Source organism: Streptomyces sp. P17 (genome assembly GCF_032436805.1).
Classification (GTDB): domain Bacteria; phylum Actinomycetota; class Actinomycetes; order Streptomycetales; family Streptomycetaceae; genus Streptomyces.
In genome coordinates this window covers 1-57671 of sequence record NZ_JAVRBF010000055.1, presented here as the reverse complement: position 1 = coordinate 57671, position 57671 = coordinate 1, and the positions used below count along the sequence as shown (strand labels likewise).

The following is a 57671-nucleotide window of genomic DNA, read 5'->3' as shown; positions in this document are numbered from 1 at the left end:
TCCGAATGCGCCAGTACTCTGCGGACCTGACCCCGCCGTGGAAGAAGCCCAAGCCGGTCCCCGAGGTCGAGGCGGAGCCCGGCCTGGTGGTGGAGGAGCCCGGCACCGGCTTCTGCGGCGCGGTGATCCGCTGCGAGGCGGGAACGGTCACCCTGGAGGACCGCTTCGGCAAGCACCGGGTGTTCCCCCTGGAGCCGAGGGGCTTCCTGCTGGAGGGCAGGGTGGTGACGCTGGTACGACCGGCTTCAGGACGGGTCCGCCCGGCCCGGACCGCCTCCGGCTCGCTGGCCGTTCCCGGCGCCCGCGCACGCGTGGCCCGCGCCGGACGCATCTACGTCGAGGGCCGCCACGACGCGGAACTGGTGGAGAAGGTCTGGGGCGACGACCTGCGCATCGAGGGCGTGGTGGTGGAGTACCTGGAGGGCGTGGACGACCTCCCCGCGATCGTCTCCGACTTCGCCCCGGGCCCCGACGCCCGGCTGGGCATCCTGGTGGACCACCTGGTGCCGGGCTCGAAGGAGTGGCGGATCGCACAGGAGGTGACCAGCGAACACGCGCTGGTCGTCGGCCACCCGTACATCGACATCTGGGAGGCGGTGAAACCGTCGGCCCTGGGGATCGCGGGGTGGCCGCGCGTACCGCACGGCCAGGACTGGAAGACGGGCGTGTGCAGGGCCCTGGGCTGGCCGTCGGAGAACACCGGCGCGGTCTGGCAGGCGATTCTGGCGCGGGTGGGGTCGTACAAGGACCTGGAACCGGAGCTGCTGGGACGCGTCGAGGAACTGATCGACTTCGTCACGGCCACGGACTGATCAGTCCACCAGATCCCGCACCACCGCGTCCGCCAGCAACCGCCCCCGAAGCGTCAGCACCGCCCGCCCCTCGTCGTACGGCCCCTCCTGAAGCAGCCCCTCGCCCAGCGCCCGGCGTGCGGCCGCGAGCCCGTCCGCGCGCAGGAGATCGAGCGGCGCCCCCTCCCGCAGCCGCAGCTCCAGCAGGATCCGCTCCACCCGCCGGTCCTCGTCCGACAGCAGCTCACGCCCCGCTCCAGGGGAGCGCCCACCCGTAAGCGCCGCCGCGTACGCCCCCGGATGCTTCACGTTCCACCAGCGCACCCCGCCCACGTGCGAGTGCGCTCCCGGACCGGCGCCCCACCAGTCGGCGCCCCGCCAGTACAGCTCGTTGTGCAGGCACCGGCCGGCCGCAGAGGTCGCCCAGTTGGAGACCTCGTACCACTCGAAGCCCGCCGAGGACAGTACGGACTCCGCCATCAGATAGCGGTCCGCGTGGACGTCGTCGTCGGTCATCGGGACCTCGCCCCGGCGGATGCGGCGCGCGAGCTGCGTGCCCTCCTCGACGATCAGCGCGTACGCCGAGACGTGGTCAGGACCGGCGCCGATCGACGAATCCAGCGACGCCCGCCAGTCCTCGTCCGTCTCCCCCGGGGTGCCGTAGATCAAGTCGAGGTTGACGTGCGAGAACCCGGCCGCCTTCGCCTCCGCCACGCATGCCTCCGGACGGCCCGGCGTATGCGTCCGGTCCAGCACCTTCAGCACATGCTGCTTCGCGCTCTGCATACCGAAGGAGATCCGGTTGAAACCGCCCTCCCGCAGCCGGGAGAGGTACGCCGGATCCACCGACTCCGGGTTCGCCTCCGTCGTGACCTCCGCGCCGGGCGCGAGACCGAACTCGTCCCTGATCGCCCCGAGCATCCGTACGAGATCGTCCGCCGCCAGCAGTGTCGGCGTACCGCCGCCCACGAAGACCGTCCGCACCGCGCGCGGGTCGTCGCCCAGTACCTTCCGCGCCAGCCGGATCTCGTCGATCAGGGTGTCCGCGTAGTTGTCGCGGGAGGCGAGGACGCCACCCGTCCCGCGCAGTTCGGTGGCGGTGTAGGTGTTGAAGTCGCAGTACCCGCAGCGGGTCGCGCAGTAGGGGACGTGCAGGTAGAAGCCGAGCGGGCGGTCGGCCGCGCCGGCGAGCGCGGCGGCGGGCAGCGTGCCGTCGTCGGGGACCGGCTCGCCGTCGGGGAGTGCGGAAGGCATGCCTTCCATTGTCCAGCACCCCGGACCGTTGCTCGGCACCCGAGCACTCCGCGCCTTTACTCGGCCTGGAGCACCAGCAGCGCCAGATCGTCCTCCGGCGGCCGGCCCCCGAAGTCGTGCACGAGTCGCCGGATCCGCTCCGCGATCGACTGCGCGCTCAGCCCCGCACACCCGGCGAGCGCCGCCGCGAGCCCGTCCCCGTCGTCGAACTGGCGTGAGCCGCTGCGCCGCTCCGTCACCCCGTCCGTGACACACAGCAGGCTGTCCCCGGGCCGCAGCTCAAGGGTCTCGCTGGTGTACGTGGCGTCCTCGATGACCCCGAGGAGGGTCTGCGGCCGCGCGGCCGTACGGACGTCCCCGTCGGGGCCGAGCAGCAGCGGCAGCGGGTGTCCGGCGGAGGCGAGGGTGCAGCGGACGCCGCCGTCGAAGGGGGCCAGTTCGCCGTACAGGAGGGACAGGAAGCGGGTCTGCGGGCCGTCGCCCGGCGCCGCGGGGCCGACCAGGGCGCGCGCTCCGGCGTCCGCGGCCTCCGTGGCGTCGTCGAGGAGGAGCTGGTTGAGCCGGTCCAGGACGTCGGCGACGCGGTACCCCTCGCGGGCCAGCAGCCGTAGCCAGGGGCGGGCCAGGCCGATCACCACCGCCGCCTCCGGGCCCTTGCCCTGGACGTCGCCGACGGCGAAGCACCAGCGGCCGTCGGCGGCCGGGAACACGTCGTAGAAGTCGCCGCTCGGTCCGCCCTTGTCGCAGGGCTCGTAGACGAGGGCGCTGCGCACCCCCGGGATCTCGGCGACGGCGCCGGGCAGCAGTCCACGCTGCAGGACCGCGCTGATGGTGGCCTGGCGGGCGTACTGCCGGGCCGCGCCGATGGCGAGCGCGACCCGGCGGCCGAGGTCCTCCACGAGCCCGGTGACCTCGTCGGGGAAGTCCGCGGGACCGGCCCGCCCGATGACGAGCGTGCCCAGCGGCCGGCCGCCCGCGATCAGGCGGTACGCCAATGACGTGCCCGCGGGCTCCAGCGCCTCACCGGGCCAGGGGTGCGGCACGGGCCCGGAGCGCAGGTCGTCCGGGCGGGGCGGCTCCTTCTCCAGCGCCACGCGCAGTTCCCCGATGCGGTTCTCGCTGCCGTGCCAGACCCGGGCGAGCCGGGGTCCGGCGCCCGCGGTGCCATGCGGTCCCCAGCCGCGCCCGGTGAGCTCGTCCTCCAGCCACACCGCGCACCAGTCGGCGAGCCGGGGCACGAGCAGTTGCCCGGTGAGCGCGGCGACCAGGTCCTCGTCGAGCTGCCCGGCGAGCAGGTCGGAGGCCTCGGCGAGGAAGGACAGGGCACCCCGGCCCAGCCAGTCCCGGTCGCGCTCGGGCCGACGCGGTCCGGGGCCCGGTATCGAGAGGGGGCGCGGGGTCCCGGCCTCCTCCTGGTGTTCCTCCGCGGGAAGCCGCGCCCACACGGTCTTCACGCCGGTGCGGTACGTCACGCCCCAGGACTCGGCGAGCCGGGCGACCAGGCTCAGTCCGCGCCCGTACTCCGAGGTGCCGTACGCCGGTTCGCTCGCGCCGTCGCGCGGGGCGCGCGAGGGGTGGCGGTCGGAGACCTCGACGACGATCGCGCCGGTCTCCTCCTCCGTCCGGCAGACCAGCTCGACGTCGGTACCGGCGTGGACGACGGCGTTGGTGACGAGCTCGCTCACGACCAGGACGGCGTCGTCGGCGAGGCGGCGGGTGTGCTGTTCGGTGCCGGGCAGACCGAGTTCGGCCCACTCGGTGAGGCCGGCGCGTACGAGTGCGCGGGCGGAGCCCGGCGCGAGGGGGCTTCCGGGCAGGGTCGCGCAGGTCCACGCGCGCGGACGCACGCTCTCGTGCACAGGCACATCAGAGGCCCGGGAAGCGGTCTCCCGTTGCGCCGGAATGGCCCCCATGGACAGCTCCCCGAGCGGTTCGGACGAATAGCCTCGGTCGACGCGGACAGAGTGACAGACTGGCCACGCCCATAAGCACCGAGTTACCGAAGTGGGCCGCCATGAGTGAGAAGAGTGGTACACGCGTGCTCGAAGACGGTCAGATTCGAGCATCGGATCTGCGTCCTCTGCTCGCCGCGCTGGCGGCAGCCCGGGACGGCGATTTCCGCGAAGTGGCCGATCCCGGCACCGGTGTGGTGGCCGAACTCGTCGCGGCCTACAACCAGATCATGAAGCGCAGTCTGCACTTCAACTCCGAGGTGCAGCGGGTCAGGAGAGAGCTCGTACGGCACGGCCGGCTCGACGAGCGGCTGGCGGCGAGCCCGGGCCAGGGTGCGTGGACGGCCCGGGTCAACGACGTGAACCAGCTCCTCGACGCCATCGTGGCCCCGGCGGCCAACGCGACGCGGGTGCTGGACGCGGTGGCGGGCGGCGATCTGACCCAGCGGGTCGATCTGCACGACGGCTCCCGGCAGTTACGCGGCGATCTGCGGCGCCTCGGCCGGGCCGTGAACAAGATGGTCGACCAGCTCTCCCTGTTCACCGGCGAGGTGACCCGGGTGGCCCGCGAGGTCGGCACCGAGGGACGGCTCGGCGGGCGGGCCAAGGTGCAGGGCCTTTCGGGCAGTTGGCGGGATGTGACCGAGGCCGTCAACACCATGGCGTCCCGGCTGACGGCACAGGTGCGCGACATCGCCCTGGTGACGACGGCCGTGGCGCGCGGCGACCTGACCCGTACGGTCACCGTCGAGGCGACCGGCGAACTGCTCGAACTGAAGCTGACCGTCAACACGATGGTCGACCAGCTCTCCGCCTTCGCCGACGAGGTGACCCGGGTCGCCCGCGAGGTCGGCACCGAGGGCCAGTTGGGCGGCCGGGCTCAGGTGCGGGGTGTCTCCGGGGTCTGGAAGGACCTCACGGACAACGTCAACTTCATGGCGTCGAACCTGACTTCACAGGTCCGCAACATCGCCCAGGTGACCACGGCCGTCGCCAACGGAGATCTGAGTCAGAAGATCACCGTCGACGCCCAGGGCGAGATCCTGGAGCTGAAGTCCACCATCAACACGATGGTCGACCAGCTCTCCGCGTTCGCCGACGAGGTGACCCGCGTCGCCCGCGAGGTCGGCACCGAGGGAAACCTCGGCGGCCGGGCTCAGGTGCGCGGTGTGTCGGGCGTCTGGAAGGACCTCACCGACAACGTCAACTTCATGGCCGACAACCTCACCTCACAGGTGCGGAACATCGCCCTCGTCTCCACCGCCGTGGCCCAGGGCGACCTCGGCAAGAAGATCACCGTGGAAGCGAAGGGCGAGATCCTGGAGCTGAAGTCCACCATCAACACGATGGTCGACCAGCTCTCCGCCTTCGCCGACGAGGTGACGCGCGTGGCCCGCGAGGTCGGCACCGAGGGAAACCTCGGCGGTCAGGCGCAGGTGCGGGGCGTGAGCGGGGTCTGGAAGGACCTCACCGACAACGTCAACTTCATGGCCCTGAACCTCACTTCGCAGGTCCGCAACATCGCCCAGGTGACCACGGCGGTGGCCAACGGCGACCTGTCGAAGAAGATCACCGTCGATGCCCGGGGCGAGATCCTCGAACTCAAGGACACCGTCAACACGATGGTGGAGCAACTGCGCGCCTTCGCCGACGAGGTGACGAGGGTGGCCCGCGAGGTCGGCACCGACGGACGGCTCGGCGGACGGGCCCAGGTGCTCGGCGTCTCCGGCGTCTGGCGGGATCTGACGGACAACGTCAACTACATGGCGGACAACCTCACTTCGCAGGTCCGCAATATCGCCCAGGTCGCCACCGCCGTCGCCCAGGGCGACCTGTCGAAGAAGATCGACGTGGACGCGCGCGGCGAGATCCTGGAGCTCAAGACCACCATCAACACCATGGTCGACACGCTCTCCTCCTTCTCCTCCGAGGTCACCCGCGTGGCCCGCGAGGTGGGCTCGGAGGGACAGCTCGGCGGCCAGGCCCGGGTGGAGGGCGTGTACGGCACCTGGAAGCGCCTGACGACCAATGTGAACGAGCTCGCCCTGAACCTCACCACCCAGGTCCGCGCCATCGCGGAGGTGGCCTCGGCCGTGGCGCAGGGCGACATGTCCCGTTCGATCACCGTGGAGACACAGGGCGAGGTGGCCGAGCTCAAGGACAACATCAACCTGATGGTGGCCAACCTGCGCGAGACGACCCGCGCCAAGGACTGGCTGGAATCCAACCTCGCCCGTCTCGCCGCCCTGATGCAGGGCCACCGGGACCTGATGGAGGTCGCCGACCTCATCCTGCGCGAGCTGACCCCGCTGGTGAACGCCCAGTACGGCGCCTTCTACCTGGCCGACCCCGACGAGGACAGCGCGCTGCGCACCATGGTGCCCGCGAAGGGCCTCGCCTTCATCGCCGGCTACGGCGCCGCCCAGGGCGCGACCGTGGAGACCGGCGGACTGCCCGTGCACGGCCTGGTCCGGCAGGCGGCCCGGGAGAAGAAGCGCATTCTCGTCGAGGGGGCCCCACCGGACTACATCAAGATCAACAGCGGGCTGGGGGAAGCGGCCCCCACCACCATCGTCATCATCCCGATCCTCTTCGAGGACAAGCTCCTCGGGGTGATCGAACTGGCGTCCTTCTCCCGCTTCTCCGATGTCCACCTGGCCTTCTTCGACCAGTTCGTGAACACCATCGGCGTCGCGATCAACACCATCATCGCCAACTCCCGCACCGAGTCCCTGCTCGGCGAGTCCCAGCGCCTCGCCATGCAGCTCCAGGAGCGCTCGGACGAACTCCAGAAGCAGCAGGCGGAGTTGCAGCGCTCGAACGCCGAACTGGAGGAGAAGGCAGCCCTGCTGGCCACCTCCTCGCAGTACAAGTCGGAGTTCCTGGCCAACATGTCGCACGAGCTGCGCACCCCGCTGAACTCCCTGCTGATCCTGGCCAGGCTGCTCTCGGACAACCCGGACGGTCATCTGTCCGACCAGGAGGTCCAGTTCGCGTCGACGATCCACCGCTCGGGCTCGGACCTCCTCCAGCTGATCAACGACATCCTCGATCTGTCGAAGATCGAGGCGGGCCGGATGGACGTACGCCCCAAGCGCCTGCCGCTGATCAAGCTCCTGGACTACGTCCACGCCACGTTCCGCCCCCTCACCCACGACCGGGGGCTCGCCTTCGAGGTGTCGGTCGGTGAGGACGTCCCGCGCGAGATGTACTCGGACGAGCAGCGCCTCCAGCAGATCCTGCGCAATCTGCTGTCCAACGCCATCAAGTTCACCGCGTCGGGCCGGGTCGAGCTGCGGGTCGGCCGGGTCACGGAGCCCGAACTCGTGGGCGTCCGGGAGAGCGGCGAGGTGATCGCCTTCGAGGTGTCCGACACCGGCATCGGGATCGCGCCGGAGAAACTCCCGGTGATCTTCGAGGCGTTCCAGCAGGCCGACGGCACCACCAACCGCAAGTACGGCGGCACCGGCCTCGGTCTGTCCATCAGCCGGGAGATCGCGGGCCTGCTGGGCGGCCGTATCGTCGCCGAGAGCGAGCCCGGCAAGGGCTCCACCTTCACCCTGTACGTCCCTGTCGTCAGCCCGGGCCATCCGGTGACCGAGGACAGGAGCGCCGTACTGATGCCGGAGCAGGTGTCCACCGTGCCGGAGGCCGACGACGCCTGGCCCGCGCCGACCAGGCTGGAGGAGTGGCAGTCGGGGCGGGCGGGGCAGATCCTGTCCGGGCGGCGGGTGCTGATCGTGGACGACGACATCCGCAATGTGTTCGCGCTGACCCATGTGCTCGGCCGGGTCGGGATGCCGGTGCTCTACGCGGAGAACGGCCGCGAGGGCATAGAGACGCTGGAGCGCAACCCGGACGTCGAACTCATCCTGATGGACATCATGATGCCGGAGATGGACGGCTACGAGACCATCGCCGCCATCCGCCGCGCCCGCCGCTGGGTGGGCCTGCCCATCGTCGCGCTGACCGCGAAGGCGATGCCCGGGGACCGGGAGAAGTCCATCGCGCGCGGCGCCAACGACTACGTACCGAAGCCGGTGGACGTCGACCGACTGCTCACCGTGGTGTGTGCTCTGCTGGACCCGGGGGGAGCCGACGAGACCACGCCATGAACGCCGAAGACATGCACGACGAGCGTGCCGGCATCCTCCTGGTCGACGACATGGAGGACAACCTGATCGCACTGGAGGCGGTCCTGGGTTCCCTCAACGAGCCGCTGGTACGCGCCCGTTCCGGCGAGGAGGCCATGAAGGCCCTGCTGCGCCACCGCTTCGCCCTGGTCCTGCTCGACATCCGGATGCCGGGCATGGACGGCTTCGAGACGGCGGCGAACATCAAACGCCTCGACCAGACGAAGGACGTCCCGATCATCTTCCTCACGGGTGCGGAGGACGACGCCGACTACACCTTCCGCGGCTATGCGACGGGCGCCGCGGACTACCTGACCAAGCCCTTCGACCCCTGGATCCTCAGGGCAAAGGTCAGGGTGTTCCTGGACCTGCACCAGAAGCAACTCCAACTGGAGGCGCTGCGGGCGGAGGTCCAGGAACTGCGCGAACTGCTGAACAAGGAGCCGTCGTAGCTACGCCTCGCGCGTACCCGCGTACATCTCGTCGAGGAGGTGCTGGTACTCCCGCTCCACCACCGGCCGCTTCAGCTTCAGGCTCGGCGTGATCTCACCGTGCTCCACATCGAGATCCCGGGGCAGCAGCCGGAACTTCTTGATGGTCTGCCACCGCTGAAGCCCCTCGTTGAGCTGCTTCACATACCCCTCGACCAGGGCGACGGTATCCGGCGCGGCCACGATCTCCGCGTAGGACTTGCCCTCCATCCCGTTCTCCTTGGCCCAGCCGAGAAGAGCGACCTCGTCCAGCGCGATGAGCGCCGTACAGAAGTTCTTGTCCGCGCCGTGCACCAGGATGTTGGAGACGTAGGGGCAGACCGACTTGAAGGAGCCCTCGATCTCCGTCGGCGCGATGTACTTGCCGCCGGACGTCTTGAACAGGTCCTTCTTGCGGTCGGTGATCCGCAGATAGCCGTCGGGCGACAGCTCGCCGATGTCCCCGGTGTGGAACCACCCGTCCGGCTCCAGCACCTCCGCCGTCTTCTCGGGCAGCCCGTGGTAGCCCTCCATGATCCCGGGCCCGCGCAGCAGGATCTCGCCGTCGTCGGCGATCCGGACCTCGCAGCCGGGCAGCGGCTTGCCGACCGTGCCGGTGCGGTACGCCTCGCCCGGGTTGACGAAGGACGCCGCGGAGGACTCGGTCAGGCCGTAGCCCTCCAGGATGTGGATACCGGCGCCGGCGAAGAAGTAGCCGATCTCCGGGGCCAGCGCGACCGAGCCGGAGACACAGGCGCGCAGCCGCCCGCCGAAGGCCTCCCGCAGCTTGGAGTAGACGAGCGCGTCGGCGACCTTGTGCTTCGCGCCGAGCCCGAAGGGGACGGACGCGGTGCCGGTGCGCCGGAAGTTGTCCTGGCTGACCTTGGCGTACTCGCGGGCCACCTCGGCCGCCCACTGGAAGATCTTGTACTTGGCGCCACCGCCCGCACGGGCCTTGGCGACGACCCCGTTGTAGACCTTCTCGAAGATGCGCGGCACGGCCGCCATGTACGTCGGCTGGACGACCGGCAGATTCTCGATGATCTTGTCGACGCGGCCGTCGACGGCGGTGACATGGCCGACCTCGATCTGGCCGGAGGTGAGCACCTTGCCGAAGACGTGCGCGAGCGGCAGCCACAGGTACTGCACGTCGTCCTGGCCGACGAGCCCGGTCGCGGCGATGGCCTTGGCCATGTACGACCAGTTGTCGTGCGGGAGCCGCACACCCTTGGGACGCCCGGTGGTGCCGGAGGTGTAGATGAGGGTGGCGAGCTGGTCCTTGGTGATCGCGCCGACCCGCTCCTTGATCAGGTCGGGGTCCTTCTCCAGACGGGCGGCGCCGCGCTTCTCCAGCTCGTCCAGGGTGAGGATCCAGTCGGCGGTCTCGACGCCGGCCGGGTCGATCACCACGACATGCGTGAGGTCGGGCAGCTCGGCGCGCTTCTCGACGGCCTTGGCGAGCTGGGCCGCGTCCTCCGCGATCAGCACCCGGCTGTCGGAGTCGGAGAGGATGAACGCCGACTCCTCCGCGTTGGTCTGCGGATAGATCGTGGTCGTGGCCGCGCCGGCGCACATGATGCCGAGGTCGGCGAGGATCCACTCGATCCGGGTCGAGGAGGCGAGGGCGACCCGCTGCTCGGGCTGCACCCCCAGCTCGATCAGGCCGGCGGCGATCGCGTAGACCCGCTCGGCGGCCTCGCCCCAGTTCAGCGACTTCCAGTCGTCCGGGCCTTCCCCGGCTGCGTTCGGCACGGGATAGCGATAGGCCTCGGCGTCCGGCGTGGCCGTCACGCGCTCCAGGAAGAGGGCCGCCACGCTCGGCGGACGGTTCTCGATCAAAGTCTGTGTGTCGCTCACGACATCCTCCGGGGCCCGCGACGATGCGGCTGGCTCAGAATGCGGCTGGTTCTACTCGCGTGCCGTTGTTTAACTCGCGAGTAACTATCGAGCAGGGATCAGAGTAAGGCGCGACCGGCCGGGGCGTAAGAGTCCGCGCCCTGTCACTTCCTACAGAGACCTACCCCTCACATGCGCAGGGGCCCGCCGCACTTTCGTACGACGGACCCCTGAGTGCCCGTTTTGCCGGGGTGGGCGGACGTAACCGGCGGTTACTTCTTGCCCTTGCCCGACCCCGCGCTGTCATCACTGCTCAGTACGGCGATGAAGGCCTCCTGCGGAACTTCCACGGAACCCACCATCTTCATCCGCTTCTTGCCCTCCTTCTGCTTCTCCAGCAGCTTTCGCTTACGGGAGATGTCACCGCCGTAGCACTTGGCGAGGACGTCCTTGCGGATGGCGCGGATGGTCTCGCGGGCGATGACCCGGGAGCCGATGGCGGCCTGGATGGGCACCTCGAAGGCCTGCCGGGGGATCAGCTCGCGCAGCTTGGCGACGAGCCGCACGCCGTACGCGTACGCGGCGTCCTTGTGGGTGATCGCGGAGAAGGCGTCCACCTTGTCGCCGTGCAGCAGGATGTCGACCTTGACCAGGCTGGAGGTCTGCTCGCCGGTGGGCTCGTAGTCCAGGGAGGCGTAACCGCGCGTCTTCGACTTCAGCTGGTCGAAGAAGTCGAAGACGATCTCCGCGAGCGGCAGCGTGTAGCGGATCTCGACCCGGTCCTCGGACAGGTAGTCCATGCCGAGGAGGGTGCCGCGCCGGGTCTGGCACAGCTCCATGATCGAGCCGATGAACTCGGTCGGGGCGAGGATCGTGGCGCGTACGACGGGCTCGTACACCTCGTTGATCTTGCCCTCGGGGAACTCGCTCGGGTTGGTGACGGTGTGCTCGGTGCCGTCCTCCATCACCACCCGGTAGACCACGTTCGGCGCGGTGGCGATCAGGTCGAGTCCGAACTCGCGCTCCAGACGCTCACGGATCACGTCGAGGTGCAGCAGCCCGAGGAAGCCGACGCGGAAGCCGAAGCCGAGGGCGGCGGAGGTCTCCGGCTCGTAGACGAGGGCGGCGTCGTTGAGCTGGAGCTTGTCGAGGGCCTCGCGCAGCTCGGGGTAGTCGGAGCCGTCCAGCGGATACAGACCCGAGAAGACCATCGGCTTCGGGTCCTTGTAACCGCCGAGGGCCTCGGTCGCGCCCTTGTGCTGGCTGGTGACGGTGTCACCGACCTTGGACTGGCGGACGTCCTTCACACCGGTGATCAGATAGCCCACCTCGCCGACGCCGAGACCGTCGGCGCCGAGCATCTCCGGCGAGTTGGTGCCGATCTCCAGCAGCTCGTGGGTGGCACCCGTCGACATCATCTTGATGCGCTCGCGCTTGCTGAGCTGGCCGTCGATGACACGGACGTACGTCACGACACCGCGGTAGGAGTCGTAGACCGAGTCGAAGATCATCGCGCGGGCGGGGGCGTCCTTGACGCCGACCGGCGCCGGGACCTCGCGGACGACCCGGTCGAGCAGCGCGTCGACGCCGACACCGGTCTTGGCGGAGACCCTCAGGACGTCGCCGGGCTCACATCCGACCAGGTTGGCGAGCTCCTCGGCGAACTTCTCGGGCTGCGCGGCCGGCAGGTCGATCTTGTTCAGTACGGGGATGATCGTGAGGTCGTTCTCCATCGCCAGGTAGAGGTTGGCGAGGGTCTGCGCCTCGATGCCCTGGGCGGCGTCGACCAGGAGGATGGTGCCCTCGCACGCGGCGAGCGACCGGGAGACCTCGTAGGTGAAGTCGACGTGCCCCGGGGTGTCGATCATGTTGAGGATGTGCGTGTTGCCCGGGTCCGTGGTGGGCGCCCAGGGCAGACGCACGGCCTGGGACTTGATGGTGATACCGCGCTCGCGCTCGATGTCCATGCGGTCGAGGTACTGAGCGCGCATCTGCCGCTGCTCGACCACTCCGGTCAGCTGGAGCATCCGGTCGGCGAGCGTGGACTTGCCGTGGTCGATGTGCGCGATGATGCAGAAATTGCGGATCAGAGCCGGGTCGGTTCGGCCCGGTTCGGGCACATGGCTAGGGATCGCGGGCACGCAGGGTCCTGATTCTTGAGGTGTCCGCAGCCGTCTGCGGTCTCGGGTCGGAACGATCGGGTCTATACGTAGGCTCCATGGTCCCACGGGTGGCGACCGGAGACCGGTTTGGGCCGCATGCTGGGCCGCTGGTAGTCTGGGTGGCTGTGTCTCATGCCCTCTCAGCGCGAGGCACACCCCAAGAAAATCACCCGGTGCGGATTCCGTGCGGCTCCCGTGCGGCCCCGTGCCAGAACCTGTAGAGGCTCATTCGTGGCGAACATCAAGTCCCAGATCAAGCGGATCAAGACCAACGAGAAGGCTCGGCTGCGCAACAAGGCCGTCAAGTCCTCCCTGAAGACCGCGATCCGCAAGGCCCGTGAGGCCGCTGCCGCGGGTGACGTCGAGAAGGCCACCGAGTACCAGCGCGCTGCCGCGCGTCAGCTCGACAAGGCCGTCTCGAAGGGCGTCATCCACAAGAACCAGGCCGCCAACAAGAAGTCGGCGCTTGCTTCGAAGGTCTCGGCGCTCAAGGGCTGACCCTTTTTCTTGATCTGATCGCCGGAAGGACCCAGAGCGGGCCCTCTCTCATCCGCTCCCGACCGGCACCCCGGATCCGCACGCGGCCTGCGTTCGCCACGCGGGTGCGGATCCAGCAGCTTCAACCGAAGGCCCCGGCGCCTCGCCCTACCCCAGGGCGGGCACCGGGGCCTTCGGCGTGTGCCGGGGTCATGTCCAGAAGTCGTTGGCCTTGTCGATGTCCTCGACACACTCGTCGAGATCGGTGGCCTTGTCTCCGACGATCCGGAAGATGATGCAGCCCTTCTCGTCGATGCGCTTTCCCTTGCGTTCGGCGGAGAAGCGGTGCATGGCGACGCAGTGGCCGCGGCCGTCGACCATGAGATGCATCAGTTCGGCTTTCATCGTGCCGCCGGTCTCCTCGAAGAGCCGGCCGTACATCTCGATGATCGCGTCCTGGCCCTTGTAGTCACCGGACAGCGGGTGGCTGCCGGGAACGTGGTGGGTGCAGTCCGACGACATCAGCCCGCGCAGGGCGTCCATGTCACCGCGTTGGAAGGCCTCGTATCCCTTGCGGACAAGCTGTGCGTGGGGGTGTTCAGCCATGGCGACCGCCACCTTTCGTAGTCCGGCGATGGTGGCTGACACGCACGATTTTCCTCGCCGTCGCGACTAACGTCCTCTGGAACGGGCCGCCCGCGCGATGATCACGACCGCCTTCTCCAGGGCGTACTCGGGGTCGTCCCCGCCGCCCTTGACCCCGGCGTCGGCCTCGGCGACGGCCCTCAGCGCCACGGCGACCCCGTCGGGCGTCCAGCCGCGCATCTGCTGGCGCACCCGGTCGATCTTCCAGGGCGGCATGCCCAGCTCGCGGGCGAGGTCGGCGGGCCGCCCGCCGCGGGCGGAGGAGAGCTTCCCGATGGCTCTGACGCCCTGTGCGAGGGCGCTGGTGATCAGGACGGGGGCCACGCCGGTGGCCAGGGACCAGCGCAGCGCCTCCAGCGCCTCGGCGGCCCGGCCCTCCACGGCCCGGTCGGCGACGGTGAAGCTGGAGGCCTCGGCGCGTCCCGTGTAGTACCGCCCGACCACGGCCTCGTCGATGGTCCCCTCGACATCGGCGACCAGCTGCGTCACGGCGGACGCCAGCTCCCGCAGATCACTCCCGATGGAGTCGACGAGCGCCTGACAGGCCTCGGGGGTGGCGGACCGTCCGGTGGCCCGGAACTCCTGCCGTACGAAGGCCAGCCGGTCCGCGGGCTTGGTCATCTTGGGACAGGCGACCTCCCGGGCCCCCGCCTTCCGGGCGGCATCGAGCAGCCCCTTGCCCTTGACCCCACCGGCGTGCAGCAGCACCAGCGTGATCTCTTCGGCGGGCGCCCCGAGATACGCCTTCACATCCTTGATCGTGTCGGCGGACAGATCCTGCGCATTCCGCACGACGACGACCTTTCGCTCGGCGAAGAGCGAGGGACTGGTCAGCTCGGCAAGCGTGCCCGGCTGCACCTGATCGGAAGCCAGATCCCGCACATCGGTATCGGCATCAGCAGCCTTGGCAGCCCGCACCACCTCCTGCACGGCCCGATCGAGCAACAGCTCCTCCTGCCCCACGGCAAGCGTCACGGGGGCAAGCGGATCGTCAGCAGCACTTTTCCTGGCCATCGGGTCAAGGATGGCACGGGGGACTGACAGTGCGGGACGCGGCTGCGGGCACCTATGGCAACAGCCGGCTCACGGACTTACGGTTCCTCCCGCCACCCGTCCCACTCCCCCGCAAACGCATCCAGCTCCGCAGGATCAAGCACCCCGCCCTCGTCCCGCAGCACCACCAACCACTGCGCATCCTCCGCGTCGTCCTCCCCGGCCAGCGCATCCCGCACCAGCCGAGGCTCCTCAGCCACCCCGAACCGCTCCCCGAGCGCCTCCACGACCTCCTCGGCCGCATCCCGATCAGGCAGCACCAGCACATGTCTCACATCACTCACGCAGCCATTCTCCCGCCGCGCACACCGCCACCACCCCTCACCCCTTCCGCACCACCGGCACCCGCTCCAGCTCGATCCCGAACCGCTCCCGATACGCCGTCAGCACTTCCTCGTCCGTCGTGAGATGCCGCTCGTCCCGCGCCCCGCCCGGGCCCGTCGTCTTGAACGTGCGCCCGCTCAGCGTGATCCGCCCCCCGTCCTCCGTCACCCGCGAACACACCAGTGACTGAGTGAAGTGCGAGCTCGGCGAGGTGCTCTGCCACCACGCCCCGGCGACGAAGTCACCGAGCACCCGGGGCCGCGTCTCCAGCCGGTACTCCGGTCTGCCGTTCATCACGACGTCCAGGTCCGCCGCCTCCGGCACCCGGTACCCGCCCCGCACCCCGGCCGCGTCCGGCCCGGCCTCCACGATCCGGAACACCCCCGCGGGATCCTCCTGCTCCCCCCGGGCCTCCAGCGCCAGCGGGAAGTGGCTGTGCGCCCCGAACCCGACGTCCGCCAGCCACTCACCCCCGTCCACGGTGCGCACCCGCAGCGCGAGATGGTCGTACGGGATCCCCAGTCGCCCGTCACCGTCGTACACCCGCCCCGCCAGCAGCGTCACCTCGTACCCCAACGCCGCCAGCAACAGCCCGAACGCGCCGTTCAGTTCGTAGCAGAACCCTCCCCTGCGCGCGCCCACCAGCTTGTCCAGCAGCCGCTTCTCCTCCAGCACGATCTCCTCGCCGAGATGGATCGACAGGTTCTCGAAGGGCACGGTCTGCAGATGGCGCACATGCATCTCGCGCAGCACGTCCACGGTGGGCCACGCGGGGTGTGCCACCCCGAGCCGGTTCAGATAGGCATCAACCTCTGCGGAATTCATGCCCTCAGTCTCCCGCCACTCGCAGCTCCCCGCCCTCGCCCTCGCCCACGACGGCCAACGCCCCGTCCTCGTCCGTCCGCAGCACCGCCGCCCCCTGCGCCCGCAGCGCCGCGACCGTACCGGGAGCGGGGTGCCCGTAGGGGTTGCCCTCGCCGCTGGAGATCAGCGCCACCCGCGGGGCCGCCCTCCGTATCAGGTCGGGATCCTGGTACGCCGAGCCATGGTGGGCGACCTTCAGCACATCCACCCCGCCCAGCAGCCCGCCCTCCGGCGATCTCAACAGGGCCCGCTGGGCCGGGGGTTCGAGATCCCCCAGCAGCAGGAACCGCAGCCCCGCGACCTCGGCGAGCAGCGTGACGCTGGCGTCGTTCGGGCCCTCCGGGTCCGGCGCCGGACCCGGCGGCGGCCACAGCACCCGCCAGGACAGTTCACCGGTGCGCCGCCGCTCCCCGGCCACGGCCCGCGTCACCGGAACGCCCCGGGCCGCGGCCTGTCTCCACACGAACTCCGCCTGCTCCACCGGCTCCTCGTGGCCGGTCGTCTCGATCGCCCCGACGGCCCGGCCGCGCAGCACCCCGGGCAGGCCCGCCACATGGTCGGCGTGGAAGTGGGTCAGCACGACCAGCGGAATGCGGGTGATGCCCAGCGTGCGCAGACAGTGGTCGACGAGCTCCGGGTCGGGTCCGGCGTCCACGACCACACCGGTGCCCTCACCGGCGGCGAGCACGGCGACGTCCCCCTGTCCCACATCGCACATGACCAGCCGCCAGCCCGGCGGCGGCCAGCCGCTGATCACCCGGACGAGCGGCGGCGGCTGCACCACGGCCAGCACCAGCAGCACCGCACCGGCACCGCACCACCAGGGGCGCCGCCACAGCCGCCGGCCGATCAGCAGCGCGGCCACCGTGACCAGGAGCAGCAGCCCCGCCCCCGCCCAGCTGCCCGGCCAGTCGATCCCCGCGCCGGGCAGCGCGGCCCCGGTCGTGGCGATGTCCGCGATCCACCCGGCGGGCCAACTCGCGCACCACGCCAGCATTTTGGCCACCGGCATCGCCACCGGCGCCGTCGCCAGCGCGGCGAACCCGAGTACCGTGGCCGGCGCGACCGCGAACTCCGCCAGCAGATTGCACGGCACCGCGACCAGGCTCACCCGCGCCGACAGCACCACCACGACCGGAGCGCACACCACCTGCGTGGCCCCCGCCGCCGCCACCGCCTCGGCCCACCGGGGGCCCAGCCCGCGCCGTCGCAACGCGGCACTCCAGCGCGGCGCCAGCATCAGCAGCGCCCCCGTGGCCAGGACCGAGAGCAGGAACCCGTAACTGCGGGCCAGCCACGGGTCGAACAGCACCAGCAGCAGCACGGCCGTCGCCAGCGCGGGCACCAGGGGCCGCCGCCGCCCGGTCGCCAGGGCGAGCAGGACCACGCCCCCGCAGGCTGCGGCGCGCAGCACACTGGGGTCCGGTCTGCACACGACCACGAAGGCGAGCGTGAGCGCACCTCCGCACAGCGCGGTCGTCCGCAGGGACAGCCCCAGCCGGGGCGCGAGACCACGGCGTTCGACGAGCTGGGCCGTGCCCGGCGGTCCGATGAGCAGCACCAGGATGATCGTGAGGTTGCTTCCGGAGACCGCCAGCAGGTGCGTGAGGTCGGTCTCCTGGAAGGCCTCGTCCAGCTCCGGTGTGATCCGCGAGGTGTCACCGACGACCAGGCCCGGCAGCAGCGCCCGCGCATCCGCCGGCAGTCCGTCCGTCGCCTCCCGCAATCCCGCCCGCAGCCTCCCGGCGAACCGCTGCGCCGCCGACGCCCGCTCCACGACCTCCGGCGCCCGGCCCCGCACCCGCAGCACGGCCGCGATCCGGTCACCGCCCGTCAGCGGGGGCGCCAGCCGCGCGCCGGTCACGCGCAGCCGGGTGGACGGCAGCAGCCGGAGCCAGGGCGACCCTCCGGACGCCTCCACGACCATCAGCACCGGCGTCCGCGTCACCGCCACCGCTCCGCCCCCGGCCTCCACCCTCCGCACCTCGGCGTTGATCAGCACGGCGGTCGGTGTCGTCCGGTTCCCTCTCACCCGGGGCCGGGTGAGCCGGGGATCGGAGGTGAGTTCCACCTCCGCGGTCACGGTGGCGTACTGCCGTGCCAGTTCGGGCACAGGACCGCGCCGCAGGTCGGCGCCGTGCAGCCCGGCCGAGGCGGCGGCCGCGGCGGCACAGAGCAGGACGGCGGCGACCGCAACCCGCGGCCGGGCGAGCGGCCGGACCCACAGCAGCGCGACCCCCAGACCCAGGGCCACTGCCACGACCCCGACGCCCCATCCGGCCGGTGCGTCCAGCGTCAGCGCAGCCGTCGCCCAGGCGGCCAGCGCCGGCGGTACGAGTCGAAGATCCGTCGGTCCTTCCTGTCGCGGGTGGGACGCGCCGAGCCGTTTTCCGGAGGCGGCGTGTACTTCGGGGCGCACGGACCCAGGGACGCCCGTCATGGCCGTACGAGATTTCGCAGGTCGGCGAAGCGGCGCTCGCCGATGCCATTGACCTCGCGCAGCTCCTCCACGGAGCGGAAACCGCCGGTGCGGGTGCGTTGGTCGATGATGTGCTGGGCCAGGACCGGTCCGACGCCGGGCAGGGTGTCGAGCTGCTCGGCGGTGGCCGTGTTGAGGGAGACCGGGACGGTGGAGGCCGCTCCGGCCGGGCCCGGCACAGGGGCACCGCCTTGCACCGGCGCGGGCCCGCCGACGACGACCTGCTCACCGTCGACGAGGAAGCGCGCCCGGTTGAGCCCTTCGGTACTCGTGCCCGGCCGCACCCCGCCGGCCGCGCGCAGCGCGTCGTCGACCCGGGAGCCCTGCGGCAGCCGATGGATCCCCGGCTCACGCACCTTCCCGCTGACATCCACCACGATCTCGGCCCCGGCAGAAGCACCGGCAGAAGCACCGGCCGACGCCCCGGCAGACGCCCCGGCCGGCCCGGCTCCCGGCTCGGCGCCGCGCTTCCCCTCCCCGTAGGAAGTCCCCTCCCCGTAGGCCGTCCCGCCCCCGAGCGGAGCCGCCCCCACCACTTCAGGCGCCCGCACGTCCTGCGTCCGCCCCGTCCAGAAGTGCTGCACCGCGAAACCCGCGGCGACGACCAGCACCACGGCGAGCGCGACCACGCTCCGCCGCTCAAGGCCGCACCGCGCCTGCATCCACAACGGCAGCCGCTCCCGCAGCGCGAGCCCGGCCCGCCTCCGCCAGTCCTCAGCCGCGTCGGCACGGGGCGCACCCGGATCCAGGCTCTCGCCCTCCTCGGACGGTGGCCCCTTCCCCGACTCCCGTTCCTCCACCGCCCGTTCACCGAAGAGCACCTGGGCACGCCGACGGAGCTCCTCGGCCGAGGCATGGCGATGTCGGGCCCGGCCGCGTGGGTACGCAGGGCGGTGACGGGTGCGGACATCGGAGCGGGGACCGCGACCCGGCCCACTGGCCGCGGCGGATGTGCGTGTACGTGATCGAAGTGCCATGCCCCGAGGATCGGACACCTCGGAAATCCGCGATGATCTTGCTCAATTCCCGGGGACAGCCGCCCGGTTGTGGATAACTCCGTCACCCGCGCGAGCGAGCGCCAGAGCTCACCGCGGCGAGACCACGACCCCCAGCAACCCGGGCCCGGTATGCGCCCCGATCACCGCCCCGACTTCGCTCACATGCAGATCAGCAAGACCCGGCACCCGCGTCCGCAACCGCTCCGCCAGCGCCGACGCCCGGTCGGGGGCGGCGAGATGGTGCACGGCGATGTCGACCTGCGCGCCACCGGCCCGGTCGGCGACGATCTCCTCCAGGCGGGCGATGGCCTTCGAGGCCGTCCGCACCTTCTCCAGGGGTTCGATCCGGCCACCGTTGAGCTGCAGCAGCGGCTTCACCGCGAGCGCCGAGCCGAGCAGTGCCTGGGCCGCTCCGATCCGGCCACCCCGGCGCAGATAGTCGAGGGTGTCGACATAGAAGTAGGCGGAGGTGCCCGCCGCCCGCTTCTCGGCGGCCGTGACGGCCTCGTCGACCGTGCCGCCCGTCTCCGCGGCCTCTGCCGCGGCCAGCGCGCAGAAGCCGAGCGCCATCGCGATCATTCCGGTGTCCACCACCCGCACCGGCACCGGCGCCTCACGCGCGGCGAGCACCGCGGCGTCATAGGTGCCGGACAGTTCGGCGGACAGATGCAGCGAGACGATGCCGGTGGCGCCGGACTCCGCGACCCTGCGGTAGGTCTCGGCGAACTGCTCGGGGCTGGGGCGCGAGGTGGTGACGGGGCGCCGTTTCTGCAGTGCCTGGGCCAGGGAGCGGGTCGAGATCTCGGTGCCCTCCTCCAGCGCCTGGTCGCCGAGGACCACGGTCAGGGGCACCGCGGTGATGCCGTGGCGCTCCATCGTCCGCGGCGGCAGGTAGGCCGTTGAATCGGTGACGATCGCGACATGGCGGGACATGAGCTGGAGGTTACCTGGCGTAGTGCCCGGGCGGCAGCCCGGCCCCGCTCACCCTGGAGGGGCGTGCCCGGATCAAGTGGTGCTCTCGGGGCGGGGCTTCTTCTGCCAGGGGTAGACGGGACGCGGATCCGCCGGGGTGATGGCGGGTCGCGTCGGCTCCTCGGCCGTCTGCTGCTGAGGGGTGTCCGGCCAGGTCTGCCGCGCGGCCGGCGCTTCGGCGGCCGGCGCCTCGGGCCACGGCGGCGGGGTGGTGGCGGGCGCCTCTTCTGTCGTCCAGTGCCGCAGGGCGCCGGCCTCGACGTCGATCTGTGAGCTCAGCGAGTCCAGGTCGTCGTCCGCGAAGCGGCGGGCCCGGTCGCGGGCAGCCCAGCGCAGTGAGTCCGCCGACGTGACGATGCGCTCCGTGCGCTCGCGCAGTCCGGGCAGCCGCTCGGCGAGGGTCGCCCGGTCCGGTTCGCTCTCCAGGCGCCGCAGTTCGTCGTCCAGTTCGTGACCGTGGGCACTGAGCCGCTCGAAGAGGCCGAGGGACTCCTTCAGGGACTCGTCCTCGGCCACGCCCGCGCGCAGCGCGTCCTGGGTGGCGCGCATCGAGGTGCGCAGTTTCAGCCGCAGCTGGGCCAGCTCGCCCGCCGGGCCGATCTGGGCGAAGGACTTGGCGCGCAGGGTGTGGTCCTCGACCGTGCGGCGGGCCTGGGTGATCGTGCGGTCCACTCCGCGCTTGGCGGCGCCGACCGCCTTCACCGTGGCGTAGGCGCCCAGCACCACGAGGAGCACGAAGAGCAGGGCTACGACTGCGATCACTGCTTCCACGACGCTCCTCCTGGGTTCCACGGCACATTCGCCGCGCTGCTCTCCACGGTAAACGCAGCGGGCAGGCCCGGAGTTCCGGAAGAACCCCGAACCTGCCCGTAGGGGACTACCCGGAGGCAGCGCCCACCCGCTTACGCCGTAACGATGTTCACCAGCTTCGGCGCCCGGACGATCACCTTGCGGATCCCCGCGCCGTCCAGCGCCGCCACGACCTTGTCGTCCGCCAGCGCCACCTTCTCCAGCTCCTCCTCGGAGATGGACGGCGCGACCTCCAGACGGGCCTTGACCTTGCCCTTGATCTGCACCACGCAGGTCACCGTCTCGTCCACGACATACGCCGGGTCGGCCACCGGGAAGTCCCGGTGCACCACCGAGTCCTCGTGGCCCAGCTTGCGCCACAGCTCCTCGGCGATGTGCGGGGCCAGCGGAGCCACCAGCAGCACCAGCGCCTCGGCGACGGAACGCGACACCGGGCCGCCCGCCTTGGTCAGGTGGTTGTTCAGCTCGGTGACCTTGGCGATCGCGGTGTTGAACCGCATGCCCTCCAGGTCACCGCGGACCCCGTCGATCGCCTTGTGCAGCGCCCGCAGGGTGTCCTCGTCGGGCTCGGTGTCCACGACGGTCACCGCGCCGGAGTCCTCGTCGACGACATTGCGCCACAGCCGCTGCAGCAGCCGGAACTGGCCCACCACCGCGCGCGTGTCCCAGGGCCGCGAGACGTCCAGGGGACCCATCGCCATCTCGTACAGCCGCAGGGTGTCGGCGCCGTACTCGGCGCAGATCTCGTCCGGAGTGACCGCGTTCTTCAGGGACTTGCCCATCTTGCCCAGCAGCCGGGAGACCTTCTCGCCTTCGTAGTAGGAGGAGCCGTCGCGCTCCTCCACCTCGGCGGCCGGCACGGCGATCCCGCGCGCGTCCCGGTAGACGTAGGCCTGGATCATGCCCTGATTGAACAGCTTGTGGAACGGCTCCGCCGAGGAGACGTGCCCCAGGTCGAACAGGACCTTGGACCAGAAGCGCGCGTACAGCAGGTGCAGCACCGCGTGCTCGGCGCCGCCGACGTACAGGTCGACACCGCCGTGCGGCTGGCCCTCGCGCGGGCCCATCCAGTACCGCTCGATCTCCGGGTCGACCAGCTTCTCGGAGTTGTGCGGGTCCAGGTAGCGCAGCTCGTACCAGCAGGAACCGGCCCAGTTGGGCATGGTGTTGGTCTCGCGGCGGTAGTTCCGCGGACCGGCGCCGTCGCCCAGGTCCAGGGTGACGTTGACCCAGTCCTCGTTGCGCGACAGGGGCGTCTCGGGCTGGGTGTCGGCGTCGTCCGGGTCGAAGGTGCGCGGGGAGTAGTCCTCGACCTCGGGCAGCTCCAGCGGCAGCATCGACTCGGGCAGCGCGTGGGCGATGCCGTCCTCGTCGTAGACGATCGGGAAGGGCTCGCCCCAGTAGCGCTGGCGGCTGAACAGCCAGTCGCGCAGCCGGAAGTTGACGGTGCCCTCGCCGGTGCCGGTGCGCTCCAGCCACTCGGTGATACGCGCCTTGGCCTCGACGACGCCCAGGCCGTCCAGGGAGACATCCGCACCGGCGGAGTTCACGATCCTCGCGTCGTACGAGACGAAGGCCTCGTCCCAGGTCGCGGTGTCCGTGCCGCGGCCGTCGGTCGGCTCGACGACGCAGCGGATCGGCAGTTCGAAGGCGCGCGCGAACTCGAAGTCACGGCTGTCATGGCCGGGTACGGCCATGATCGCGCCGGTGCCGTAGCCCATCAGCACGTAGTCGGCGATGAAGACCGGGACCTGCTCGCCGTTGACCGGGTTGGTGGCGTACGCGCCGATGAAGACGCCGGTCTTGTCCTTGGCCTCGGCCTGGCGCTCGACGTCCGACTTGGAGGCGGCCTGCGCGCGGTAGGCGGCGACGGCCTCGGCCGGGGTGGCGTGGCCACCGGTCCACACGTCGTGCGTGCCCTCGGGCCACTCCTGCGGGGTGAACTTCTCGACCAGAGGGTGCTCGGGGGCCAGCACCATGTAGCTGGCTCCGAACAGGGTGTCGGGGCGCGTGGTGAAGACGGTGATGCGCTCGCCGTCGATCGGGAAGTCGACGCGGGCGCCCTCGGAGCGGCCGATCCAGTTGCGCTGCTGCAGCTTGATGGCCTCGGGCCAGTCCAGCTCGTCCAGATCGTCCAGCAGCCGGTCGGCGTAGGCGGTGATGCGCATGTTCCACTGGCGCAGCTTGGCCTTGAAGACGGGGAAGTTGCCGCGCTCGGAGCGGCCGTCGGCGGTGACCTCCTCGTTGGCCAGCACCGTGCCCAGGCCCGGGCACCAGTTGACCGGTGCGTCGGAGGCGTAGGCCAGGCGGTACTCGCCCAGGACGTCGGCGCGCTCGGCGGCGGTCAGCTCGTTCCAGGAGCGCCCGCCGGAGACCCCGCGCTCACCGCTCTCGAACTGCGCGATCAGCTCGGAGATCGGGCGGGCCTTCTTCGCCTCGTCGTCGTACCAGGAGTTGAAGATCTGCAGGAAGATCCACTGGGTCCACTTGTAGTAGTCCGGGTCGATCGTGGCGAACGACCGGCGCTTGTCGTGGCCCAGGCCCAGCTGGCGCAGCTGGATCTTCATGTTCTCGATGTTGGCCTCGGTGGACACGCGCGGGTGCGTGCCGGTCTGCACGGCGTACTGCTCGGCGGGCAGGCCGAAGGCGTCGAAGCCCAGGGTGTGCAGGACGTTGTGGCCGGTCATCCGCTGGAACCGGGCGAATACATCGGTGGCGATGTAGCCCAGGGGGTGGCCGACGTGCAGGCCCGCACCGGAGGGGTACGGGAACATGTCCATGATGAACTTCTTGGGCTTGGCGACCAGCGCGGGGTCACCCGCCAGGTCACCGCTCGGGTTCGGCGCCGCATAGGTGCCGTCGGCGTCCCAGAAGTCCTGCCAGCGTGCCTCGATCTCCGCGGCCATGGCGGCCGTGTAGCGGTGCGGCGCGGCCACCTCAGCAGCGGCAGCGGGGTTCGTCTCGCTCATGATCCTCAAAGCTCCATCGATCGTCTCTGCCAGCGGCTGCGATTCTCAAGAAACGAAAAATCCCCTCGCACAGGAGGGGACGCCGCGCCGATTCCGGCCACTCGATCCGACGGTGGCCGGGGCTGATCAGCGCGGCTCGCTAAGCAGAAGGCGTACGGCACGCATGGCGTCAGGGTACCGCAGCCGTCGAGGGGGTCGCGACGGGCTGCCGGGAGGGCGCCGGACACCTCCGAGCCGCTTGTGAAGATTCGGAAAAGCTGAACAAGGTTCAACTATTACCCGGCGTAAGGGCTCCTAGCAGGACAACACAGGCCCCGCACGGCTCGTTGATAACAACGCAATAACTCAAATGGCGTACTGCTCGGTTTGGGGCCACTTAGAGTGCGGCAGCGGGACCGCTTTCCCGAACTGCTCGGAGTTGCCCCCATGAACCCTCGACGTAGTACCAGCTCGCTCCCCCAACCCGGCCGCTCGGCCTATGGGGCGGCGACGGCTGTCGTTCTGCTCCTCATACCCGTGGTCGTGCTGGTCGGAGGTGACAGATTCCGCGAGTTCCTGAACTTCGGCGCGGGCGTGCTGTCCCTCGTCTCGCTGAGCTGCTCGGTGATCTGGGGCCTGGTGGCCCAGGACCGGATCTTCCTGAACACCCGCCAGCGGATCATCGGGCAGGCCGTGCACCGTACGACGGCGGTCGCCTCGATCGCCTTCCTGCTGCTGCACATCACGACCAAGCTCGCGCTCGACCACACCGAGCTGATCGCCGCCGTGATCCCCTTCTCGCTCGGCTTCACCGGCCCCGAGGGCCTGATCGGCCTGGGCTCCCTGGCCGGACTGCTCATGATCTTCGTGGGTATCACCGGCGCCCTGCGCGGCGCCTTCGCCTCCCCCGCCCCGGTGGCCGCCCGCTGGCGCGCCATGCACATGCTGGCCTACCCCGCCTGGTGCGCGGCCCTGGTCCACGGCCTGTACGCGGGCCGCCAGGCCAAGCCGATCTTCGTCTTCCTGTACTGCCTGTGCCTGGTCGGCGTCGGGGCCGCACTGGCGCTGCGCGCGGCGCCGCGTCCGGTCAAACGCCGGGTCGCCGACAAGATCGCCGCGATCCTGGGGACCACGGAGGAGCGCTCGGCCCGCGAGGAACTGGACGCGAGCCGGGCCCGGGCGGCCGAGGCGGCGTCCTCGCCGCTGCCCGGTTACGAGACCCAGCGCACCGCGCAGCGCGCCGAACCGCAGGCCCCCGACCCGGCGAACGGCTTCGCGGCCGCCTACCGCGCCGTCTCCACACCCCCGCGCCCCCAGCAGTCCTTCGCCGCCGGCGAGACCGCGCGGATGGACCTGCCGTTCGACATGCAGCCCACCGAGGCGCTCCCCCGCATGGACACCGGCTCCAGCACCTCCGGAAGCTGGCCGATCCCCTCGCCCCCGCCCGTCGGCGAGGCACCCCCGTCGTCCTACGACCCCCTCAATGACACCGGATACAACATCCCCACCTACGACAATTCGGGCGTCGGCGGCTACGGCGGAAGTGACGTGTACGACACCGGTGAGTCGAACACCCTCTACGGCACGTACAACCCCTACGACACGTACAACAGCGGTCCCGCCAATGAACCACCCCCCGGTGAGTCCTTCGACGCACCGGGTTCGGGCGAACCTTGGAACATGCCTTCCGGAGGCTATAGGTGAACGAGGCCCTGCCCGACGTACCAGAAGTCCGCGTGGTCGGTCTTCCCCAGCTCACGTCGGGCTTCGACCTTGTCGAAAGACTCGATCTGCCCATGCATCTGAAGGTGCACGGGCCGCTCGAACCGTTGGGCGGCGAGCAGCTCGCGCAGCTCGCCGAGCGCATCAATCTGAAGGGCCGCGGCGGCGCGGGCTTCCCCTTCCACAAGAAGCTGCGCTCGGTCGCCGAATCGGCGATCAAGCGCGGCGTCAGGCCGGTCGTCGTCGTCAACGGCAGCGAGGACGAACCGGCCTGCCGCAAGGACACGGTGCTCATCAACCGTGCCCCGCATCTCATCCTGGACGGCGCGCTGCTGTGCGCCGAGGCCCTGGGTGCCCGCACGCTCGTGGTGGGGGTCACCCGTGAGTCGACCCAGCGCTCCATGGAGGCCGCGCTCGCCGAACGCGGCCTGAGCAACGGCCGCCGATCCGCTCTACGCGCACGCGTGCAGCGCAATCCCGTACGCATGGTCACCGGAGCGGCGGCGTCGCTGATCCGGTCCATCGACGGCGGCCCGGCGATCCCCCCCGGCCGCAAGATCAGCGCCTCCAAGAGCGGCGTCGGCGGCGCGCCCACCCTCCTGTCGAACGCCGAGACCTTCGCCCAACTGGCCATCGCCGCCCGCATCGGCCCGGAGCGCTACGGCAACACCGGCCTGTACGACGAGCCCGGCACCGTCATGCTGACGGTGTCCGGGGCGGTCGCCCGCCCGATGGTGATCGAGGTCCCCACGGGCGTCCCGCTGCGCTACGTCCTCCAGCTCGCCGGCGCCCCGCCGGTCCCGCAGGGCGTGCTGACCGGCGGCTACCACGGCAAGTGGATCGACGCGGCGACCGTCAACGAGGCGATCGTCTCCCGCAACTCCCTGGACTCCGTGGGCGGTTCACTGGGCGCCGGCGCGATCCTGCCGATCAGTCAGAACACCTGCCCGCTGGGCGAGTCGCTGCGGGTGGCGCAGTGGCTGGCCGAGGAGAGCGCGGGCCAGTGCGGCCCCTGCTATCTCGGCCTGCCGGCCGCCGCGCGCGGCCTGGAGGACATCCTCAACGGCGGCGGTCCGGCCGCCCTGGAGGCGCTCAAGCAGGTGGCGAAGAACGTGAAGCGGCGTGGCGCGTGTTCGCACCCGGACGGCTCGGCGATGTTCCTGGAGTCGACCATCAAGGCGTTCACCGACGACCTCGCCGCGCATGTCCTCGGAAACGGCTGCGGACGCCCCGTGGAGGGCGTTCTGCCGCTCTTGGAGGGAGGCAGGGCCCCGACCGGCATCCCGGGCGGCGGCGAGTCCGAGGAGAACGGCCCCAGCCGCCAGAAGATCTACGTCGACTGGACGCTGTGCCGCGGGCACGGCCTGTGCGCGGACATCCTCCCGGAGGTCTTCGAACTCGGCGCCGACGGCTTCCCGACCGTCGCCCAGGCCCAAGTGCCGCGCTACGCGGAGGCGAAGGCGCTGCGCGCGGTCCGCCGCTGCCCCGCGCTCGCCCTGCGCATCGAGGACCAGGCGGAGCGGGCCCCGTCCCGCAACAACCTGCCGGTGCTCTCCCAGGGCCGCGGCCGCCGCGCCCTGGGCCGCTGAACACAAGAGGGGCCGCCCTGAACCCAGGTGGCCCCCTCGCCCCCTGGGGGGCGGGTGGCGCAGCCCCCGCCGCGCGCGGCGCAGCCGCGCAGAAAACGACGAGGGCGACCCGGTCCGCGCTTTCCGCGGACACAGGTCGCCCTCGCACTCGTGGAGCTAAGGAGAATTGAACTCCTGACCTCCTGCATGCCATGCAGGCGCTCTACCAACTGAGCTATAGCCCCGTGTTTTGGTCCGCCGGGTCTCCCTGGCGGCGACGCCAACATTACACGGTCGACCCCCGGCACTACCAAATCGTTTCCGTTCCGGGCCGATACGGACGCTAATGTCGGCTTCTGTGACCGTGATCGCGCTCTCCGCAGTCCACCGCCGGACACCGGTCGCCCTGGGAGCCTGCGCGTTCTCGTTCGCGGCTTTCTGGCTCGCCCAGCGGGCCGCGGACGTCTCGATGATCGACCTGATGGTCTACCGCGCGGAGGGCGCGACCGTACGCGAGGGCGGCGACCTCTACGCGCTGCGCACGACGGCCGCGCAACTGCCCCCCACCTACCCGCCGTTCGCGGCCCTGATGTTCACCCCGCTGACGCTGCTCGACACGGCGAGCCTGCGCACCCTGGGCACAGCCGGGAACCTCGCCCTCCTGGTGGTGTTCGTACGGCTGTCCCTGCGCCTGGTCGGCCACGCGCGCGTGGAGAGCACTTGGTGGGTCGCCGCGGCCGCCGTGTGGTGCGAGCCGGTGTGGACGACCCTGCGCTACGGCCAGATCAACCTGCTGCTCGCCGTCCTCGTCCTGTGGGACCTGTCACGCCGTCCCGGCGACCGCTGGGCCGGAGTCGGCATCGGTCTCGCGGCCGCGGCCAAGCTCACACCCGCGCTGTTCGCAGTGTTCCTGCTCGCCACCGGGGTGGCCGCCCGCGTCCGGCGCGGTGGCGGCGATCCCTGGCTGCGGCACGCGCGCGGGGCGGCCGCCGCGTTCCTGACGGCCACGCTCGTGACGGCGGCCGTCCTGCCCCGGGACTCCTGGCGGTTCTGGACCCGCATGGTGTTCGAGGCGGGCCGGGTCGGACACACCGAGGAGACCGCGAACCAGGCGCTGCGCGGGATCCTGGCCCGTCTGCTGCACACGCCGGAGCCCGGCGCCCCCTGGGCCGTCACGGCGGCCGTGGTGGCCGCGGGAGGGCTCGCCGTGGCGGTCGCGGCGGAACTGCGCGCCGAGCGCGCCTGGGCGGTGACGGCGTGCGCGGTGACGGCCCTGCTCGTCAGCCCGGTGTCCTGGTCCCACCACTGGGTGTGGTGCGTCCCGCTCGTCCTGCTGCTCGGCACGCACGCGTACCGCGCCGCCACCGCGGGAGCGCTGTTGGTCTTCGGCTCGTACACCCTGTGGTGGGTGCCACACGGCAGGGGGCGCCCCGAACTCCACCAGCACACCGGGGAATTGATCTTGTCGGCGCTGTACGGCATCGCGGGCTGCGCCTTCCTCGTGCTCGCCGGGGCCTTGTCACACGGCCCCGGTCGCCGGCGTCAGGCCGTGACGAAGGAATAGAAACGCTTGAGCGTGCAGTGCTCTTCGAGAAGACGGCCGTAGATCGGCTCCCCTTCGAGTTCGCGGTACGTCTCGATCGGGTCGCCTTTTATGATCAGCGCCCGTGCGCATTCCTCGCACCAGTACTGGTAGTCCGGATTGACCGGTTCCATGTCACGGACGATCGGCGTTCCGCTGCCGCACCAGTCACACTTTCGCCTGTGTGCACCCATCGATCAGCTCCAGCTGTGGCCGCAGGCCGTGCACACGTAGGAAATTCCGCCGTTGTCACCGAGGACCTGGGCGACATGGACGGATCCGCAGGAAGGGCAGCTGAGGCGGGTGACCGTGTCCCGTGTCCGGCTTGCGTCGGAGAGGTGACCGCCCTCTCCGAGGATGCTCGCAGGCATCACTGCTCCCTCCCGTCGGGCCGCGCCCCCTTCCGGCCGTTTGATTCTGCCACGGCCGGGCCAATACGGTCAGCGACGCCTCAGTACCAGTCCGGACACAGCGCGCCTCCACAGAGGTATACGCCTCGCGGGACCCAAGTGACTCAAGCCGGTTCGGGATCAGTGTGTACGAAAAATCCCACCCCCCGGAGGGGATGGGATCCTGATCGTCGAAGTCGATCTGTGGAGCTAAGGAGAATTGAACTCCTGACCTCCTGCATGCCATGCAGGCGCTCTACCAACTGAGCTATAGCCCCTCGTGTTCCCCCGCCGGGCGGGGCGAACAAGAAGAACTTTAGCCTGCGACCTGCCGGAAAGTGAAATCCGGGTCCCGGGCCGCACCCGGGACCGTCAGTCGTCGTCGCCGAGGACCGGCTCCGGCAGGGTGCCGGCGTTGTGCTCCAGCAGCCGCCAGCCGCGGGCGCCCTCGCCGAGGACGGACCAGCAGCAGTTGGAGAGGCCGCCGAGGCTCTCCCAGTGGTGCGCCTCAAGGCCCAGCAGCCGGCCGATGGTGGTGCGGATCGTGCCGCCGTGGCTGACCACCACGAGCGTGCCCTCGTCGGGCAGCTTCTCGGCATGCCGGAGCACCACCGGGGCGGCCCGGTCGGCGACCTCGGTCTCCAGCTCGCCGCCGCCGCGGCGGACCGGCTCACCGCGCTTCCACGCGGCGTACTCCTCGCCGTGGCGGGCGAGGATCTCCTCGTGCGTGAGCCCCTGCCAGACGCCCGCGTACGTCTCGCGCAGGCCCTCGTCGTGGGTGACGTCCAGGCCGGTGAGCGCGGCGAGCTCGGCGGCCGTGTGCGCGGCGCGCCGGAGGTCGGAGGCGACGATCGCGTCGGGCTTGAGGGAGGCGAGCAGCCGGGCGGCCCGGCGGGCCTGGCCGCGGCCGGCCTCGGTGAGGGCGACGTCGGTGGAGCCCTGGAAGCGGCGTTCCACGTTCCACGAGGTCTGGCCGTGCCGCCACAGGATGACGCGGCGGCCGCGGCCCGGCTTGCCCGCGGTCACCTCACCGGTGGCGCTCACCGCCACTCACCGCCCGCCTCGGCCGCCTCCTCGGCTGCCTGGAGCTTGGCGTGCTCCGCGGCCTTGCCGCGGGTGGCCCTGGCGTCCTCGGGCAGCTCCAGCTCGGGGCAGTCCTTCCACAGCCGCTCCAGGGCGTAGAAGACGCGCTCCTCGCTGTGCTGGACGTGGACGACGATGTCGACGTAGTCGAGCAGCACCCAGCGGGCCTCGCGGTCGCCCTCACGGCGAACCGGCTTGGCGCCGAGCTCCTTGTTCAGCCGCTCCTCGATCTCGTCGACGATCGACTTGACCTGGCGGTCGTTGGGCGCGGAGGCCAGCAGGAAGGCGTCGGTGATCGACAGCACGTCGCTGACGTCGTAGGCGATGATGTCGTGCGCGAGCTTGTCGGCAGCCGCCTGAGCGGCGGTGTTGATGAGCTCGATGGAACGGTCAGTGGCGGTCACTACAAGGCTTTCCGTCGGCGGTCGATAGGACTCAAGGGTCTCACGACCGCCGACGGCGCCCCACGTGATTCTTCGTGCACCAGGCCTAGGACGACGACGGCTCGTAGTCCTGGCCCAGGATCACCGAGACGTTCGCGTTCGAGGCGCCCTTGCCCTTCGAGACCGCGCTGGTGGGCAGGCCCAGGGTCTTGGCGACCTCGGTGGCGTCCTCCTTGTCGGCCGCGTCCGTGTAGACGACCTTGGAGGCGCTCTGGGCGGCGGAGGCCGTACCGCCCTCCAGGAAGGTGAAGCCGCCGTTGACGAGGACCACGCGGGCCTTCTCCGTGTTGTCCTTCACACCGGTGGCGTTCTGGACGGAGACCCGGACGGCCGCGTCCTTGTCGGGGCTCTTCGCGGTGCCGCCGAGGATGTCCTTGACCACGCCGGCGCTGGTCTCGGCGCTCAGCGTCCCGTCGGCCTGCACGGGCAGCAGCGCCGTCTTGTAGTCGCCGCCCTTGGCGAGCTCGGCGAGCTTGGCGAGGAAGGTGCCGAGGTCCTTGTCCGTCATGGACGGGTCGAGGATCTGCTGGAGCGTCTGCACGGTGACCGTCGCGGCCTGCGCGTCGGAGGACAGCTTGCGCAGCACACCCTGCATGACCTGCCCGAACCGCTCCAGCTGGGCGTTCTGGCTCTCGCCGGAGCCGCGGTAGGTGGCGTAGCCGACGGCCATCTTGCCGCTGAGGGTCTGGGCCTCGCCCTTGTTCACCAGGGGGGCGGCGCCCTTGGACTTGGCGGACGGGTCGGGCACGTCGGTGTTGGTGTCGACGTCGATGTTGCCGACGAGGTCGACGAGGTTCTGCAGATACGGGGTGTCCAGCCGCCAGGTGCCCTGGATCTCGGTGCCGAGCACCGTGTCGAGCGCCTCACGGGTGCCGGAGGAGCCGTCGTCCTCGACCGACTTGGCGAGCGTGCTCGTGTTGCCGTCGTCGCCGGTCAGGGCGAGGGAGTTGGGCAACAGGACGGTGGTGCCCTGCTTGGTGGTGGTGTTGTCGACGAGCAGGGCCGTCGCGGTGTCGCCGCTCTTGGTGTTGTGCAGATGCACCACGATCACATCGCGGTTCTGGGCCCCGACGGCGGTGGCGGTGCCGGTCTTCTCGTCGGAGGACGAGAGGGCGGGCAGCTTCCCGGCGTACCAGAGGTAGCCGACGCCGCCGACCGCGCACAGCGCCAGCACGACGACCAGCGCGATGACCCGGCTGCGGGCCCGGCGCCGGGCCTCCTCACGGCGCTCGGTGCGGTTCTCGGTGAACTTCAGCCAGTCGATGACGTCCTCGGAGTCACCGTCGGGCTCCTCGACGAAGGAGAACTGCTCGGTGCGGTAGTCCCGTTGGGCCGGGACCGGCTCCTGGATGTCCTCCGCGGGGCCGGCCTGCTGCGGGATGTAGGCGGTCTGCTCGGCGACGCGCGGCTGCTGCCCGCTCGCCGCGGTCTGACCGTAGGGGTCGTAGGACGCGGTCGTGCCATAGGGGTCGTACGACTGCCCCGGCTGCTGCTGACCGGTCGCGTACGGGTCGTATCCGTACCCTTGCTGAGCGTAGGGGTCGTACGGCTGCTGAGGAGGCTGCTGCGGCTGCCGGCGCTGCCGGTACACAGGCCGCCCGTACTCGTCGTAGCCGACGAGCTCGTACTGCTGGTCGGACCCGTACTCTGCGCCCCCCGCGTCGTATCGGTCGTTCACCGGTGCCCCTCTCGGCTCACTCGCCGCGGTACAGCTCACGCTTGTCGATGTAGCGCACGACTCCGTCCGGCACCAGATACCAGACCGGATCGCCCTTGGCGACTCTCGCACGGCAGTCTGTGGAGGAGATGGCGAGAGCGGGAACCTCGACGAGCGAGACGCCGCCCTCCGGGAGACCCGGGTCCGCAAGGTGGTGGCCGGGCCGGGTGACCCCGATGAAGTGCGCGAGGGAGAACAGCTCTTCCGTGTCCCGCCAGGTCAGGATCTGGCCGAGCGCGTCGGCGCCGGTGATGAAGAAGAGGTCGGTGTCGGGGTTGAGCGCCTTGAGGTCCCGCAGCGTGTCCGTGGTGTAGGTCGGACCGCCGCGGTCGATGTCGATACGGCTCACCGAGAACTGCGGGTTCTCGGCGGTCGCGATGACCGTCATCAGGTAGCGGTCCTCGGCCGGGGAGACCTTGCGGTGGGTCTTCTGCCACGGCTGCCCGGTGGGGACGAACACCACCTCGTCCAGGTGGAACTGCGCGGCGACCTCACTGGCCGCCACGAGGTGCCCGTGGTGGATGGGGTCGAACGTTCCGCCCATGACGCCGAGCCGGCGTTTGCCGGGGTTCGACGGGCCGTTGCCCGGGCCGGTAGGCATGTCCTGCTCTCCCATGCGTGCAGACCCTACCGGCCCGACTCGTGGGTCACTCCCGCCAGGCTCAGCGGTCGCGGTTGAAGCGGGTGGTGATCCACAGCAGCAGCAGCAGCATGACGAAGGCGCCACCGCCGGTCACCAGCGGTTCGAGGCTCTCATGGTTGCCGCCGTTCTCTCCGCCCTCGGAGGCGAGAGTGGCCAACTGGGCAGCGGTGCTGTGGAAGCTCATCTTCGGCAGAACCTTCGGGTGTGGGCGGGATAAAGATGTCGGCTCATCGTAAGCGGGCGGCTGTGCGCCGATCACGCCGACTCCGCCGTTGGGGCACCGCTCACCGAGGCGCTCGCGCGCCGAGGCAACTTATCCGGCGCCTCAGTCGTCCTTCGACTTGTACCCCCGCAACAGGAACCACGCGGTCAGGACACAGCCCACGAGCATCACGATCAGGACGACCCGGAGCAGATTCCCCGGCCCCTGCTGTTCGGCCGCGATCAGCCAGGCGGCTGCGGGGTTGTGCTCCATGGCGTGTGACTCCTTCACTGTGCTGACCGTCCACGGTAACTCCACCTAGGCTGGAGCCTGCTTCGGGGGGCCCGAAGGGGCCGCAGACGGCCACACAGACGCACATGGGGGATCACATGTCCGACGACGGCCACCAGCACGACGGGCACGAGCACGTGCCGAGCAGGCAGCGCAGGCGCTTCCCCGGGATCTCCTCGCGTGCGTACGAGCATCCGGCCGACCGCTCCGCCCTGGTGGCGCTGCGGAAGCTGAGCGGGTTCGACACCGTCTTCAAGGCGCTGAGCGGGCTGCTGCCCGAGCGGAGCCTGAGGCTGCTGTTCCTGTCCGACTCGGTGCGGGTCTCGGACCAGCAGTTCGCGCATCTCAACGACATGCTGCGGGACGCCTGTTACATCCTGGACCTGGAGAAGGTCCCGCCGATGTACGTCAACCAGGACCCGCAGCCCAACGCGATGTGCATCGGCCTGGACGAGCCGATCATCGTGGTGACGACCGGCCTCGTCGAGCTGCTCGACGAGGAGGAGATGCGGGCGGTCGTCGGGCACGAGGTGGGGCACGCGCTGTCCGGGCACGCCGTGTACCGGACCATCCTGCTGTTCCTGACCAACCTCGCCCTCCGGGTCGCGTGGATCCCGCTGGGCAACCTCGCGATCATGGCGATCGTGACCGCGCTGCGCGAGTGGTTCCGCAAGTCGGAGCTGTCCGCGGACCGCGCGGGTCTCCTGGCCGGCCAGGACCTCACGGCCTCGATGCGCGGCCTGATGAAGCTCGCCGGCGGCAACCACCTGCACGAGATGAACGTGGACGCGTTCCTGAAGCAGGCCGAGGAGTACGAGGCCGGGGGCGACCTGCGCGACTCCGTGCTGAAGATCCTGAACGTGCTGCCGCGCTCGCACCCCTTCACCACCATCCGGGCGGCCGAGCTGAAGAAGTGGTCCGAGTCCCGCGACTACCAGCGGATCATGGACGGCCACTACCCGCGGCGCAGCGAGGACAAGGACACCTCGGTCTCGGACTCGTTCCGGGAGTCCGCGACGCACTACGCCACCCACGTCAAGACCTCCAAGGACCCGCTGATGAAGCTGGTCTCGGACCTCGCGGGCGGCGCGGGTGACCTGGGCGGCCGGGTACGGCGGGGCTTCGGGGGCTTCGCGAGTTCCGCGCCGAAGGACCAGCCGCCCACGGACACGCCTCCGCCGCGGGACGAGGACTGAGCGGAGGCTTCAGGGGCGCACGCGGGCTCGGCACCGCCGGGATGCTCCGTCGTGGCGGATCGCCGTCGCGGCGGATCGCCGTCGCGGCGGATCGCCGTCGCGGCGGAGAAAGATCACCGGCGGGGCACGAGCCAGCGCGGTCGCGTCACACCTTCGGCTGGGCGCCGGCCGCCAGCGAGCCGCACAGGGCCGTCGCGTTGCCCGTCGCGTAGGGATCCGTGCCGGCCGGGCCGCCCGCCTTGGCGGTCTGGCCGGCCAGCAGCGGACGCAGGCGGTTGGCCGAGTCGTCGGCGCAGGACAGCGGGCCCGCCTGGACGTAGGAGACGATCAGCTGGGCCTGGCGCATGCGCAGGTCGTCGCGGTCGAAGCGGAAGTGCAGCTCGCGGCGGACGGTGAACAGGGACGCCTCCGCCTTCGGCCCGGATCCGGCCGGTCGCAGCGCGTACACGAAGGTGTGGTCGGCGGTGACCTCAAGGGTGGACGAGTCGGTCTCGGCGGCCGAGAGCGTGCCCTGGACCCGGATCTTGCGGTCGGCGAGTTCCACGCTGTTCGGGTCGAAGCGAACCAGCCATCCGGTAGGCGCGTGCCTGCCGTCCGCCGTCGGATGGCCGAAGCTCTGGTCGAACTGGTCGAGTTGGTCCGGGTCGAGCAGGACACGCACCGGCCGGACCTGGTCGCCGACGACCACCTCGGGGTAGAGCGCGGAGCGCACGATGTAGTCCTTGGCGATGGTCAGCGCGTTCACGACCTGGCCGTCCGAGAAGTTCGCGGTGCGCCGGGAGGCGGGCAGCGGTACGCCCTCGGCGCCGACCCGGTACTGCGCGGCGGGGCTGTGCGCGTACAGCGACTCGGTGTCGGTGGAGCCCGGCACCTCGCCCTGCGGGGCGAGCGGGATCACGGTCATCCGCAGCGGCTCCACCGGCTGCGGGTCCGCCGCGTCCCGGTTGGGGTGCCGTACACCCATGTAGAGCGCGGTGCCGAAGGCGACGGCGATCAGCAGGACCAGGATCAGCGCCTGCCGGGACAGGCCCCGGCGCAGGGGCGGACGGCGGCGTACGGCGGGCGCGTGATCGTCGATGCGCTCCTGCGCGGAGAACTCCTGGAGCCGGGCAGCGCGGACGAACGACTCGTCGAAAACGACGGATCGGTACTCCTCCTCGCCACCTCCGGGTCCGCCCTCGGGTGTCCCCTCAGGTGGGTCTCCAGGCCCTCCCATATCTTCAGAGTAGGTCTCCGGGAGCTCAGGTAAACGCCCTGCTGTACGACAAGTTCTGACAGGTTCTCACCAGAAACGGCGGGTTCCGGCCGCGGTCTGTTCAGGGCGTTCGCGGGATGGCCGAGATGGCCGGCTGGGAATGGTCGGCGGAAGCGGAGGGTGCCCCCGCTCCGCCCTGTTCCAGGCCCGTCGAGTGCGGCGGCGGGACCTGCTCCCGGTTGCCCGAGGAGGTGCCCCGGTACACCGCCGTGAAGGCCAGGGCGACCATGCCGATGCCCATCACGAGGGCGAGCATCCAGGCGACGGGACGGTGCCAGCGGACCTGCTTGCCGTAGGTGCCCGGGGCGCCGTAGCGGCCGTCGAGGACCTCGGTGTCGTCCAGGTCGTCGAGGTCGGGATCATGGCCGAAAGGGCTGTGGTCGTCGGCGCCGTAGCCGTCCTCGTACCGCTCGCCCCGGCCATGGGCCCGGCGGGCCTCCGTCTCGGAGGCCTCCGCTCTGGCCTGGGCCGCGGCCACGAGGCGCTCGACGGCGGTCGGCTCGTGCAGCGTCGCAGCGCGTACGAAGGCCTCGTCGAAGACCACGGAGGCGAACTCTTCGTCCGACACCCCGCGGTCGTGGTCGTCGTCGGGCTCCCAGCCGTCAGGGAACGGCGTGCCCCCCACGTCCTCCGGCACGGCTCCAGAGTAGTCCTGGGGGGGGCAATTTGGGCAGACGGTATGGAAATTCATCCGCCCGGTGAGACGTCGCTCATGCGGCTTTCGAGCGGCGCACGTGCGCGGCGGGGGCGCGTGCCGCCCGCATATGCGCCGCCCAGAGATTCAGCGCCGTACGTGCCCGTCGCCGGTGACGATGTACTTCGTGCTGGTCAGCTCGGGCAGGCCCATCGGGCCGCGGGCGTGCAGCTTCTGGGTGGAGATGCCGATCTCCGCGCCGAAGCCGAACTGGCCGCCGTCCGTGAAGCGGGTCGAGGCGTTGACGGCGACGGTGGTGGAGTCGACCAGCTGGGTGAAGCGGCGGGCGGCCTGCTGCGAGGTCGTCACGATGGCCTCGGTGTGCCCCGAGGTCCACAGCCGGATGTGCTCGACGGCCTTGTCGAGGGAGTCGACGACGGCCGCGGCGATGTCGTAGGAGAGGTACTCCGTCTCCCAGTCCTCCGGGGTGGCCTCCACGACGGTCGCCCGGGAGTCCTTGGCGTACGCCATGACCCGCTCGTCGGCGTGCACGGTGACCCCGGCCTCCGCGAGGGCGTCCAGGGCCCGGGGCAGGAACTCGGCGGCGATGTCCTGGTGGACCAGGAGGGTCTCGGCGGCGTTGCAGACGCTGACCCGGTGGGCCTTGGAGTTGATCAGGACCTCGACGGCCGTGCCGAGGTCGGCGTTGGCGTCGACGTAGACATGGCAGTTGCCGGTGCCGGTCTCGATCACCGGGACGGTGGACTCGTTCACGACCGTCTGGATCAGCGAGGCGCCGCCGCGCGGGATGAGGACGTCGACCAGGCCACGGGCGCGCATCAGCTCCCGCACGCTCTCCCGGGTCTGCCCCGGCACGAGCTGGACGGCGTCCGCGGGCAGCCCGGCGCCGCCGACGGCGTCCCGGACCACCCGAACGAGAGCGGAGTTCGACTCGTAGGCGGAGGCGGAGCCGCGCAGCAGTACGGCGTTGCCGGACTTCAGGCACAGGGCGGCGGCGTCCACGGTCACGTTCGGGCGGGCCTCGTAGATGATGCCGACGACGCCGAGCGGGACGCGGACCTGGCGCAGGTCGATGCCGTTGGGCAGGGTCGAGCCGCGGACGACCTCGCCGACCGGGTCGGGCAGCGCGACGACGTCCCGCACATCGGAGGCGATGGCCCGCACCCGCTCAGGGGTCAGCGTCAGCCGGTCGATGATGGACTCGCTGGTGCCGGCCTCACGGGCGGCGGCGATGTCCTTGGCGTTGGCCTCGACGATCTCGCTCGTACGGACCTCCAGCGCGTCCGCGATGGCGAGCAGCGCGTCGTCCTTGACGGACCGCGGCAGCGGCGCGAGGTCGGCGGCGGCGGCCTTGGCGCGGTAGGCGGCCTGGGTGACCGGGGTCATCGAGTCGTACGGCGAGAGCGTGGTCATGAGGGAAGGGTAGTGCGCCGGACGGACCCGTTCACCGGATGTCCCACACCGCGAGACAAGCCGTCCGAAGGCCACGCAAAAGGTGTCCTCCAGGGCGGCCCGAGGCCTCAGTAGGGGTGCACACCCACGGGGGTGGCCGGCGGCGGCCCGTACCCCTCGGCGATCCGCTGGTGGTAGGTCTCGCGGTCGATGACCTCAAGGCCGACGATCTCCCAGGGCGGCAGGCCCGCGCTCTGGCGGTGCTCGCCCCACAGGCGCAGCGCGACGGCGGCCGCGTCATGCAGATCGCGGGCCTCCTCCCAGTACCGGATCTCGGCGTGGTCGTTGGCGTAGCGGCTGGTCAGCAGAAAGGGGTGGTCGTGGGCGAGCTGTTCGAGGGCGCGCCGCACCTCCTTCAGCGGGGCCTCCTCCCCCGAGACGCTGAGGGTGACATGCCACAGCCGGGGCAGGTCCTCGGGCTCCCCGCCCCCGGCGAGTTCGCCGGTCGCGACGCTGGTCAGGGCGCGCTCCTCCCCGGCCGCCCGGGAGGAGGAACCGCCGATTCCACCGTCGGACGCCGCCGCCCCAGGGCGCACTCGTCTCACGACGGCCTCCTTCGTCCCACGGTCGAGCAGTGCTCGTACGGAATGTCCCTGAGACAAAGTTGAGCAGCCCGCAAGCGGTTCTGTGGCGGTTTTGCGGAACGTCCACCTCAGGGCGACACCTTCGCCGGGGCGTTCACCCTGTTTTCGGACGGAGGCTGTGTCAGGGCTCACGGAGGCTGTGTCAGGGCTCCAGGAGGACCAGATCGTCCCGGTGGACGACCTCGCGTTCGTACGCCGGGCCCAGCTCCCGGGCCAGCTCGCGGGTGGAGCGCCCGATGAGCTGAGGGATCTCCTTGGCGTCGAAGCTGACCAGGCCCCGGGCGACCGCCCGCCCGGCGCTGTCGCGCAGCTCGACCGGGTCGCCCGCGCTGAACTCGCCCTCCACGGCGGCGATCCCGGCCGGCAGCAGCGATTTGCGGCGCTCCACGACCGCCCGCACCGCGCCGTCGTCCAGGGTCAGCGAGCCCTGCGGGGTGGAGGCGTGCTGGAGCCACAGCAGCCGGTCGGCGGACCGCTTGCCGGTGGCGTGGAAGTAGGTGCCGGTGTCGCCGCCGGACAGCGCCTCGGCCGCGTGGACGGCGCTGGTGAGCACCACGGGGGTGCCCGCGGCGGCCGCGATCCGGGCGGCCTCGACCTTGGTGACCATGCCACCGGTGCCGACGCCGGCCTTGCCCGCGCTGCCGATCTCCACCTCCGCGAGGTCCTCCGGACCGCGCACTTCCGCTATCCGCGAGGTGCCCGGCTTGCCGGGGTCGCCGTCGTAGACGCCGTCCACGTCCGACAGCAGCACCAGCAGGTCGGCCCGGGCCAGGTGGGCGACGAGCGCGGCGAGGCGGTCGTTGTCGCCGAAGCGGATCTCGTCGGTGGCGACGGTGTCGTTCTCGTTGACGACGGGGAGGGCGCCCATCGCGAGGAGCTTGTCGAGGGTGCGCGACGCGTTGCGGTGGTGGGCGCGGCGGCTCATGTCGTCGGAGGTGAGCAGCACCTGGCCGACCCGGACGCCGTAGCGGGCGAAGGAGGCGGTGTAGCGGGCGACGAGCAGCCCCTGGCCGACGCTGGCGGCCGCCTGCTGGCGGGCGAGGTCCTTGGGCCGGCGGCGCAGCCCGAGGGGGGCGAGACCGGCCGCGATGGCGCCGGAGGAAACGAGAACAATCTCACGTTCTCCACCGCTGCGGCACTTGGCGAGGACGTCCACAAGGGCGTCGACACGGTCCGCGTCGAGCCCCCCGGAGGCGGTGGTCAAGGACGAGGAACCCACCTTGACGACGATCCTGCGGGCCTCGCTCACGGCCTGCCTGACACGAGACACCTCAGTCTGCCCTTCTGCGTGGAACGGATCGCTACGAGGCAATCTACGTGAGCCACAAGGGCAGCGCGCCACGGTCCAAGCTCCGGACGACGCGGGGCCCTTGTCCTGCTCCGCAGCAGACCGTGCTCGCACACGGCGCCTCGTCGCCCTCCGGCAAGTCCCCGGAGGGCGAACACCTTGCTTCAGCCTCGCAGGAACCAGTCCGTCACCCGGCTGGAGTCGCGATGGCAAACATGCTCTCGAAGTTCTGGCGGTAGGCGTCGTGCGGCCCAGTGCCCTCGAGTCGGAGCATCGCCTCGTCATTGTCACGCAGCGACGACTCGTCCAGGTTATGCGATCCGGTGAAGGTCCATTTTGTACCGGCGTGCCCGGCGTAATTCCCCTCGATCAGCACGTACTTCGAGTGCACGAGGTACCCGTCGGCAGTACTCAACCGGCGCAGTGCGATGTTCCTGTGCCCAGAGAGTTCGCCGACATCATTGCTGTCGTTGTACACGACACGTACGGAGCAGCCCTGATCCGCGAGCGACCTGAGCTTCTGGGCGACCGCGTCCCTGTGCAGGGCGAATGCCGCCACTCGCACCGTGGCTCCCTGAGCGCAGGAGAGATTGCCGAGGATGTCCACCATGACGTCCCCTGTCTGCTGCGGGAAGAAGTAATACTTCTCGGTGCCGACCTTTCCACTGACGAAGTAGTTTTCGTTCTTCGTCATTGCCGCCAGATCGTCGAAGTATTCGCGGTAGGCGGTGTACAGCGGCGTGTTTCCCACGACCGTGTAGGCATTGTTCCAGTACCGCGTCGTATTGAGAGAGGTTTGGTTTGCGGAGGTCTGGATCACCACGTCCTCCGCCTCCCCCACATTGCCCACCCGCGAGAACAGGAAGAATTTGTTGTGGTTGATCATGCTGCTTCGGCCCGTGGCTATGCAGGCGCCACCCGATGTGCACACATGCACCCAGGAGCCGTTGGCCTTGTCCGTGCCCAGCGCCGAGACAAGGTTCTGCGCCGCCTCGGACGACTTGAACTTGGCGTCCAGAACCACCCGCACTGCGACACCACGCCTATCGGCAGCGATGAGTGCGTCGGTATAGTCCTGATCCGTGAGCGCGTAAAGCGCGGACCTGATCATACGGCCGCTCTGTGTTCTGCCGATCGCCGTGATGATGTGGTCCTTCACCGCGTTCTGCTGGGCCGCCGATCCCTTGGGATTGTTGAATACTGCGCCGCTGGTGAGCGGCGCGGCCTCCTGGGCCGCCGGGGCGGGAGTGGCAGACAGAAGAAAGGCTCCGACGAGGAGAGCCGACGCGAGAAGGTGCCTCAGTTTCAATGTGCGTACGAACCCGGTAATGACAGCCTCGCTTTCATGCGCAGGAAGCAGTGGGACGGGCATACGGAAAGGGCAATGCCCGCTGGGGACTTCCAGCGGGCATTGCCCATACGTGATCTCTCAGAAGTCCCGCATGACCGTCTCGATCCAGTCCAGGCTGTTGGGCACGGACGAGTAGACCGTGCGCCCTGCCGAACAATTCGTGGGGTCGCCTTGCGGAAGCCTGGAGACCACACCGATCTGGTAGCGGTTTCCGTCGACGAGCTTGAACAACGGACCGCCGGAGTCCCCATGACACGGCTTTCCGTCGATGGCGTGGGTGAGAATCCCGGGGAAGGAGTTGTCCACGACGCGCTCAGTACCCCGGCGCAGGCGGTAGTCGGACGTACCGCTCGTCGTGTTGGCTCCATAGCCGAAGACGTACGTCGTCGCGCCAATCTCGGAGTGCTTCGTGGCCATGCGTACGGGCTCGGCGTTCGCCGACCGGTTGAGCTTGATCAGCGCAAGGTCGTAGTCGTCGCGCGACTTGGTCAGAGCCACTCCCACGACACCCCCACCGCTGTCCGCGTACACGCTCTTCACGCGTACCTTGAGCCTGCTGTAGTCGTACTTATCTCCGTCGCCGCCATTGGATCTGACACAGTGTTTAGCCGTGAGGATCCAGTAGTTGTCGATGATTGACCCGCTGCAGTTCGGACTTCCGTCGAGTGAGACCGCGGCGATTCCGTCAGAATCGGGCAGGGTCCCGCCTATAACGAACGGTTCAACTGTCCCGTCCGGGGACTGCGCGACGGGCTTGCCCAAGGCCCCCCTGTCGTCCTGCGCCTGGGCCACTGTCGGCACCAGCGCACCGCCCAACGACAGCACAAGTGTCGCGAGTAACGCAGCCGAACGGGCTGTACCCTTATGCATCCATTCCCCCAAGCTGATGCACATGGTGTCCCTGATACCCATGTGCTTGACGTGGACATGAACCTACCTCGGGAAATCCAGCTGGTGTTCGAGTGGGCCCAAGGTTGACCTGAAGTAAGCAGGTTGACGCGAAACGGCTGCCGCCCCGCATGCCGTCCACCATCATTCGGTCTGTCAAAGCAACAAGGCCTTGAACTGCGCGGGGACAGGCCATAGTTGAAGGGACAGCAGCAGTTGATCAAGTCCTGCCGGACTTGAGGCTGCCCACACCAACCGGTCCGCCGATTCTCGTTCCGGGGAATACGCGCGGCCGATCCAATACGTCCCGCTCCGGACACCGTTGGCAACTCCGCGGGCCCTTTGCGGGGCATGGACCCCGGACCCTGTCGAGCGACGAACTCTTGCGTCTGTCACGCCGGCCGTCGCGGCCAGCACCGATCAGGGCTTTGACCCGGGGGAGCGGCTGCCGCCGGTCCGGCCAGCCGTGTGCGTGATACGACAACGGCGGAGCCGCACACAGGCGGCTCCGCCGTTCTTATACCTCCGCCGGATCAGGTCGCCTGGTCACAGGCGTGCGGGTTCGTCCACAGCACGCGGAACTGGTCGATGTAGCGGTTGGTCACCCACCCGTCGATGACGCGCAGCATCACGTCGTTGGCACCGTGGGCGGAATTGTCAGTGAGGTTGTAGGAGCCGACGAACACGGCCTTGCGCCATTCGCCGGCGTACTTGGCGTCGATCAGCAGCAGCTTGTTGTGGCTCCAGCCGTCACAGCTGATGTCGGTCGAGGCGACACCGTACTTCTGGAGGATGTCGGAGCCGGACTGCTCCTGGACGATCACCTTGACGTCGCAGCCGATGCCCGCGAGCCGGTTCAGCTCGGCGATGATCTCCCGCGCGTACGCTTCGTCCTCCACCAGGCTGGACTCCAGCCACACCCGGTCATTCCCCTCCGTACAGGCGCTCACGTTGCCGAGCACGTCGGCTACGCGATTACTGCTGGGCTGCGGGAAGAAGTACGCCTTCGAGAGGTCATTGCTGCCGTCGATCATCCTCTTGGCATCGGTGTCCCACGCGATGCCGTCGTACGTCCAGGTTCCCGCTGCGAGACGGCGCCAGTAGTTCACGTACGCGGAGAACAGGAGGTCGTCGTCGCGGCTGATGAGCAGGTTCTGGGCGTGCCTGGCCTGCCACTCGCTCAGATTGCTGGAGCTCTGCAGCACCAGCTTCGTGTCGCCCTTCTTGATGACGAAGAACTTGTTGTGCATCGAGCCCTTACCCGGAGTCTGACATGCATCCGGGCAGTACACCAAATCAATTCCGGCATTCTTGAATTTGGTGGTGATGGCGGAATCCGAAGGCCCGACCACAATACGAACGCTCACGCCCAGCTGTGACGCACGCACCAGAGAATCCGCGATGGCAGTGCCGCCGCCGTCGGTTCCCCAGTTGTAGATCGCTACACGAATGTAGTGCTCGCCGGTGGCGCCTGCTGCTTTCGCATCCGCAGTCGCGTCTATCTTGGCCTTGATTTCCGAGGCTATCAGTCGGTCTTCAATGCCGGCCCCGTAGGTGAAACAGACCTCATAGTTTCCGGATTCCGAGCAGGAGCCCGCCAGGGCAGCCGCCGGGGGCGCCGACACGACTGCCGCCATCATTGACATGGCAAGCAGCAAAGCCAGTTTGGTCCCGCGCACCGTTGAGTGATTGTATTTGTCGTCACTGGCACATGTTATGGCTCGCACAAGTTTGGTCAAGCCTGATGCCAGGACTCTCGGCACGCTCGGAGTTTAGCGATCGCAAACACTGCGGGAAATGTCCGGCAATCCCGAAGGGCGGTCTTCCCGGACCTGTCTGCGACTACCGAAGATGGACGAAATCCGACCAACAGGTGAATGGCACGTTATCGGGCGGCGACGATGCGGCGTTCTCGAAGAGGACGTGAGGTGCTACCTTGTGGCCGCGCCGTTGGCCTTGGTCCGCCAGTGCATCGAGCAGCAGGGCACGCCCCGCTCTGACGTGCACGGCAGAGCAGTCCTGAGATGCGGTCACCGCTCAGCGAGAACGCCGAGTTTCGCTGCAGGAAGCCTCGTAACCCACGGCTCACCAGGGTCTCCGGACACCTCCGTGTCGTCCGGAGGCAGGCGCGCGTTAACCCAGACGCATGTCTGCCGACCTTGGAGTGACCGCAGTGCCCTTTCCCCTCTCCCGTTTCCGGATCCCGGTCAAGGTGCTCACGGTCGCGGCCATGGCCGTCGCCCTGTGTGCCCAGGCCGTGGCCGCCCTGCGCCCGCACGTCCCGCTGCTGATCGCCGCGACCGTGCTCTCCCTGGCCGTGGAGGGCGTCCTGTACCGCTGGCAGCCGGGCATCCTGTCGGTGTTCGCCAAGTCGCACATGGACATCACCGTGCGCCATGTGGTGCGGGACCTGTTGCTGGTGGTGGGCCTACTGCTGCTCGGCGGTCAGGACCGGGAGTCGGCGTACGCCCCCCTCGTGGCCGGTCTGCTCGCCTTCTACGCCCTGCACTGCATGATCCAGGCCGTCTCGGTCCTGGTCCGTCGCACCCGCACCCTGCCGGTGGTGACCCGGAACATCGACGCCTCCGCCCTGCGGCTGTCCCCCGCCCCACCGGTCCTGCTGCGCCGCCCCGGCCACCGGCTGCTGGCCTTCGGCCTGCCCGCGACCGCCGGTCTGCTCGCCACGGCCGCCACCGCCGACCGCCGCTGGGCCGCCCTCGGCATCGCGCTCTCCCTCGGCCTCGCCGTCCTGGGCCTGTGCGCCCTGCTCCTGCGGCTGCTGCCGAGCCGCCGTCCGGCGACCGAGCAGCAGGCGCTGGACTGGCTGGACACCTGGCTGGCGGAGTACCGCCCCACCGTCGGCCTGTACTTCTCCGGCGGCCCCTCCTCGGCGTACCAGGCGAACATGTGGCTGGAGCCGCTCGCCAAGCTGGAGGGGCGGCCGCTGATCGTGCTGCGCGAACGGTTCATGGTGCAGAAGCTCGCGCCCACCGATGTCCCGGTCATCTGCCTGCCCAAGGTCTCCACGCTGATGCGCCTGGAGCAGTCCACGCTCCAGGTTCTCATCCACCCCTCGAACTCCGGCAAGACCTCCCAGGTGGTGCGCATCCCCACCATCAAGCACACCTTCGTCAACCACGGGGAGAGCGACAAGCTGTCCTCCTGCAACCCGTACGCGAAGGCCTACGACGAGGTGTGGGTGGCCGGTCCCGCGGCCCGTGAGCGGTACGCGCTGGCCGAGGTCGGGGTCGAGGACAAGGACGTCGTGGAGATCGGCCGGCCGCAGCTGGATGCCGTACGGCCGTACGCGGGCCCGCCGACCGGGACGTACACCACCGTCCTGTACGCGCCGACCTGGGAGGGCTGGGACGGCAACCCGGGGAACACCTCGGTGATCGAGGCCGGCGAGAACCTCGTACGGGCGCTGCTGGCGGATCCGGGCGTACGGCTGCTGTACAAGCCGCATCCGCTGACCGGGTCGGTGGATCCGCGGGCCGGGGCGGCCGATCTGCGGATCCGGGAACTGGTGCGCGCGGCGAACCGGGAGCGCTCGGGCACTCGGCCCGCCGACGACGGGGAACTGGGCAGGGTCACGGCGGAGTTGGACCGGCTCACCACGTCCGTGTTCCGGTCCGGGGCCGACCAGGTCGAGCGGATGCTGGCGCAGTCGGCGCCCGGGGCGGGGCGGGCCGACGCGGTGGCGCGGGCCACGGCCGCCTGGGACGAGGCCTACTGGGCGTCGCTGCCGGAGTGGGAGCACCAGATCGTCACGGAGGCCCGGCCCGCGCTGTACTCCTGTTTCAACCGGGCGGATCTGCTGGTCAGCGATGTTTCCAGTGTGGTCAGCGACTTTCTCGCGAGCGGCAAGCCGTACGCCGTGGCCAACACCAGCGGGCTCGCGGAGGACGTGTTCCGCAAGGCCTTCCCGACGGTGCGGGCGGCGACCGTGCTGACGCCGGACGCGGCCGGGATCAAGGAGCTGCTGGAGTCGGTCCGGGACCCGGAGCGGGACGAACTGGCGGATGCCCGCGCCGAGTTGAAGCGGCAGCTGCTGGGGCCGGACGAGCCGAGCTCCCAGGAGCGCTTCAACGCGGCGGTACAGCAGCTGTGTTCGGCCGCCGAGGAGCGCCGGGCGCGGATGATCCCGGTGCAGCGCGACGAGACAGCAGCCGCCGCGTCTTCCGCAGCGCCCGGCGCATGAAGAAGTCGGCGCCGCCCTCGCGGTAGCCGGGGTGGGCGCGGGCCTCGCGGGGTTCGGCGAGGTAGACGGAGTCGGGGATGCCGGCCTCGGCGTCGCGGAAGTACGGGTAGGCGAGGTACAGCCGGCGGCCCTTCTTCTCCAGGAGGGCCGCCGGCTGCTTCTTGGCCTTGGTGAACTTCAGGACCTCCAGCAGGCGTTCGGGCTGCTGCCCCGCGACCAGGTGCATCCGCAGCCGATCCTCGACCTTGAGGCGCTGGGCGACGCCCTCGTTCCAGTGCGCGGCCATCAGGGGCGCTGCCAGTTCGAGCTTGTGCCGCCGGATCTTCTCGCTGTCCTTGAGAAACTTCGGGCCGAACTGCGGCAGCAGCGTGACGGCGAAGGGGCGGACCATGAGCACATCGCGCCTGGCACCGGGCGGGACCATCTCCGCGATCAGGTTCATCAGGGCGCGCGCGGAGTCGAAGCGCAGGGTGTAACTCCCCCTCTTCGTCACGTGCTTGCCGTCCTCGCGGCCCACCAGGTAGTAGCAGGTGTAGTCGGCGATCACGGAGACGCCGTCGGCCCGCAGATAGGCCTCCATCGTGAACAGCGCGTCCTCGCCGGTCCACAGGGACTCGTCGAAGCGCATGTCGTGCCGGGTGAGCATCTCCCGGCGGAACAGCTTCTGGGCGCTCAGTGTGAACTTGATGTTGGAGGAGTACACATCGGTGCGCTCCAGCGTCCTGCCCCACATCGACTGGGGCGGCTTGCGGTTGATGCCCTCGACCCGGCCGAGGACGACGTCCGTGCCGTTGCGGTCGGCCATGGCGACCATCCGCTCCAGAGCCTCGGGGCCGAGCCGGTCGTCGGCGTCGAGGAAGAAGACATAGCGTCCGGCGGCCTTGCCGAGGCCCACATTGCGCGGGCCGCTGGGGCCACCGGAGTTCTCCTGCCGGATCACCGTCACCGGCATGGGGGCGCGGGCGGCGAACTCCTCCAGATACTCGCCCGTGCCGTCGGCCGAGCCGTCGTCCACCGCGATGACCTCGACGCGCGCCGGCTCGATGGTCTGCGCCTCGACGGACGCCAGGCACTCGACCAGATACGGCATCGCCTCGTACGCCCCGATGATGACGCTCACATCAGGCTGCGTCACGGTCACGTTTCCCCCTAGCAAACGGAAGGTTTTCTCCCGTATCTCCTTTTCGCTACCTAGTAGACGGTTCGCTTGGGGAAGCGGTTGCCTCCCGCCGATCTTTTAGTGAGCCACATCACAGTACGCACGAGGCATGAAAAAGGTTCGGCCCCCGGGGAGTTGAGCTCCCCAGGGGCCGAACCGAGGTGAAGGGACCGGCGGTCAGCCCGTCAGTTCCGCCGACTCGGTCGCCGCGATCCGCGCCTCCTGGCCAAGGTTGCGGGTCTCGGCCTTCAGGGAGAGGTTCGCCACCGCGGTGTTGAACTGGTCGATGGAGGCCGGCTCGTCCGGGCCGAGCAGATACCGCTTCAGCTCGCCGCGGTCCTCGGCCAGCGGGTCGGCGGCCGGGTCGCGCACCGCCTCCAGCAGTTCGCCCAGCTCGGCCGCGCTGTTGGTCAGGACGACCGCGGCACGCACGGCGGTGTTCTGCCGCTTGAACTCCTCCTCGCCCAGCTCGGCGGAGTCCGTCACCGCGTACGGCTTGCCGCTCGCGATGAAGTCGGAGACCACGCTGGAGATGTCGGAGACCATCGCGTCGGAGACGTTGAAGCAGTCGTAGAGCCGCGGCTCGGCGCCCGAGATCACCCGGTGCTCATGGCTGCCGAAGGAGCGCCAGTACGCGTCGTTCCACTGCGCGCGCAGCCGGGCGACCTCCTCGTGCCGGGCCACGTCCACCAGGCTGTCCCGGGTGACCTCTGCCTCGTCGCCGCGCTCCTTGCCGTTGCCGGCCAGCTGCGCGAGCCGGGCCTCGATCCGGGCCAGCTCGGCCTTGGCGGCGCTCTGGGCCGCGGTGTCGGCGGCGAAACGGGCGTCGGCGGCGCGCTCGGCGCCGGCCTTCTCCACCAGGGCGGTGATCCGCTGGTGAGCGGCCTTGGCCTCGGCGCTGACGGTGCCGGTGAACGGGTGCGGCTTGTACAGGACGCGGACCGGCGGTTCGGCCGTGACCAGGCTCCGCACGATGTTCTCGCCGGCCAGCACGATCGAGGTGTTGCCGGGGTTGCCGTCCCAGCCCTCCCAGGTGGGGGCGTACAGCACGGTCGGGCAGCGTCCGTCGGCGGCTCCGCCGCGGGGGCCCTCGGGCACGCCCTGCCAGGTCTGGATGGGCGCCAGCTGCGGGCGTCCGACCTCGACGATGTCGTCGTCGCGGACGCCGACATCGGCTATGGCGTACCGGTCGCGGCCCGCGCGGCCGGCGGTCCACACCTCGTCGTAGACCTTGCTGAACGGGTTGACGCTCGCCAGCTTGTCGCTGTCGCCGTGGCCGATGAAGACGTGCTTCATGGTGGGCACGCGCAGCAGGTGGATGTTCTTGCCGACGTTCGCCGCGTACAGCGCGACCCGCACGGTGCTCAGGTCCAGGTTCATCAGGTGCACCCCTCCGGGCACGCAGATGACGGGGACCGTGGTCGGGGCCAGGTTCGCCAGGATGACCCGCTCGCGCAGGATGATCAGCGGCCGGGAGTCCAGCTGCTCCATCGTCTCCAGCCACATGTTGACCTGGTACGCCGACTCCTTGGAGCCGGAGAAGTACAGCACCGTCTCGGGCCGGTACTCGGCCAGCCAGTCGTCCATGGCGGCCAGCACGGTGTCCGCGTTCGGCGGGATCTTGCTGCCGCGGACGTACGGCATGAGCGCGAGGACGTAGAGGCAGCCGAGGAGCAGGGTGACACCGGCGCCGATGAGGCCGGCGAGCGCCTCGTCCATGGCGGCGGAGACGAGGATGCCGACCACCGCGGCCAGGTCGAGGTGGAGCATCTTCTCGGCGGAGCGGTGCAGCAGGTAGCGCGGCGGGGCGTCCGGGATGCGGATGCGCGAGGCCAGGTCGATGTTGCGGGTGGCGACCGGCATCCGGCGGCGGTTGCGGATCAGCGTGACCAGGGCGCCGTGCGGGGCCTGGAAGCCGTAGAAGGCGATGAAGCCGGCGACCGCGGCGTAGAAGACCAGGTTGTCCGAGAGATCGAGCCGGGCCAGCAGCAGGACCAGCAGCAGCTGTCTGATCAGGAAGCGGATCGACAGTCCGGCGCGCACCTTGCTCAGGCGGTTGACCAGGTAGCTGCCCTTGCGGTGCAGATAGTGGTCCGCCAGGTACGTCACGGCGGCACCGGCCGCGAAGGCGGGAACGCTCGGGACGAGCGCGGCCACCATGAGGCAGGGGAAGCCCAGCATCATGAGGACCGCCGCGGCCAGCTCGGCCGCGCTGCCCACCCGGGCGACGCGTATAGCGGTGGAGATCACGGATAAACCTGCTCTGGGAGGGGTTGCCGGTCTGGAGGGCCGAAGGACTCAGGCCCCTGTGAATTCTTCGTGAATGAAGAAACGCAGAGGCCTGAATTCCGTAAGGCTATTAACCGCTGATTATGCCACGCCGTCCTGACGGTCCAACACGCTGGCCAGCGCCGCCTCGAAGCCGGACGCCTGGCCCGCCGCCGCCGTCGGGTCCTGCTGGCGGACGTCGATGACATGACCGGTCAGCTCGGAAAGCAGCACGTCGAGGGAGGTGCGGGCGACCGCCTCGGAGGAGAGCAGGCTGCCCGCCGGCTCCTGCCCGAAGGCCTTGGTGCGCATCGGGGTGGCGGTGCGCTCGGGGTTGATGCAGTTCACCCGGATGCCGTCACCGGCCCACTCGTCGGACAGCGCCTGGGTGAGGTTGACCATGGCGGCCTTGGTGGAGGAGTACAGGCTGTACTCGGCCCGGCCGCGGGTGTAGCTGCTGGAGGTGTACAGCAGCAGCTGGCCGCCGGTCTCGGCGAGGTACTTGTACGAGGAGCGGGCGATCTGCACCGGCGCGAGGTAGTTGACCTTCAGCGCCTCCTCGATGGTGGCGTTGTCGGTCTCGGCGAGCTTGCCGATGCGCAGCACGCCGGCGGTGTTCACGACGTAGTCGATGCGCCCGGTCTCGGCGTACGCCTTGGACAGCGCGTCGTCGACCTCCTCCGGGTTCTCCACATGGGTGCCGGTGGTGGAGCGGCCGAGGGCATAGACCTTGGCGCCGTAGGACTCGGCGAGCTCGGCGATGTCCTTGCCGATGCCGTAGGAGCCGCCGAAGACGACGATGGTCTTGCCGGTGAGCAGCTCGCGGTAGGCCTCCTCGGAGACCTGCTCGGGCGCGGCGGTGGAGGCCAGCTGGAACAGCTTGTCGGCGATGAAGACGTCGACGGGCTGGGTGACCTTCATGTTGTACTCGTCGCCCGCGACCACGTGGATCGGCACGTCCGGCAGGTAGCGGAGCACGACGGTGCAGTCGTCGGTGGCCTGGAAGTTCGGGTCGCCGGCCGCGACCTCGTAGGCCCGCTTGATCGTGGACAGCTTGAAGGCCTGCGGCGTCTGGCCGCGGCGCAGCCGGGAGCGGTCCGGGATCTCGGTGATGAACTCGCCGTCCTCGCCGTGGGTGCGGGTGACGATGATGGTGTCCGCGGACGGGATGGCGACGTCGACGGCCTGGTAACGCTCCAGGGCGGTGACACAGTCGTCGATCACGCGCTGTGACAGCAGCGGGCGCACGGCGTCGTGGAAGAGGACATTGCGGTCCTCGCCCTCGGCCAGACCCTCACCGAGGGCGGCGATGGCACGCTCGGTGGTCTCGTTACGGGTGGCGCCGCCTTCGATGATCCTGGTGACCTTCTTGAACCCCGCCTTGGCCACGATCTTCTCGATGTCGGGGACGTAGCCCGGCGCCATCAGCACGATGATGTCGTCGATCGAGTCGGCCTTCTCGAAGGTGGTCAGGGTGTGCTCGATGACTGCCTTGCCAGCGATCTTCAGCAGCTGCTTGGGGATCGAGAGACCCACACGCTGACCGGTACCACCGGCCAGGATCACTGCGGTGGTACGGGGCTTGGCTATGTGCTGGGACACAGGTGACCTACCTTGTGGCGACTGGGAACTTGGAAATGGTCCCACTTCCGGTTACCGCAGTGCAAGGCGAGCGTCCTCCGCCGCATATGTGCGCGCAACCTGTCATTCACCTTGCACTCCTGGTGACGGTCGGAATGCTTCCGTGGTTCCCGGGTGGAATTGCTTGGCGTAGCTGTGAGTAACCGCACAGCTCAGCGGCGCCGCAGCCGCTTGAGGCAGCGGTGCCCGAGGACCTTCACGAGTTCCTTGGAAGAGGTCTGGTGAACCGTCCGCGCCTGCACGGGCGCGGTGTTCCGCACCGGCGCCGCCGCGGCCGCCGCGAGGGCCCCGTACAGCGCCTGCGCGGCCACCTCAGGAGCCATGCGCGGCTCGGCATCGGTCCGCGTCGGGGGTTTCGGTACGGCGGACAGAATGCCGGGGTCCCCCAGCACCCGCACGCCCATCGCGCCGATCCGCAGCGCCATCTCGGCACCGATCTCGGCGGCGGCCTCGGCGGCCCACTGCGGGGTGCGGATCTTCACGTCGTCGGGACCCGGCGCGCACGCGCTCTTCATATGCATGACGGCGCCATATCGGATGAGCTGTGAATAAAGCTCCTCCGGGAGCTCATTCCCACGGAATTCCTTATTAAGATTCCGCAGCATTTCGGTCTCGGCCAGGGTGAGTGACCTGTTCGCGGTGTCCGGAACCTCCTGAAGCAGATTCCCGGGCAGTCCGAGCAGCGCCTCGAAGGTGCGCATCAGACCACCGCGGTCCCGGTCGTCGACGACCACCACGGTGACCCGGTCCGCCCCGACCACCCGCATCCACCGCTCGACCAGTCGGTCATGCCGGTGGCGGCGCCAGAAACTGGGGGTGGGCTTCTCGTACGGCGCCTTCTTGAGCATGTGCCTCAGCCAGCCCTCGTAGCCCACCCGCAGGCCGTTCTGCACGTACTGCTGCCACTGCGAGGGCATGATCCTCACCAGCGGGCGCAGGGTGACCAGGACATGCACCCGGTCGCCGCCCAGCTCCTGGACGATCCGCTCGACGGTCTCGTCGTCGGGGGCGTCGGCGAAGAACTCGCTGCTGATCACACAGGTGCGCCGGCCGGTGGCGGCGACCTGCTCCACCAGCGTCTCCCAGTGCCGCTCGGTGGGCTTGCTGTCGCCCAGCATCCCGGGGCGGGCGCAGACCGCGAGCGCGGCCGACATGGGGTGCCTGCTGGTCGCCGGGAAGTCGACGCCGTGCGCGGCCATCGCCTCCTTGGCCGCGAAGAGGGCGCCCTGGATCGAGGTGGTCCCGGTCTTGTGCGGGCCGATGTGCAGCAGCCTCGTCCCGGCCGCCAGTGGGGGCAGCGCGCTGTTGGCCGGGACTTCATCTCTCGTACAGTCCGTCTCCATGGACAAGGGACGGTAAGAGGTGTTCCTGAGGGTTGGCTAAGAGCTGTGTGGGACAGTGATGAGCGCCACACTCACCGGGTCACACCACCTCGACGCCCGGACGGCCCGCCTCCACCCTGAGCTTCGCCAGCGTGCTCGGCGTCGATGTCGGTTGCCGGACCGTGTCCACCACCCTGACCTGCGCGTCGATGCCGTCACGGCGGATGTCGAAGAGGTGGTAGCCGCGGTGCGCGTCGAGCAGCTTCCAGTGCGGGTTGTCCGCGCGGCGCGGGTCCCACTCCCTGCGGAACGCGTCCTGGTCCTGGTCGCCGTTGCTGGAGATGGAGGTGCCGACGAACTCGGCGCCGACGACGGCGGAGGCCGGGTCCGCGAAGTCCTCCTTGAGATCGCTGATCATCGTCAGGTGCCGGTCTCCGGTGAGGACCACCGGGTTGCGCACGCCCCTGAACTCCTTGAGGAACTGGTTGCGTTCGGCCTGGTAGCCGTCCCAGGCGTCGTAGAACCACTGCTTGCCCTCGCCGACCAGCAGATCGGTCTCGGCCATCATGATCTGCGAGGCGATCAGGTTCCAGCGCGCGGGCGAGTCGTGCAGCCCGTCCAGCAGCCACTGCTTCTGCGCGGCGCCGAGCATGGTGAGCGAGGGGTCCATGGCACCGGCCTGGCTGGTGGCCTGGTCGCTGCGGTACTGCCGGGTGTCGAGGACGTTCAGCCGGGCGAGGCGGCCGAACTCCAGGCGGCGGTACATCCGGATGTGCGGTCCGTTCGGAACGGCCGTGGCGCGTACCGGCATGTGCTCGTAGTACGCCTGGTAGGCCGCGGTGAGCCGGGCCACGAACGCGTCGTGCGGCTGCTTGGCCGGGTCCTGCGGGATCTCGCCGGCGAAGTCGTTGTCGACCTCGTGGTCGTCGAAGGTCACCACGAAGGGCGCGCCCGCGTGCATCGCCGCGAGGTCGGGGTCGGAGCGGTACTGGGCGTACCGGTTGCGGTACTGCTCCAGGGTGTACGGCTCCCCCGTCCCCTCGTGCCTGCGCAGGGCCGTCGCCGAGGGCACCGACTCGTAGATGTAGTCACCGACGAACACCACGACATCGGGATCCTGGTCCAGCATGTCGGCGTACGGCGTGAAGTATCCGTGCTGCCAGTTCTGGCAGGAGGCGAGCGCGAAGCGCAGATCGCCGCCGGAGCTGTAGGGGTGGGGCGCGGTACGGGTGCGGCCGACGGGCGAGATACGGCCGCCGGTGCGGAAGCGGTACCAGTAGCGGCGGCCCGGCCGCAGGCCGCGTACATCCACGTGAACGCTGTGCCCGTACTCGGGCCGGGCCTGGGCGGTGCCGCGGCGCGCGACCTTGCGGAACCGCTCGTCCTCGGCGAGCTCCCACTGCACCGGCACCACGGCGTCGGGCATACCGCCGCCGTTCAGCGGGTCGGGGGCGAGCCGGGTCCACAGCACGATGCCGTCCGGGAGCGGGTCGCCGGAGGCCACGCCGAGGCTGAACACGCCCTCGGGCAGGGCCGTTTCGGCGGCACGTGCGGTGGCCGGCAGCCACAGCTGTGCGGAGGCGGCGGCGCCGAGCACGGCGGCACCGGCGGTCAGAAAGCGGCGTCGGTCGGGTGATCCTACTGCGGTCATCGACGAACTCCCCTGCGTCGCGGGCCCCTTGGACACCTGGAAGCTCACGCTTCCGGGCAGTCCACCCGCTGAACCTCAGGGTTCGCGTGCATGACAAATAGGCAAGCAACAGGAAGTCGCCCGCTGACCGTCCGTCAGCGGGCGACCGCCGCTCACTGCGGGAAGCAGTCGCCGAAGCGCGAGTCGGCGGCGGTCATACCGAAGGCACCGGCGCCGAAGGTGAGAGCGCCCCTGGCCGTGAACATCCAGACGGCACTGGTTCTCGGCCCTTCCTGGTACCGGGCCCGTTCGCCGAGCCGTAGACGACGGCGATGTACCCGGCCCGCCTCTTCCCGGCCACCAGCCCGTTCGGGACACCGGTCACCAGGTCCTCGTAGCCGTCGCCGTTGAAGGCCTGCCTCGGGGGCTCGGGCGCGGCATGCGCGAGGGGTGTTGCTCCGACGGTCGCGCCCAGCAGGGCGAGGGCAACCACCAAACCGCGGCGTACGGACACATCGACTCCGGGAGACAAGAGGTCAAAAGGACGGGGCGGCGCGGTGAGGATCACGATCCTCACCGCGCCGCCCCGTACGACTCACCGAACCGACGGTTGGTTGGCCCTGTCGCAGGCCCCGGCTTCCCCCGGTGTTAACCCTCGAAGGGCTCGAAGTCGTCGAACTCCCGGTCCACGTCGTCCCGTTCCGCCTGCCGGTCCCTGCGGCGCTGGGCCGCGGGGCGCGGCGCCTCGAAGCGGTGGTCCTCACCGCGGCGGCCGAGCATCTCGGCGCCGGCCATGACGGTCGGCTCCCAGTCGAAGACCACGGCGTTCTCCTCGGGTCCGATGGCGACTCCGTCGCCGGACCGGGCGCCCGCCTTCATCAACTCCTCCTCGACACCGAGGCGGTTGAGCCGGTCGGCGAGGTAGCCGACGGCCTCGTCGTTGTTGAAGTCGGTCTGCCGCACCCAGCGCTCCGGCTTCTCGCCACGCACCCGGAACAGCCCGTCCTCCTCGCGGACGACGGTGAAGCCCGTGTCGTCCACGGCCTTGGGCCGGATGACGATCCGCGTCGCCTCCTCCTTCGGCTTCGCGGCCCGCGCCTTGCCGACCAGGTCGGCGAGCGCGAACGACAGCTCCTTCAGCCCGAGGTGGGCGACCGCGGACACCTCGAAGACCCGGTAGCCCCGCGCCTCCAGCTCCGGCCGCACCATCTCGGCGAGGTCCTTGCCGTCCGGTACGTCGATCTTGTTCAGGACGACGATCCGCGGACGGTTGTCGAGGCCGCCGTACTCGCTCAGCTCCGCCTCGATGATGTCGAGGTCGGACACCGGGTCGCGGTCGGACTCCAGCGTCGCCGTGTCCAGAACGTGCACCAGCACGCTGCACCGCTCCACGTGCCGCAGGAACTCCAGGCCCAGGCCCTTGCCCTGGCTGGCGCCCGGGATCAGTCCCGGCACGTCGGCGATGGTGTACACGGTCGAACCGGCCGTGACGACACCGAGGTTCGGCACCAGGGTGGTGAACGGGTAGTCGGCGATCTTCGGCTTGGCGGCGCTCAGCACCGAGATCAGCGAGGACTTGCCGGCGCTCGGGTAGCCCACCAGCGCCACATCGGCGACGGTCTTCAGCTCCAGGACGATGTCCTGGAGGTCCCCCGGCACACCGAGCAGCGCGAAACCGGGCGCCTTGCGGCGGGCGGAGGCCAGTGCCGCGTTGCCGAGGCCGCCCCGGCCGCCCTGTGCGGCGACGTAGGAGGTGCCGTGGCCGACCAGGTCGGCGAGGACATTGCCCGCCTTGTCCAGCACCACGGTGCCGTCCGGCACGGGGAGGATCAGGTCCTGGCCGTCCTTGCCGGAGCGGTTGCCGCCCTCGCCGGGCTTGCCGTTGGTGGCCGAGCGGTGCGGGGAGTGGTGGTAGTCGAGCAGGGTGGTCACCGACTGGTCGACGGTCAGGATGACGTCACCGCCCCGCCCGCCGTTCCCGCCGTCCGGTCCTCCGAGCGGCTTGAACTTCTCGCGGTGGACGGAGGCACAGCCGTGACCTCCGTTACCCGCGGCGACATGCAGTTCGACGCGGTCCACGAAGGTGGTCATGGTGTGTGCCTCCAGAAAGTACGGGTTTTACCTATGTCAACACGCGAAAGGCGGACCCGCCTTCCCGACCGGGAAGTGAGGTCCGCCTCGCGAAAGCTTCCGATCAGGCGACCGGAACGATGTTCACGACCTTGCGGCCACGGTGGGTGCCGAACTGCACCGCACCGGCGTTCAGCGCGAACAGCGTGTCGTCGCCGCCACGGCCGACACCGGCGCCCGGGTGGAAGTGGGTGCCGCGCTGACGGACCAGGATCTCGCCCGCGTTCACGACCTGACCGCCGAAGCGCTTCACGCCGAGGCGCTGAGCGTTGGAGTCACGACCGTTACGGGTGGACGATGCGCCCTTCTTGTGTGCCATCTCTCCTCAGTCCCTTACTTCGCAGCCGCGGGGATCTCAGTGACCTTGATCGCCGTGTACTGCTGGCGGTGGCCCTGACGACGGCGGTAGCCGGTCTTGTTCTTGTAGCGCAGAATGTCGATCTTCTGGCCCTTGTGGTGGTCCACGACCTCGGCCTGGACCTTGATGCCGGCCAGCACCCACGGGTCACTGGTCACAGCGTCGCCGTCGACAACGAGCAGGGTCGAGAGCTCGACCGTGTCGCCAACCTTGGCAGTGGAAATCTTGTCAACCTCAACGATGTCGCCGACAGCAACCTTGTGCTGGCGACCACCGCTGCGCACGATGGCGTACACGCGGATCTCACTCTCTCGCTCGGGAACGGCACCCCCGCAGTCCAGCCGCCCGGCACGGGCGGCCTCTCCAGAACACCGTGTGCTCCGGAGGAAGAGGTTTACGGGGATGTGGCACGTCAGTGGACATGCCGACGGTCCAGGTTACGGGGCGGCGGCCGAACGGGTCAAACCGGGCCGGGCCCCAGGGGT

At 69.9% G+C, this 57671-nt stretch carries 45 protein-coding genes, 2 tRNA genes and 2 pseudogenes; 9 read left to right on the top strand and 40 right to left on the bottom strand.

Features of this window, described 5'->3' with window-relative positions; translation table 11 throughout:
* Positions 1-5: 5 nt before the first annotated feature.
* The gene (locus RMT89_RS30325; protein WP_315886969.1) at positions 6-812 is read left to right on the top strand and encodes a DUF3097 domain-containing protein; all 807 of its coding nucleotides are present in this window, start codon (positions 6-8) and stop codon (positions 810-812) included.
* Here RMT89_RS30325 and hemW read toward each other — a convergent pair whose 3' ends face one another.
* Entirely contained in the window at positions 813-2045 is a 1233-nt protein-coding gene (gene hemW / locus RMT89_RS30320; protein WP_315886968.1) for a radical SAM family heme chaperone HemW, read from the bottom strand.
* Between the two features lie 56 nt (positions 2046-2101).
* Positions 2102-3958, bottom strand: coding sequence for a SpoIIE family protein phosphatase (locus RMT89_RS30315; protein WP_315886967.1), 1857 nt, complete (start codon positions 3956-3958; stop codon positions 2102-2104).
* 101 nt (positions 3959-4059) lie between these two features.
* Between RMT89_RS30315 and RMT89_RS30310 the strand changes: the two genes are divergently transcribed.
* Both RMT89_RS30310 and RMT89_RS30305 read left to right on the top strand, forming a co-directional pair.
* Positions 4060-8112: a HAMP domain-containing protein gene (locus tag RMT89_RS30310; protein ID WP_315886966.1), complete on the top strand. Its 4053-nt coding sequence runs from the start codon at positions 4060-4062 to the stop codon at positions 8110-8112.
* Positions 8109-8552 (top strand): annotated as a pseudogene (locus RMT89_RS30305) (two-component system response regulator); the annotation flags it as partial. The gene RMT89_RS30310 and the pseudogene RMT89_RS30305, both read left to right, overlap by 4 nt.
* A gap of 30 nt (positions 8553-8582) precedes the next feature.
* Here the strand turns inward: RMT89_RS30305 and RMT89_RS30300 are convergent.
* Together RMT89_RS30300 and lepA are read right to left on the bottom strand one after the other, a co-directional pair.
* A complete protein-coding gene (locus tag RMT89_RS30300) occupies positions 8583-10457 on the bottom strand; it encodes an AMP-dependent synthetase/ligase (protein WP_315886964.1) in 1875 nt (624 codons plus the stop codon).
* Positions 10458-10708: 251 nt separating this feature from the next.
* On the bottom strand, positions 10709-12577 hold the full coding sequence (gene lepA, locus RMT89_RS30295) for a translation elongation factor 4 (protein ID WP_315886963.1): 1869 nt from the start codon (positions 12575-12577) through the stop codon (positions 10709-10711).
* Between the two features lie 252 nt (positions 12578-12829).
* Between lepA and rpsT the strand changes: the two genes are divergently transcribed.
* Entirely contained in the window at positions 12830-13096 is a 267-nt protein-coding gene (rpsT, locus tag RMT89_RS30290; protein ID WP_274238865.1) for a 30S ribosomal protein S20, read from the top strand.
* A 189-nt stretch (positions 13097-13285) separates the two neighbouring features.
* On the opposite strand, the gene RMT89_RS30285 is transcribed toward rpsT, so the two are convergent.
* From RMT89_RS30285 to leuS, 9 genes are all read right to left on the bottom strand, one after another.
* The gene (locus tag RMT89_RS30285) at positions 13286-13681 is read right to left on the bottom strand and encodes a nuclear transport factor 2 family protein (RefSeq protein WP_315886962.1); all 396 of its coding nucleotides are present in this window, start codon (positions 13679-13681) and stop codon (positions 13286-13288) included.
* Positions 13682-13747: 66 nt separating this feature from the next.
* Positions 13748-14734, bottom strand: coding sequence for a DNA polymerase III subunit delta (gene holA, locus RMT89_RS30280; protein WP_315886961.1), 987 nt, complete (start codon positions 14732-14734; stop codon positions 13748-13750).
* Between the two features lie 77 nt (positions 14735-14811).
* Positions 14812-15057 carry a hypothetical protein gene (locus tag RMT89_RS30275; protein ID WP_315886960.1) on the bottom strand — a complete coding sequence of 82 codons (246 nt, stop codon included), beginning with the start codon at positions 15055-15057 and terminating at the stop codon, positions 14812-14814.
* 37 nt (positions 15058-15094) lie between these two features.
* Positions 15095-15922, bottom strand: coding sequence for an arylamine N-acetyltransferase (locus tag RMT89_RS30270; RefSeq protein WP_315886959.1), 828 nt, complete (start codon positions 15920-15922; stop codon positions 15095-15097).
* Positions 15923-15926: 4 nt separating this feature from the next.
* A complete protein-coding gene (locus RMT89_RS30265; RefSeq protein WP_315886958.1) occupies positions 15927-18401 on the bottom strand; it encodes a ComEC/Rec2 family competence protein in 2475 nt (824 codons plus the stop codon).
* Complete coding sequence (locus RMT89_RS30260) at positions 18398-19417, bottom strand: ComEA family DNA-binding protein (RefSeq protein WP_315886957.1); 1020 nt, start codon at positions 19415-19417, stop codon at positions 18398-18400. Before RMT89_RS30260 ends, RMT89_RS30265 begins: the two co-directional genes overlap by 4 nt.
* Positions 19418-19525: 108 nt before the next feature.
* Positions 19526-20371: a DegV family protein gene (locus RMT89_RS30255; protein ID WP_315886956.1), complete on the bottom strand. Its 846-nt coding sequence runs from the start codon at positions 20369-20371 to the stop codon at positions 19526-19528.
* 72 nt (positions 20372-20443) lie between these two features.
* Positions 20444-21181 carry a hypothetical protein gene (locus RMT89_RS30250; protein WP_315886955.1) on the bottom strand — a complete coding sequence of 246 codons (738 nt, stop codon included), beginning with the start codon at positions 21179-21181 and terminating at the stop codon, positions 20444-20446.
* 131 nt (positions 21182-21312) lie between these two features.
* Positions 21313-24189 (bottom strand): leucine--tRNA ligase, encoded by a 2877-nt coding sequence (gene leuS / locus RMT89_RS30245; RefSeq protein WP_315886954.1) that lies wholly within the window; start codon positions 24187-24189, stop codon positions 21313-21315.
* Between the two features lie 426 nt (positions 24190-24615).
* Between leuS and RMT89_RS30240 the strand changes: the two genes are divergently transcribed.
* Together RMT89_RS30240 and RMT89_RS30235 are read left to right on the top strand one after the other, a co-directional pair.
* On the top strand, positions 24616-25872 hold the full coding sequence (locus RMT89_RS30240; protein ID WP_315886953.1) for a cytochrome b/b6 domain-containing protein: 1257 nt from the start codon (positions 24616-24618) through the stop codon (positions 25870-25872).
* Complete coding sequence (locus RMT89_RS30235; protein ID WP_315886952.1) at positions 25869-27479, top strand: NADH-ubiquinone oxidoreductase-F iron-sulfur binding region domain-containing protein; 1611 nt, start codon at positions 25869-25871, stop codon at positions 27477-27479. The genes RMT89_RS30240 and RMT89_RS30235 overlap by 4 nt, the downstream gene beginning before the upstream one ends.
* Positions 27480-27630: 151 nt before the next feature.
* On the opposite strand, the gene RMT89_RS30230 is transcribed toward RMT89_RS30235, so the two are convergent.
* A tRNA-Ala gene (locus RMT89_RS30230) sits at positions 27631-27703 on the bottom strand.
* Positions 27704-27816: 113 nt separating this feature from the next.
* On the opposite strand from RMT89_RS30230, the gene RMT89_RS30225 reads away from it, so the two are divergent.
* The gene (locus RMT89_RS30225) at positions 27817-29022 is read left to right on the top strand and encodes a glycosyltransferase 87 family protein (protein WP_315886951.1); all 1206 of its coding nucleotides are present in this window, start codon (positions 27817-27819) and stop codon (positions 29020-29022) included.
* Here the strand turns inward: RMT89_RS30225 and RMT89_RS30220 are convergent.
* From RMT89_RS30220 to RMT89_RS30180, 9 genes are all read right to left on the bottom strand, one after another.
* Entirely contained in the window at positions 29001-29234 is a 234-nt protein-coding gene (locus RMT89_RS30220) for a hypothetical protein (protein WP_003976229.1), read from the bottom strand. The genes RMT89_RS30225 and RMT89_RS30220 overlap by 22 nt on opposite strands.
* A gap of 3 nt (positions 29235-29237) precedes the next feature.
* A complete protein-coding gene (locus RMT89_RS30215) occupies positions 29238-29411 on the bottom strand; it encodes a hypothetical protein (protein ID WP_315886950.1) in 174 nt (57 codons plus the stop codon).
* A 223-nt stretch (positions 29412-29634) separates the two neighbouring features.
* A tRNA-Ala gene (locus tag RMT89_RS30210) sits at positions 29635-29707 on the bottom strand.
* A 94-nt stretch (positions 29708-29801) separates the two neighbouring features.
* A complete protein-coding gene (locus tag RMT89_RS30205; RefSeq protein ID WP_399498502.1) occupies positions 29802-30473 on the bottom strand; it encodes a histidine phosphatase family protein in 672 nt (223 codons plus the stop codon).
* Entirely contained in the window at positions 30470-30916 is a 447-nt protein-coding gene (gene rsfS, locus RMT89_RS30200; protein WP_315886948.1) for a ribosome silencing factor, read from the bottom strand. The genes RMT89_RS30205 and rsfS overlap by 4 nt, the downstream gene beginning before the upstream one ends.
* A gap of 85 nt (positions 30917-31001) precedes the next feature.
* The gene (locus RMT89_RS30195; RefSeq protein ID WP_315886947.1) at positions 31002-32633 is read right to left on the bottom strand and encodes an LCP family protein; all 1632 of its coding nucleotides are present in this window, start codon (positions 32631-32633) and stop codon (positions 31002-31004) included.
* Between the two features lie 16 nt (positions 32634-32649).
* Positions 32650-33288, bottom strand: coding sequence for a nicotinate-nucleotide adenylyltransferase (nadD, locus tag RMT89_RS30190; protein WP_315886946.1), 639 nt, complete (start codon positions 33286-33288; stop codon positions 32650-32652).
* A 46-nt stretch (positions 33289-33334) separates the two neighbouring features.
* The gene (locus RMT89_RS30185; RefSeq protein WP_315886945.1) at positions 33335-33499 is read right to left on the bottom strand and encodes a hypothetical protein; all 165 of its coding nucleotides are present in this window, start codon (positions 33497-33499) and stop codon (positions 33335-33337) included.
* Between the two features lie 141 nt (positions 33500-33640).
* Positions 33641-33790 (bottom strand): hypothetical protein, encoded by a 150-nt coding sequence (locus RMT89_RS30180; protein ID WP_315886944.1) that lies wholly within the window; start codon positions 33788-33790, stop codon positions 33641-33643.
* Positions 33791-33906: 116 nt separating this feature from the next.
* Here RMT89_RS30180 and RMT89_RS30175 point away from each other — a divergent pair, with 116 nt between their 5' ends.
* Positions 33907-35004, top strand: coding sequence for a M48 family metallopeptidase (locus RMT89_RS30175; protein WP_315886943.1), 1098 nt, complete (start codon positions 33907-33909; stop codon positions 35002-35004).
* Between the two features lie 145 nt (positions 35005-35149).
* Here RMT89_RS30175 and RMT89_RS30170 read toward each other — a convergent pair whose 3' ends face one another.
* The 8 genes from RMT89_RS30170 to RMT89_RS30135 all read right to left on the bottom strand — a co-directional run bounded on the left by RMT89_RS30170 (position 35150) and on the right by RMT89_RS30135 (position 44156).
* Complete coding sequence (locus tag RMT89_RS30170; protein ID WP_315886942.1) at positions 35150-36220, bottom strand: hypothetical protein; 1071 nt, start codon at positions 36218-36220, stop codon at positions 35150-35152.
* A gap of 100 nt (positions 36221-36320) precedes the next feature.
* The gene (locus RMT89_RS30165; RefSeq protein WP_315886941.1) at positions 36321-36896 is read right to left on the bottom strand and encodes a hypothetical protein; all 576 of its coding nucleotides are present in this window, start codon (positions 36894-36896) and stop codon (positions 36321-36323) included.
* 144 nt (positions 36897-37040) lie between these two features.
* Positions 37041-38327: a glutamate-5-semialdehyde dehydrogenase gene (locus tag RMT89_RS30160; RefSeq protein ID WP_315886940.1), complete on the bottom strand. Its 1287-nt coding sequence runs from the start codon at positions 38325-38327 to the stop codon at positions 37041-37043.
* 107 nt (positions 38328-38434) lie between these two features.
* The gene (locus RMT89_RS30155) at positions 38435-38902 is read right to left on the bottom strand and encodes a hypothetical protein (protein WP_315886976.1); all 468 of its coding nucleotides are present in this window, start codon (positions 38900-38902) and stop codon (positions 38435-38437) included.
* 190 nt (positions 38903-39092) lie between these two features.
* Complete coding sequence (gene proB, locus RMT89_RS30150) at positions 39093-40199, bottom strand: glutamate 5-kinase (protein ID WP_315886975.1); 1107 nt, start codon at positions 40197-40199, stop codon at positions 39093-39095.
* A gap of 226 nt (positions 40200-40425) precedes the next feature.
* A complete protein-coding gene (locus RMT89_RS30145) occupies positions 40426-41610 on the bottom strand; it encodes a phospholipase D-like domain-containing protein (RefSeq protein WP_315886939.1) in 1185 nt (394 codons plus the stop codon).
* 57 nt (positions 41611-41667) lie between these two features.
* Positions 41668-42459, bottom strand: a complete 792-nt coding sequence (locus RMT89_RS30140; RefSeq protein WP_315886974.1) for a trypsin-like serine protease — start codon at positions 42457-42459, stop codon at positions 41668-41670.
* 551 nt (positions 42460-43010) lie between these two features.
* Entirely contained in the window at positions 43011-44156 is a 1146-nt protein-coding gene (locus tag RMT89_RS30135; RefSeq protein WP_315886938.1) for a phospholipase D-like domain-containing protein, read from the bottom strand.
* 467 nt (positions 44157-44623) lie between these two features.
* Here RMT89_RS30135 and RMT89_RS30130 point away from each other — a divergent pair, with 467 nt between their 5' ends.
* Positions 44624-46678 (top strand): hypothetical protein, encoded by a 2055-nt coding sequence (locus RMT89_RS30130; RefSeq protein WP_315886937.1) that lies wholly within the window; start codon positions 44624-44626, stop codon positions 46676-46678.
* On the opposite strand, the gene RMT89_RS30125 is transcribed toward RMT89_RS30130, so the two are convergent.
* From RMT89_RS30125 to rplU, 9 genes and pseudogenes are all read right to left on the bottom strand, one after another.
* Positions 46563-47819: a glycosyltransferase family 2 protein gene (locus tag RMT89_RS30125; protein WP_315886936.1), complete on the bottom strand. Its 1257-nt coding sequence runs from the start codon at positions 47817-47819 to the stop codon at positions 46563-46565. The genes RMT89_RS30130 and RMT89_RS30125 overlap by 116 nt on opposite strands.
* 195 nt (positions 47820-48014) lie before the next feature.
* Positions 48015-50087, bottom strand: a complete 2073-nt coding sequence (locus tag RMT89_RS30120; protein WP_399498501.1) for a hypothetical protein — start codon at positions 50085-50087, stop codon at positions 48015-48017.
* A 120-nt stretch (positions 50088-50207) separates the two neighbouring features.
* Complete coding sequence (locus RMT89_RS30115; protein WP_315886935.1) at positions 50208-51707, bottom strand: bifunctional cytidylyltransferase/SDR family oxidoreductase; 1500 nt, start codon at positions 51705-51707, stop codon at positions 50208-50210.
* 191 nt (positions 51708-51898) lie between these two features.
* Positions 51899-53089 (bottom strand): hypothetical protein, encoded by a 1191-nt coding sequence (locus RMT89_RS30110; RefSeq protein ID WP_315886934.1) that lies wholly within the window; start codon positions 53087-53089, stop codon positions 51899-51901.
* A 79-nt stretch (positions 53090-53168) separates the two neighbouring features.
* Entirely contained in the window at positions 53169-54719 is a 1551-nt protein-coding gene (locus tag RMT89_RS30105) for an alkaline phosphatase D family protein (RefSeq protein ID WP_315886933.1), read from the bottom strand.
* Between the two features lie 313 nt (positions 54720-55032).
* Positions 55033-55191: pseudogene (locus tag RMT89_RS30100) on the bottom strand (VCBS repeat-containing protein); the annotation flags it as partial.
* A 155-nt stretch (positions 55192-55346) separates the two neighbouring features.
* Positions 55347-56789 carry a GTPase ObgE gene (gene obgE, locus RMT89_RS30095; RefSeq protein WP_315886932.1) on the bottom strand — a complete coding sequence of 481 codons (1443 nt, stop codon included), beginning with the start codon at positions 56787-56789 and terminating at the stop codon, positions 55347-55349.
* A 103-nt stretch (positions 56790-56892) separates the two neighbouring features.
* Positions 56893-57147: a 50S ribosomal protein L27 gene (rpmA, locus tag RMT89_RS30090; RefSeq protein WP_030961848.1), complete on the bottom strand. Its 255-nt coding sequence runs from the start codon at positions 57145-57147 to the stop codon at positions 56893-56895.
* Positions 57148-57161: 14 nt separating this feature from the next.
* Complete coding sequence (rplU, locus tag RMT89_RS30085; RefSeq protein WP_004931419.1) at positions 57162-57482, bottom strand: 50S ribosomal protein L21; 321 nt, start codon at positions 57480-57482, stop codon at positions 57162-57164.
* Between the last annotated feature and the right edge of the window lie 189 nt (positions 57483-57671).

Bases quoted from the DNA above. Each gene is read 5' to 3' on its own strand.
- RMT89_RS30325 (WP_315886969.1), top strand. From the start codon at position 6: ATGCGCCAGTACTCTGCGGACCTGACCCCGCCGTGGAAGAAGCCCAAG.
- hemW (WP_315886968.1), bottom strand. From the start codon at position 2,045: ATGCCTTCCGCACTCCCCGACGGCGAGCCGGTCCCCGACGACGGCACG.
- RMT89_RS30315 (WP_315886967.1), bottom strand. From the start codon at position 3,958: ATGGGGGCCATTCCGGCGCAACGGGAGACCGCTTCCCGGGCCTCTGAT.
- RMT89_RS30310 (WP_315886966.1), top strand. From the start codon at position 4,060: ATGAGTGAGAAGAGTGGTACACGCGTGCTCGAAGACGGTCAGATTCGA.
- RMT89_RS30285 (WP_315886962.1), bottom strand. From the start codon at position 13,681: ATGGCTGAACACCCCCACGCACAGCTTGTCCGCAAGGGATACGAGGCC.
- holA (WP_315886961.1), bottom strand. From the start codon at position 14,734: ATGGCCAGGAAAAGTGCTGCTGACGATCCGCTTGCCCCCGTGACGCTT.
- RMT89_RS30270 (WP_315886959.1), bottom strand. From the start codon at position 15,922: ATGAATTCCGCAGAGGTTGATGCCTATCTGAACCGGCTCGGGGTGGCA.
- RMT89_RS30265 (WP_315886958.1), bottom strand. From the start codon at position 18,401: ATGACGGGCGTCCCTGGGTCCGTGCGCCCCGAAGTACACGCCGCCTCC.
- RMT89_RS30260 (WP_315886957.1), bottom strand. From the start codon at position 19,417: ATGGCACTTCGATCACGTACACGCACATCCGCCGCGGCCAGTGGGCCG.
- RMT89_RS30255 (WP_315886956.1), bottom strand. From the start codon at position 20,371: ATGTCCCGCCATGTCGCGATCGTCACCGATTCAACGGCCTACCTGCCG.
- leuS (WP_315886954.1), bottom strand. From the start codon at position 24,189: ATGAGCGAGACGAACCCCGCTGCCGCTGCTGAGGTGGCCGCGCCGCAC.
- RMT89_RS30240 (WP_315886953.1), top strand. From the start codon at position 24,616: ATGAACCCTCGACGTAGTACCAGCTCGCTCCCCCAACCCGGCCGCTCG.
- RMT89_RS30220 (WP_003976229.1), bottom strand. From the start codon at position 29,234: ATGGGTGCACACAGGCGAAAGTGTGACTGGTGCGGCAGCGGAACGCCG.
- RMT89_RS30215 (WP_315886950.1), bottom strand. From the start codon at position 29,411: ATGCCTGCGAGCATCCTCGGAGAGGGCGGTCACCTCTCCGACGCAAGC.
- nadD (WP_315886946.1), bottom strand. From the start codon at position 33,288: ATGGGAGAGCAGGACATGCCTACCGGCCCGGGCAACGGCCCGTCGAAC.
- RMT89_RS30185 (WP_315886945.1), bottom strand. From the start codon at position 33,499: ATGAGCTTCCACAGCACCGCTGCCCAGTTGGCCACTCTCGCCTCCGAG.
- RMT89_RS30180 (WP_315886944.1), bottom strand. From the start codon at position 33,790: ATGGAGCACAACCCCGCAGCCGCCTGGCTGATCGCGGCCGAACAGCAG.
- RMT89_RS30175 (WP_315886943.1), top strand. From the start codon at position 33,907: ATGTCCGACGACGGCCACCAGCACGACGGGCACGAGCACGTGCCGAGC.
- RMT89_RS30170 (WP_315886942.1), bottom strand. From the start codon at position 36,220: ATGGGAGGGCCTGGAGACCCACCTGAGGGGACACCCGAGGGCGGACCC.
- RMT89_RS30160 (WP_315886940.1), bottom strand. From the start codon at position 38,327: ATGACCACGCTCTCGCCGTACGACTCGATGACCCCGGTCACCCAGGCC.
- RMT89_RS30145 (WP_315886939.1), bottom strand. From the start codon at position 41,610: ATGCCCGTCCCACTGCTTCCTGCGCATGAAAGCGAGGCTGTCATTACC.
- RMT89_RS30140 (WP_315886974.1), bottom strand. From the start codon at position 42,459: ATGCATAAGGGTACAGCCCGTTCGGCTGCGTTACTCGCGACACTTGTG.
- RMT89_RS30130 (WP_315886937.1), top strand. From the start codon at position 44,624: ATGTCTGCCGACCTTGGAGTGACCGCAGTGCCCTTTCCCCTCTCCCGT.
- RMT89_RS30110 (WP_315886934.1), bottom strand. From the start codon at position 53,089: ATGGAGACGGACTGTACGAGAGATGAAGTCCCGGCCAACAGCGCGCTG.
- RMT89_RS30105 (WP_315886933.1), bottom strand. From the start codon at position 54,719: ATGACCGCAGTAGGATCACCCGACCGACGCCGCTTTCTGACCGCCGGT.
- obgE (WP_315886932.1), bottom strand. From the start codon at position 56,789: ATGACCACCTTCGTGGACCGCGTCGAACTGCATGTCGCCGCGGGTAAC.
- rpmA (WP_030961848.1), bottom strand. From the start codon at position 57,147: ATGGCACACAAGAAGGGCGCATCGTCCACCCGTAACGGTCGTGACTCC.